The 57,671-nt window shown below is 42.7% G+C and carries 55 protein-coding genes and 1 pseudogene (2 of these 56 only partly in view); 16 read left to right on the top strand and 40 right to left on the bottom strand.

What is annotated here, in order from left to right:
* Together dacC and E5Y90_RS08470 are read left to right on the top strand one after the other, a co-directional pair.
* Positions 1-9, top strand: the final stretch of a protein-coding gene (gene dacC / locus E5Y90_RS08465; RefSeq protein WP_151203875.1) for a D-alanyl-D-alanine carboxypeptidase PBP5/6. The gene continues 1,140 nt to the left of window position 1, outside the view; the window shows 9 of its 1,149 coding nt (coding positions 1,141-1,149); the start codon falls outside the window, past its left edge; the stop codon is at positions 7-9.
* Positions 10-111: 102 nt separating this feature from the next.
* Positions 112-651 carry a gamma carbonic anhydrase family protein gene (locus E5Y90_RS08470; protein WP_174659972.1) on the top strand — a complete coding sequence of 180 codons (540 nt, stop codon included), beginning with the start codon at positions 112-114 and terminating at the stop codon, positions 649-651.
* Between the two features lie 1,078 nt (positions 652-1,729).
* Here the strand turns inward: E5Y90_RS08470 and hfq are convergent.
* The 4 genes from hfq to tsaE all read right to left on the bottom strand — a co-directional run bounded on the left by hfq (position 1,730) and on the right by tsaE (position 5,735).
* Positions 1,730-2,251, bottom strand: a complete 522-nt coding sequence (gene hfq / locus E5Y90_RS08480; RefSeq protein ID WP_174659973.1) for an RNA chaperone Hfq — start codon at positions 2,249-2,251, stop codon at positions 1,730-1,732.
* 93 nt (positions 2,252-2,344) lie between these two features.
* Complete coding sequence (gene miaA / locus E5Y90_RS08485; protein ID WP_174659974.1) at positions 2,345-3,289, bottom strand: tRNA (adenosine(37)-N6)-dimethylallyltransferase MiaA; 945 nt, start codon at positions 3,287-3,289, stop codon at positions 2,345-2,347.
* Between the two features lie 6 nt (positions 3,290-3,295).
* Positions 3,296-5,266, bottom strand: coding sequence for a DNA mismatch repair endonuclease MutL (gene mutL, locus E5Y90_RS08490; protein WP_174659975.1), 1,971 nt, complete (start codon positions 5,264-5,266; stop codon positions 3,296-3,298).
* The gene (gene tsaE, locus E5Y90_RS08495; protein WP_151203880.1) at positions 5,256-5,735 is read right to left on the bottom strand and encodes a tRNA (adenosine(37)-N6)-threonylcarbamoyltransferase complex ATPase subunit type 1 TsaE; all 480 of its coding nucleotides are present in this window, start codon (positions 5,733-5,735) and stop codon (positions 5,256-5,258) included. The genes mutL and tsaE overlap by 11 nt, the downstream gene beginning before the upstream one ends.
* 128 nt (positions 5,736-5,863) lie before the next feature.
* Between tsaE and E5Y90_RS08500 the strand changes: the two genes are divergently transcribed.
* From E5Y90_RS08500 to E5Y90_RS08510, 3 genes are all read left to right on the top strand, one after another.
* A complete protein-coding gene (locus E5Y90_RS08500; protein WP_151203881.1) occupies positions 5,864-6,772 on the top strand; it encodes a pseudouridine synthase in 909 nt (302 codons plus the stop codon).
* Positions 6,773-6,886: 114 nt separating this feature from the next.
* Positions 6,887-7,234: a type II toxin-antitoxin system RelB/DinJ family antitoxin gene (locus E5Y90_RS08505; protein WP_151203882.1), complete on the top strand. Its 348-nt coding sequence runs from the start codon at positions 6,887-6,889 to the stop codon at positions 7,232-7,234.
* Between the two features lie 97 nt (positions 7,235-7,331).
* Positions 7,332-7,775, top strand: coding sequence for a GNAT family N-acetyltransferase (locus tag E5Y90_RS08510; RefSeq protein WP_151203883.1), 444 nt, complete (start codon positions 7,332-7,334; stop codon positions 7,773-7,775).
* A 19-nt stretch (positions 7,776-7,794) separates the two neighbouring features.
* Here E5Y90_RS08510 and E5Y90_RS08515 read toward each other — a convergent pair whose 3' ends face one another.
* A complete protein-coding gene (locus E5Y90_RS08515) occupies positions 7,795-8,502 on the bottom strand; it encodes a pseudouridine synthase (RefSeq protein ID WP_151203884.1) in 708 nt (235 codons plus the stop codon).
* Positions 8,503-8,638: 136 nt separating this feature from the next.
* On the opposite strand from E5Y90_RS08515, the gene E5Y90_RS08520 reads away from it, so the two are divergent.
* Positions 8,639-9,091: a DUF441 domain-containing protein gene (locus tag E5Y90_RS08520; protein ID WP_151203885.1), complete on the top strand. Its 453-nt coding sequence runs from the start codon at positions 8,639-8,641 to the stop codon at positions 9,089-9,091.
* A gap of 180 nt (positions 9,092-9,271) precedes the next feature.
* Here the strand turns inward: E5Y90_RS08520 and E5Y90_RS08525 are convergent, their stop codons facing one another.
* From E5Y90_RS08525 to E5Y90_RS17580, 6 genes are all read right to left on the bottom strand, one after another.
* Positions 9,272-10,255, bottom strand: a complete 984-nt coding sequence (locus E5Y90_RS08525; protein ID WP_174659976.1) for an ion transporter — start codon at positions 10,253-10,255, stop codon at positions 9,272-9,274.
* Between the two features lie 125 nt (positions 10,256-10,380).
* Positions 10,381-12,096 carry an AAA family ATPase gene (locus E5Y90_RS08530; protein ID WP_174659977.1) on the bottom strand — a complete coding sequence of 572 codons (1,716 nt, stop codon included), beginning with the start codon at positions 12,094-12,096 and terminating at the stop codon, positions 10,381-10,383.
* Between the two features lie 87 nt (positions 12,097-12,183).
* Positions 12,184-14,187: a hypothetical protein gene (locus E5Y90_RS08535; protein WP_174659978.1), complete on the bottom strand. Its 2,004-nt coding sequence runs from the start codon at positions 14,185-14,187 to the stop codon at positions 12,184-12,186.
* A gap of 493 nt (positions 14,188-14,680) precedes the next feature.
* A complete protein-coding gene (locus E5Y90_RS08540) occupies positions 14,681-15,793 on the bottom strand; it encodes a beta-ketoacyl-ACP synthase III (protein WP_151203889.1) in 1,113 nt (370 codons plus the stop codon).
* A gap of 30 nt (positions 15,794-15,823) precedes the next feature.
* A complete protein-coding gene (hrpA, locus tag E5Y90_RS08545) occupies positions 15,824-19,744 on the bottom strand; it encodes an ATP-dependent RNA helicase HrpA (RefSeq protein WP_174659979.1) in 3,921 nt (1,306 codons plus the stop codon).
* Between the two features lie 40 nt (positions 19,745-19,784).
* Complete coding sequence (locus tag E5Y90_RS17580; RefSeq protein ID WP_257234968.1) at positions 19,785-19,916, bottom strand: hypothetical protein; 132 nt, start codon at positions 19,914-19,916, stop codon at positions 19,785-19,787.
* A gap of 180 nt (positions 19,917-20,096) precedes the next feature.
* Here E5Y90_RS17580 and ahpC point away from each other — a divergent pair, with 180 nt between their 5' ends.
* Complete coding sequence (gene ahpC / locus E5Y90_RS08550) at positions 20,097-20,660, top strand: alkyl hydroperoxide reductase subunit C (RefSeq protein WP_005097370.1); 564 nt, start codon at positions 20,097-20,099, stop codon at positions 20,658-20,660.
* A gap of 863 nt (positions 20,661-21,523) precedes the next feature.
* On the opposite strand, the gene E5Y90_RS08555 is transcribed toward ahpC, so the two are convergent.
* Positions 21,524-21,994: a transposase family protein gene (locus E5Y90_RS08555; RefSeq protein ID WP_174659420.1), complete on the bottom strand. Its 471-nt coding sequence runs from the start codon at positions 21,992-21,994 to the stop codon at positions 21,524-21,526.
* On the bottom strand, positions 21,942-22,352 hold the full coding sequence (locus E5Y90_RS08560; RefSeq protein WP_174659980.1) for a transposase family protein: 411 nt from the start codon (positions 22,350-22,352) through the stop codon (positions 21,942-21,944). Before E5Y90_RS08560 ends, E5Y90_RS08555 begins: the two co-directional genes overlap by 53 nt.
* Positions 22,353-22,526: 174 nt before the next feature.
* Between E5Y90_RS08560 and E5Y90_RS08565 the strand changes: the two genes are divergently transcribed.
* The 6 genes from E5Y90_RS08565 (at position 22,527) to E5Y90_RS08590 (ending at position 27,676) form a co-directional block, all read left to right on the top strand.
* Positions 22,527-22,964 carry a hypothetical protein gene (locus E5Y90_RS08565; RefSeq protein ID WP_174659981.1) on the top strand — a complete coding sequence of 146 codons (438 nt, stop codon included), beginning with the start codon at positions 22,527-22,529 and terminating at the stop codon, positions 22,962-22,964.
* A 176-nt stretch (positions 22,965-23,140) separates the two neighbouring features.
* Positions 23,141-23,626: an NUDIX hydrolase gene (locus E5Y90_RS08570; RefSeq protein WP_151203891.1), complete on the top strand. Its 486-nt coding sequence runs from the start codon at positions 23,141-23,143 to the stop codon at positions 23,624-23,626.
* 4 nt (positions 23,627-23,630) lie between these two features.
* Entirely contained in the window at positions 23,631-24,767 is a 1,137-nt protein-coding gene (gene mnmA / locus E5Y90_RS08575; protein WP_174659982.1) for a tRNA 2-thiouridine(34) synthase MnmA, read from the top strand.
* Between the two features lie 13 nt (positions 24,768-24,780).
* Positions 24,781-25,512, top strand: coding sequence for a high frequency lysogenization protein HflD (hflD, locus tag E5Y90_RS08580; RefSeq protein ID WP_151203893.1), 732 nt, complete (start codon positions 24,781-24,783; stop codon positions 25,510-25,512).
* Positions 25,513-25,566: 54 nt separating this feature from the next.
* Complete coding sequence (gene purB, locus E5Y90_RS08585; RefSeq protein WP_151206080.1) at positions 25,567-26,955, top strand: adenylosuccinate lyase; 1,389 nt, start codon at positions 25,567-25,569, stop codon at positions 26,953-26,955.
* Between the two features lie 82 nt (positions 26,956-27,037).
* Positions 27,038-27,676 carry a DUF2238 domain-containing protein gene (locus tag E5Y90_RS08590; protein WP_174659983.1) on the top strand — a complete coding sequence of 213 codons (639 nt, stop codon included), beginning with the start codon at positions 27,038-27,040 and terminating at the stop codon, positions 27,674-27,676.
* A gap of 57 nt (positions 27,677-27,733) precedes the next feature.
* Here E5Y90_RS08590 and E5Y90_RS08595 read toward each other — a convergent pair whose 3' ends face one another.
* From E5Y90_RS08595 to E5Y90_RS08635, 9 genes are all read right to left on the bottom strand, one after another.
* The gene (locus E5Y90_RS08595; RefSeq protein WP_174659984.1) at positions 27,734-29,959 is read right to left on the bottom strand and encodes an Ig-like domain-containing protein; all 2,226 of its coding nucleotides are present in this window, start codon (positions 29,957-29,959) and stop codon (positions 27,734-27,736) included.
* Positions 29,960-30,169: 210 nt separating this feature from the next.
* Positions 30,170-31,132: a protease SohB gene (gene sohB / locus E5Y90_RS08600; RefSeq protein ID WP_174659985.1), complete on the bottom strand. Its 963-nt coding sequence runs from the start codon at positions 31,130-31,132 to the stop codon at positions 30,170-30,172.
* A 75-nt stretch (positions 31,133-31,207) separates the two neighbouring features.
* Positions 31,208-31,852, bottom strand: coding sequence for a hypothetical protein (locus tag E5Y90_RS08605; RefSeq protein ID WP_174659986.1), 645 nt, complete (start codon positions 31,850-31,852; stop codon positions 31,208-31,210).
* A gap of 101 nt (positions 31,853-31,953) precedes the next feature.
* Positions 31,954-32,874, bottom strand: coding sequence for a phosphate ABC transporter ATP-binding protein PstB (pstB, locus tag E5Y90_RS08610; RefSeq protein ID WP_151203899.1), 921 nt, complete (start codon positions 32,872-32,874; stop codon positions 31,954-31,956).
* 14 nt (positions 32,875-32,888) lie between these two features.
* The gene (pstA, locus tag E5Y90_RS08615) at positions 32,889-34,280 is read right to left on the bottom strand and encodes a phosphate ABC transporter permease PstA (protein WP_174659987.1); all 1,392 of its coding nucleotides are present in this window, start codon (positions 34,278-34,280) and stop codon (positions 32,889-32,891) included.
* A complete protein-coding gene (pstC, locus tag E5Y90_RS08620; RefSeq protein ID WP_151203901.1) occupies positions 34,280-35,659 on the bottom strand; it encodes a phosphate ABC transporter permease subunit PstC in 1,380 nt (459 codons plus the stop codon). Before pstC ends, pstA begins: the two co-directional genes overlap by 1 nt.
* A 108-nt stretch (positions 35,660-35,767) precedes the next feature.
* On the bottom strand, positions 35,768-36,796 hold the full coding sequence (locus tag E5Y90_RS08625; RefSeq protein ID WP_151203902.1) for a substrate-binding domain-containing protein: 1,029 nt from the start codon (positions 36,794-36,796) through the stop codon (positions 35,768-35,770).
* 374 nt (positions 36,797-37,170) lie between these two features.
* Positions 37,171-38,703 carry a pyridoxal phosphate-dependent decarboxylase family protein gene (locus E5Y90_RS08630; protein WP_174659988.1) on the bottom strand — a complete coding sequence of 511 codons (1,533 nt, stop codon included), beginning with the start codon at positions 38,701-38,703 and terminating at the stop codon, positions 37,171-37,173.
* A 3-nt stretch (positions 38,704-38,706) separates the two neighbouring features.
* A complete protein-coding gene (locus tag E5Y90_RS08635; protein ID WP_174659989.1) occupies positions 38,707-40,080 on the bottom strand; it encodes a diaminobutyrate--2-oxoglutarate transaminase in 1,374 nt (457 codons plus the stop codon).
* A gap of 476 nt (positions 40,081-40,556) precedes the next feature.
* Between E5Y90_RS08635 and E5Y90_RS08640 the strand changes: the two genes are divergently transcribed.
* Entirely contained in the window at positions 40,557-41,261 is a 705-nt protein-coding gene (locus E5Y90_RS08640; protein ID WP_174659990.1) for an SIMPL domain-containing protein, read from the top strand.
* A 644-nt stretch (positions 41,262-41,905) separates the two neighbouring features.
* Here E5Y90_RS08640 and E5Y90_RS08645 read toward each other — a convergent pair.
* The 4 genes from E5Y90_RS08645 to E5Y90_RS08660 all read right to left on the bottom strand — a co-directional run bounded on the left by E5Y90_RS08645 (position 41,906) and on the right by E5Y90_RS08660 (position 44,071).
* The gene (locus E5Y90_RS08645) at positions 41,906-42,208 is read right to left on the bottom strand and encodes an HNH endonuclease (RefSeq protein ID WP_168390222.1); all 303 of its coding nucleotides are present in this window, start codon (positions 42,206-42,208) and stop codon (positions 41,906-41,908) included.
* A gap of 55 nt (positions 42,209-42,263) precedes the next feature.
* A complete protein-coding gene (locus E5Y90_RS08650; protein WP_174659991.1) occupies positions 42,264-42,611 on the bottom strand; it encodes a hypothetical protein in 348 nt (115 codons plus the stop codon).
* Positions 42,612-42,680: 69 nt separating this feature from the next.
* The gene (locus E5Y90_RS08655; RefSeq protein WP_174659992.1) at positions 42,681-43,793 is read right to left on the bottom strand and encodes a phage major capsid protein; all 1,113 of its coding nucleotides are present in this window, start codon (positions 43,791-43,793) and stop codon (positions 42,681-42,683) included.
* Positions 43,790-44,071 carry a hypothetical protein gene (locus E5Y90_RS08660; RefSeq protein ID WP_174659993.1) on the bottom strand — a complete coding sequence of 94 codons (282 nt, stop codon included), beginning with the start codon at positions 44,069-44,071 and terminating at the stop codon, positions 43,790-43,792. The genes E5Y90_RS08655 and E5Y90_RS08660 overlap by 4 nt, the downstream gene beginning before the upstream one ends.
* Positions 44,072-44,359: 288 nt before the next feature.
* Between E5Y90_RS08660 and E5Y90_RS08665 the strand changes: the two genes are divergently transcribed.
* Positions 44,360-45,400 (top strand): IS481 family transposase, encoded by a 1,041-nt coding sequence (locus E5Y90_RS08665; RefSeq protein ID WP_004642076.1) that lies wholly within the window; start codon positions 44,360-44,362, stop codon positions 45,398-45,400.
* Between the two features lie 384 nt (positions 45,401-45,784).
* On the opposite strand, the gene E5Y90_RS08670 is transcribed toward E5Y90_RS08665, so the two are convergent.
* The 13 genes from E5Y90_RS08670 to E5Y90_RS08730 form a co-directional block, all read right to left on the bottom strand.
* The gene (locus tag E5Y90_RS08670; protein ID WP_174659994.1) at positions 45,785-47,908 is read right to left on the bottom strand and encodes a DUF3987 domain-containing protein; all 2,124 of its coding nucleotides are present in this window, start codon (positions 47,906-47,908) and stop codon (positions 45,785-45,787) included.
* Positions 47,905-48,300 (bottom strand): hypothetical protein, encoded by a 396-nt coding sequence (locus E5Y90_RS08675; RefSeq protein WP_163169983.1) that lies wholly within the window; start codon positions 48,298-48,300, stop codon positions 47,905-47,907. Before E5Y90_RS08675 ends, E5Y90_RS08670 begins: the two co-directional genes overlap by 4 nt.
* Positions 48,293-48,598: a hypothetical protein gene (locus E5Y90_RS08680; protein ID WP_163169982.1), complete on the bottom strand. Its 306-nt coding sequence runs from the start codon at positions 48,596-48,598 to the stop codon at positions 48,293-48,295. The genes E5Y90_RS08675 and E5Y90_RS08680 overlap by 8 nt, the downstream gene beginning before the upstream one ends.
* 111 nt (positions 48,599-48,709) lie before the next feature.
* Positions 48,710-48,964, bottom strand: coding sequence for a hypothetical protein (locus E5Y90_RS08685; protein ID WP_174659995.1), 255 nt, complete (start codon positions 48,962-48,964; stop codon positions 48,710-48,712).
* A complete protein-coding gene (locus E5Y90_RS08690) occupies positions 48,961-49,179 on the bottom strand; it encodes a helix-turn-helix domain-containing protein (RefSeq protein WP_174659996.1) in 219 nt (72 codons plus the stop codon). Before E5Y90_RS08690 ends, E5Y90_RS08685 begins: the two co-directional genes overlap by 4 nt.
* Positions 49,176-49,451, bottom strand: coding sequence for a helix-turn-helix transcriptional regulator (locus tag E5Y90_RS08695; RefSeq protein WP_126562358.1), 276 nt, complete (start codon positions 49,449-49,451; stop codon positions 49,176-49,178). Before E5Y90_RS08695 ends, E5Y90_RS08690 begins: the two co-directional genes overlap by 4 nt.
* 102 nt (positions 49,452-49,553) lie before the next feature.
* Positions 49,554-50,153, bottom strand: coding sequence for a hypothetical protein (locus tag E5Y90_RS08700; RefSeq protein WP_174659997.1), 600 nt, complete (start codon positions 50,151-50,153; stop codon positions 49,554-49,556).
* Positions 50,153-51,274 (bottom strand): tyrosine-type recombinase/integrase, encoded by a 1,122-nt coding sequence (locus E5Y90_RS08705; RefSeq protein ID WP_174659998.1) that lies wholly within the window; start codon positions 51,272-51,274, stop codon positions 50,153-50,155. The genes E5Y90_RS08700 and E5Y90_RS08705 overlap by 1 nt, the downstream gene beginning before the upstream one ends.
* A gap of 191 nt (positions 51,275-51,465) precedes the next feature.
* Positions 51,466-52,599: a glutamate 5-kinase gene (gene proB, locus E5Y90_RS08710; protein WP_174659999.1), complete on the bottom strand. Its 1,134-nt coding sequence runs from the start codon at positions 52,597-52,599 to the stop codon at positions 51,466-51,468.
* A gap of 27 nt (positions 52,600-52,626) precedes the next feature.
* Complete coding sequence (gene cgtA, locus E5Y90_RS08715) at positions 52,627-53,835, bottom strand: Obg family GTPase CgtA (protein ID WP_151205405.1); 1,209 nt, start codon at positions 53,833-53,835, stop codon at positions 52,627-52,629.
* Between the two features lie 552 nt (positions 53,836-54,387).
* The gene (locus E5Y90_RS08720; RefSeq protein WP_174660000.1) at positions 54,388-54,762 is read right to left on the bottom strand and encodes a winged helix-turn-helix transcriptional regulator; all 375 of its coding nucleotides are present in this window, start codon (positions 54,760-54,762) and stop codon (positions 54,388-54,390) included.
* 126 nt (positions 54,763-54,888) lie between these two features.
* The gene (locus tag E5Y90_RS08725) at positions 54,889-55,563 is read right to left on the bottom strand and encodes a hypothetical protein (RefSeq protein ID WP_174660001.1); all 675 of its coding nucleotides are present in this window, start codon (positions 55,561-55,563) and stop codon (positions 54,889-54,891) included.
* Between the two features lie 11 nt (positions 55,564-55,574).
* Positions 55,575-56,294: an MFS transporter gene (locus tag E5Y90_RS08730; RefSeq protein ID WP_151206062.1), complete on the bottom strand. Its 720-nt coding sequence runs from the start codon at positions 56,292-56,294 to the stop codon at positions 55,575-55,577.
* Positions 56,295-56,500: 206 nt separating this feature from the next.
* On the opposite strand from E5Y90_RS08730, the pseudogene E5Y90_RS08735 reads away from it, so the two are divergent.
* Positions 56,501-56,884 (top strand): annotated as a pseudogene (locus E5Y90_RS08735) (transposase); the annotation flags it as partial.
* Between the two features lie 30 nt (positions 56,885-56,914).
* Here the strand turns inward: E5Y90_RS08735 and tnpC are convergent.
* Positions 56,915-57,671 carry the 3' portion of an IS66 family transposase gene (tnpC, locus tag E5Y90_RS08740; protein ID WP_174660002.1) on the bottom strand. The gene runs 911 nt beyond the window's last position, so the window shows 757 of its 1,668 coding nt (coding positions 912-1,668); the start codon falls outside the window, past its right edge — the gene reads right to left on this strand; it ends in the stop codon at positions 56,915-56,917.

Genomic DNA, 57,671 nt, shown 5'->3' on the forward strand with positions numbered 1-57,671 from the left:
CTGTTCTAAGTCAAACATTCCGTCTTAGACGAAAGCCAAAGCATTCATTCAGATGGATGCTTTTTTGTTCTATACTCTTCATGTTTTTTAATAAGCCTCGGACCCCGCAATATGCACCCAAATATTCGCCCTTATTTAAACACTCGCCCACAGATCGATACTTCCTGCTATATCGATCCCATGAGCATTGTGGTCGGTGATGTGGTATTGGCTGAAAATGTCTCAGTATGGCCTTTTGCGGTGATTCGTGGTGATGTGAACTCGATTCGAATCGGTAAAAACTCCAACGTTCAGGATCATGCCATGCTGCATGTCAGCCATAAAAAAGCTGACAAACCAAATGGTTCACCTTTAATTATTGGAGAAGATGTCACGATTGGCCATCATGTGACTCTACATGGCTGCACCATTGGCAACCGCGTCCTCATTGGCATTAACAGTATTATTCTGGATGATGTGTTAATTCCTAATGATGTCATGATTGGTGCAGGAACGCTGGTACCGCCCGGCAAGGTACTGGAAAGCGGCTGGTTATATGTGGGCAGCCCTGCCAAAAAAGCCCGTCCACTAACTGAAAAAGAATTGGCTTTTTTATCCTATTCCGCACAGAATTATGTCAAGGTATCGACTAATTACTTGAACCAAACTTGAGCTTCTCTATCCATCATACATAAAAATTGGCTTAAAAAATAAAAGGACGAGAGGCACCGCTTGGGCTACCACACCAAATGCACTGCTCTAGTCCTTGGGTGCGATAGTAGTCAATTACTCTGTGTTGATGCTTTTTTCTCAAACAGCAGCATTGCTATATGTAAGTGGTTCTCAAGTTAGGGTTTGTTAACCTTTCATAAAGGCAGCCAAATATAAATACAAGCTAAAAAAAACCGCACTTTAATAATTTCGCTTTAGCTGATCATACCGAGTAGCCATACCTCTAAGCTGTTTTAAGCTTGCAAAGCTATTGTCAACTAAAGGCCTCATTTCATATACATACCGATCTATATTTTTACCGCCAGACTACTTCGAGTGAATTCTTCCCGAAACATTCATTTAAATTTGAATATATTGATTTTTTCTCTTAGTGAGTTTCCATCATAACTTTTATCAGCAATAATATCAGTTTCTGCCACTCCCCAACAAACAACCAAAACAGGAGAAACTTGGACCTTATAGCTTGTCTCATCCCCAATGATAATTCTAGGATTACCATTTAAATCGACTCCTAAATGAATTTGAGCACTGTCTCCACCGATACTTTTGAAATACCTTGATTTTGAATGCCCGTAGCAGACTGATGTGTGCGCCTAGCTTGCACCAATAAATATCCACTCTGAAGCAACGTCAGAGGAAATTAAATAGTTTGAATAGTTTATTTTTGACCATCGAGAAAACTGCTTGAATATTATATTGGATTTCCTAAAGGCGGTAAGTAAATCTCACCAAGACTAACCTAGTCAAATCGGATAAAAAATAGTTTCAATAAAATTTCATTCGGTATAAAGACAAAAATTAAGAAAAATAGTTCTTAACTTAGACCGCGTTGATGTCAGCATGGTATGAGGTGTAATGAGTGTAAAATCGGGTTAGCGATTGATTGTACTATCTCGCTATTTTTTGGGAAAAGAATATCTATAGATCCGACACTACAACATCAAATTTTTTTATAGGTTTAAAATTAATACTTATAAAAAAACCTCTCAATAGAGAGGTTTTTTTATTTCAGATTCGATTAACGATTGTTTTCGTCGTCTGAAGAATCTTCAAATTTCGAGTCATTCTCAAAGCCTGTGCCTTGAGCACCAAAGCCTGCGCCTTGACCACCAAAGCCCGCGCCTTGACCACCAAAACCGCCAGCACCCTGACCGAAGCCACCTTGGCCACCGAAACCACCTTGGCCACCGAAACCGCCAGCACCTTGACCGAAGCCGCCTTGACCACCAAAGCCGCCTGCGCCTTGACCACCAAAGCCACCTTGACCACCAAAGCCACCCGCGCCTTGACCACCAAAGCCCGCACCTTGAGGACCAGCAGGTGCACCAGCAGGACGTGGATTACGTGCAGGAACTACAGTTGAAATTGCATGTTTGTAAACCATTTGGCTTACTGTATTTTTTAATAAAACAACATATTGGTCAAAAGATTCAATATGACCTTGTAATTTGATACCGTTTACCAGGAAGATAGAAACAGGAATACGTTCCTTACGAAGAGAATTCAGAAACGGATCTTGTAAAGTTTGACCTTTAGACATGTTATAACTCCAAAAAAAATTAAAAATCAGCGCAAAAAACTATCTCTATTTTTCAATTAAAAATTATAAAAAAGATAGTCTCTAAATTTTGCTTTATCCGTGACAGTTTCGCAAGTCTTCTTGGGCCTGCTCGAGCGTAAAATATGTAGTAAATTTATGCTTTTCTTGCAAAGATCTCAACCAGGTATATTGACGTTTTGCAAGTTGTCGTGTTGCGAACAAAGCCTTATCTTCCATTTCTCGTTGTTTTTCGCTACTTATATTGCCATTTTTTAAGAATTCTATGGCCTGACGATAACCGACTGAACGCATTGACGGTAAATTATCATCAAAATCGTATTTTCCCATTAACTCCTTAACTTCATTCAAAAATCCGTTTTTCCACATTAATTCAAGCCGTATCTCAATACGTTTGTGCAATTCTACCCGATCTGGCATCAGGGCATAATTATGGAAACTGTAACGATATGGTTGATTTTTTGGTTGTTCTGCTTGTAGTTTTGTAATCGGCTCACCTGTCAGCCTAAAGACTTCCAAGGCACGGATGATGCGCTGTTTATCACTTGGCTTGAACTTTTGTCCAGCGACCGGGTCAACCCGACACAATTCTGCATAGACGGCCTCCCAGCCTTCACGTATAGCCTGATCTTCAATCTCAGCACGAACCGTATAGTCTGCACTTGGCAAATTATCCGACAACCCCTCTAATAGCGCCTTAAAATACAGCATAGTGCCACCCACTAAAATCGGAGTCTTGCCACGGGCATGAATCTCATCAATCAGTTTGCAGGCATCTTCGACAAAGTTTGCCGCAGAATAGACTTCCAGCGGACTAATAATATCGATCAGATGATGCGGATAACGCGCCAGTTCCTCTTTTGAGGGCTTGGCTGTACCAATATCCATCTCCCGGTAAACCAAGGCTGAATCAACTGAAATCAGTTCAAAATTTCCTTGCTCATAAAGTTCACATGCCAAAGCAGTTTTACCGCTTGCAGTTGGTCCCATTAAATTGATGACCGGCAGTTGATTGGACATGTAAGACTACTCTCCCCGAGCAAAAAGTTTATCAAGTTGAGCCAATGGAAAAGCTCGCCAGGTTGGACGACCATGATTACATTGACTCGCAAATTCAGTGTGTTCCATCTGACGCAATAAAGCATTCATTTCAGATAGACTTAAAATACGATGGGCACGTACTGCACCGTGACAAGCCATGCCTGCCAGAATCTGGTCACGTTTCTGCAATAAGCCCTGCGCCTGATCATTGGGATCAAGGTCATTAAGAAGTTCAGGAATCAAGGCATCAAAATCGGCTTTGTGCAAAATGGCCGGTACACCACGTACAATCACCTGCTCATCACCATACTGATCAATTTCCAGCCCCAGACGTGCCAGCTGATCTCTCAGCTCATCAATCCGCATGGCCTGCATCCGGCTGATATTCACGACTTTAGGTATCAGCAATTGTTGTGACATCCAGAATTCCGGCTTGTCCCAGGCCATTTTCATCTGTTGCAGCAAAATACGTTCATGTGCCGCATGCATATCCACAATAATCAGGCCTTCGATATTCTGTGCCAGAATATAAATGCCGTGCAGCTGGGCAATGGCAATGCCTAAAGGGTGTTCATCGACTTTGCTTTGCAGATGAGTCTGAAAGCTATCGCCAACAGACGCATCGGTAACAGTATCAAGCTCTCGCAAGGGTGCCAGATAGCTTTTTAAGGCATTATTGAGTTGCTGTGAACCAGTATAAGATTTACTGTAATCTGGCGCATAATGCACAGTTTGCGGCCGTGAGGATTCAAAATCTGTCAGTATATCCAAAGGTGCATTTTCGTCCTGAACAGGAACAGTGGACGAGTGAGCTGGCATTTGGGCTGTCACTGACTGGTGCAGGCTGAATTGCTCCTGATAGCGTGGTTGAGATGCACTCGCCACAGCTTCACCTTCAGTCTTCATTGCCTCTGACAGATCAGCACTCGCCGTCTGGAACTGTGCCAAGGTTTCCTTGGCATAATGCCGTACAAACTCATGCACTTCACGCTGGTTCAGAAAACGTATTTCATGCTTGGTCGGATGCACATTGACATCAATACTTTCCGGGTCAATTTCCAGAAACAGTAAATAGGCCGCATGCTGATGACCATGCAGAATACCGTCATACGCCATACGCAAGGCATGGGAAATGGTCTTATCCTTGACAATCCGCCCATTCACATAGACATATTGCAGATCAGCCTGTGCACGTGCATCAGAGGGATGACCGAGCCAACCCGATAAACGCATGTTAATACTATCCGCATCCATCCAGTAAGCATTTTCAGTAAACTGGCGGCCAAGTAACTGCTGCACCCGCTGAAAGCGTAATGCGCCACTGTCTGCCACTGGCAGATTCAGTTTGATGCTGTCATTGTGTTCCAGAACAAAACGGATATTAAAATGGGTCAACGCCATACGGCGGACAATTTCTTCAATATGCCCAAATTCGGTTCCAGGCTTTTTCAGAAATTTACGTCGTGCCGGTACATTAAAGAATAAATCCTGCACCCGGATCTGGGTGCCTTTAGGCGCCGCGACCGGCTGAATTTCCTGATGTTCAAACGCGGTCCCATTGACTTCGACCTGATAGCCAATGCCGTCTTCATTCTGGCTACTGGTCAGACTTAAACGCGATACAGCAGCAATCGATGCCAAAGCCTCCCCACGAAATCCGAGACTGTTAATGGCATGCAGCTCTTCCGCAGTCTGAATTTTACTGGTCGCATGACGCAGCACAGCCAATGGCAAATCTTCATGATGGATACCACGTCCATTATCAGTGATTTCAATCAGTGTACTGCCGCCCTGTTCCACCCGGATCAGCAGCTCGGTTGCTCCTGCATCAATTGAGTTTTCCAGTAATTCCTTCACCACAGATGCGGGACGTTCAATCACCTCTCCCGCTGCAATCTGGTTGGCAAGTGCCGGATCAAGTGCACGGATACGGCGTATACTGAGATCATGAACCATGTGAAAATTCGCGCTCCAAAGCCTGTTTTAATGCCAGATTAGATGAAATCAAACTCACAGTACGTGTAAGTTCATCTTCGGATTTTAAAATTTCAATAATTAAATCTGCCTGTGGAATTTCATCCCCACCTTTAGATGGCCATTCAAATAAAAATAACGCATTCGGCGTTTCCAGATAATCTCGAATGCCCATCAATTCAAGCTCATAAGGGTCATTTAGACGATACAGGTCAAAATGAAAAATATCCTGCTCATTAATTTGATACGGCTCGACCAAAGTATAGGTGGGGCTTTTTACCGAGCCTTTGTGGCCAAGCTGCTGCAAGTAATAGCGCGTTAATGTAGTTTTCCCTGCCCCCAAGTCACCAATCAAATAGACAACACCAGCAGGAAAGGTTTCTGCCAGAACTTTGGCCAATTTTCGGGTATCTTCTTCATGATTTAAAGTGACATTCAAGGAATAAGGCATATTACTCACGACATGCGATAAAAGAATAATTATGATAGCATCGCAGCACTTTAAAAGCCTATTCACCTCTGTGAGAAACTGTGTTTTTTCACAGCATCTGTTTTAATAAGAGAGCTTGCGACCTAATCATGCATTCGCCTGTTGATTTTAAGCCACCTATGCTGAATGGCGTAAGTGCGAGTAAAGTTTTTTTGCAAGCTGTTTCCCCCCGTCCTGCGACCATTTATGCTTATTTATGTCAGCAGTTCCGGCACATCGAACCCCGCGAATGGCAGTCCCGCTTTGAGCTCGGTCTGGTGTATGACGCTCAGGGCCAAGTCTTAACGGTAGAGAGTCCCTTTCAGCCCAACACGCACTGTTTTTACTATCGCTTTTTGGCTTATGAAGCCCATGTTCCCTTTCAGCATCAGATTCTGTTTGAAAACGAACATCTGCTGGTGGTCGACAAGCCACACTTTTTGACCATGAGTCCCACCGGACAGTATGTACAGGAAACGTTACTCGTCCGGCTAAAACAGCAGACCGGAAATGAGCATCTTAGCCCGATTCACCGACTGGACCGTGAAACTGCCGGAGTTGTGCTGATTTCCAAATGTGTAGAATCGCGTGGTGCCTATCAGCAGATGTTTGCGACCCGGCAAGTACAAAAAACCTATCATGCGATTGCCGCTTATCGTCCTGATTTAAACTTCCCGATGACTTTAAGCCTGAAAATGGAAAAAGGGCAGCCTTTTTATACCATGCAGATCGTTGAAGGTGAGCCAAATAGTGAAACGCTTATTCAACTGCTAGAACACAAAGGGCAATGGGCGAAATATGAACTGCACCCCCATACCGGAAAACAGCATCAGCTGCGCGTCCATTTGAATCATTTAAATATCCCGATTCAACATGATCCTTTTTATCCCGAAGTGGTGCATAAAGCTGAATATGACTTTTCCCAGCCTTTAAAACTGCTTGCCAAACAGCTCCAGTTTAAGGATCCGCTCACAGAACAACAGATGAGTTTTAGTTCAAAATTTGAATTGACACTGTAAATCGCTTGTCATTACAGATTATTTTCTAAAATCGGTCGCTTTAAGATTGAAATTCAACATTAAATGATTAGAATAAATGCGAAAAGTTAAGTAATTTAAAGCTTTGAAAATATTATGAGAAAAACTGAAGTCTATCAAATTCGCCTGGATTCCCAAGAAAAGAAACAGGCTTTTGCAGTATTTAAGCAATTAGGGATTACACCCGCTCAGGCAGTGCGGCTGTTTTTTAAACAGGTTGTTATTACCAAGTCAATTCCTTTCTCCATCGAGAACCAGAATATCGATCTGGAGCAGCTGATTAAATTGCGCAAACTGAAGCAAAATGAACTGAGAGCAGAGCAAGCCCTTCATCCGGTTACTACTGCTCAGGCAGCAGATCATCAAGAACTGGTTGCAGATGATGATCATCTTGATTTATTTGAAGAACTTAATGCAATTTTGGGTGAAAGCGACAAAATTTAACATTGTTGCACTTAGGAACAATTCTTAAGTCCCTCCTCTGGCTAATTTCGCTATGCTTTATGCTAATGATCAAGCAAAATTAGCATGGAGTAAGCCAATGATTGTACGACGTGCCCAGTCGGAAGATCTGCATAATCTGGCTGTTTTATTTGATGAGTATCGCCAGTTTTATGGTGCTTCTTCCAATTTCGATCTTTCCCATCAATTCCTGAAACAGCGTTTTGAAGATGGTCAAACCGTTATTTTCATTAATACTAAAGATGAGGCCTTAATTGGCTTTATTGTGCTGTATTTAGGTTTTTCCTCAGTTGCCTGTTCCACTTATTATATTTTGGATGATGTTTATATCAGCCCGGCTTATCGCCGTCAGGGCGCAGCCAAACAGTTGATTGATACAGCAGTTTTATTTGCCAAACATCAACAGGCCTTAAGAATCAGTCTGGAAACCCAAAAGAACAATTACCAGTCCCACCACTTGTATGAATCCATGGGATTTGTTAAAGATGATGAGTTTCAGACTTACCACTGCTTTTTAAAATAAACCTTTTAACTTGAGCTTGTTATTCTGAACGGAATTTTGCCTGAGCCACCTGTTCTTCGGTCAAATAAATCCATTCCCCATCCCCCAAGTCATTACATGCCAATGCCCCAATCTGGGCACGATGTAGCTGCTCAACTTTATTTCCCACTGCAGCCAGCATACGCTTAACCTGATGATACACCCCTTGATGAATGGTCATTTGTAAACGTTTTTCATCCAGACGACTGATATGGGTCGCTGCAAAGATACCTTTTTCATTTCTTAGCTCAACTCCCTGTTCCAGCTGCTGAATCTGCTCCGTTGTAATCGGATCGGCTGTGGTCATCTGATAAACCTTTGCCACATGCTTTTTCGGGTGCGTCAGGGCTTGCAGAAACTGACCATCATCTGTCAGCAGTAACAGCCCGGTGGTATCCTGATCCAGACGACCCACACATTGCAGGCCGCGATTCAACAGAATGTCGTCAAACAGGTCAAAAACACTGAAGTGATGTGTGGCCTGATGGGAACATTCATAGCCTTGAGGCTTATTTAAAGCGATATAGACTTTTTCCCGGTAGCGATGTTCATGACCATAGACACTAAATATAAGGTCTTGCAGATTGAGCTTATATTTGGGTTCATCGATGATTTCTCCCTGAATTGAAACAGCACCATTCTTAATTAGTTGCTGGCAATGCTTACGTGAACCGAAACCTTGTGATTGCAACATTTTCTCTAATAGCATCTGTTTGAACCTGCTTAAACGGGAGATAGGCGCATTCTATACTGAAATTCCATCAAGATTCTGCGCTGTCCGGTTTTTCTCCCCCTCTCAGGTTAAAAAGCCTATAATCCTGTGAAGTTTCATTTTTCTATCTCCTATGTCCCAACTTGATTTAAACCTGATTGTTCTTTTGGTTTTACTGGCTTGCGGTATATTTAGCCATAATAGTGCAGTGACCATTGCTGCAGCGGTGCTGATTGTACTTAAAATTACGCCACTGCATGACCTACTTCCTTATGTTCAGCAGCACGGGCTAAATATCGGGATTATTATTTTAACGATTGGCGTATTGGCCCCGATTGCGAGTGGAAAAATTCCTGGGGAAAGCATTCTGAAATCTTTTCTTAGCTGGAAATCTTTACTGGCGATTAGTATTGGTCTTTTTGTGGCCTGGCTCGGTGGACGTGGGGTCAAACTGATGGCAAATCAGCCAGATGTAGTGGCCGGCCTGTTGATTGGTACAGTCGCAGGTGTAGCTGTCCTGCGTGGCGTACCGGTGGGACCATTGATTGCAGCCGGAATTTTATCGTTATTGATTGGAACCAGATAATGGGAGTGAATTCGCATCAAGTGTAACAAAGCGTAATCTAGGAAAAAGAAGATGTTTTGAAACATCCCTGTTGTAGCTTCCTGGCATATCCATTTATCGCAGCCATGTACTCAATAATTTCCGTTCCAAAGCTTAAGCAGTCACCTATTAGAATAGTTTTAAGCCCTTTGGATAAGCATTTCAATCCGGTAGTTTTTTCCCACAATGTGGACAATAAGCATAGTGTTCCCGCTCTTGCTGTAATGCTTCTTCGCGTTGCTCACGCATCAATTGAAAAATAATATCCTGCGTCTGCTCCATACTCAGCCCGACCTCTTTGCGAATATTTTCAATTTTCTCTTGATCAATCAATAAATCGATTTCAGCATTTTGTAATAATTCTCTAAACTTTAATTCCAGATTTTGTTTACGTTGTTCTAGCTCATGCGTTAAACCCGTGGCTAAAATACCCGCCGGCAACGCGGCTAACCCTACCCCTAAAATGGTAATAAGTGCACCTAAAAAACGCCCTACAGGCGTAATAGGGGTCACATCTCCATACCCCACAGTGGTGAGTGTGACCACCGCCCACCACATAGAAGCCGGAATTGAAGTAAATACCTCTGGTTGCGCCTTGCTCTCAACCACATATATACAGGCGGCTGCCATGACAATCATGATGCTCAAAATAAATACGACTGCCTGAAAAGAACCTTTTTCACGTTCAATCACGCGCAAGAGAATTTGCAAGGACACAAAATACCGTGTCAACTTTAACAGTCGTAACAGCCGTAAAATTCTGAGAAAACGTAAGTCGATCGGCACCCAAAAATTGATATAAGCCGGTAGAATGGCTAATAAATCAATCATTGCTCCACCGCTTTTTACCCAATTCAGGCGATTCTTCCATGCACTTTCAAAGGGACTCTCTTCGGCGATAGACCAAAAACGCAAGAGATATTCAATGGAAAAAACTAGAATAGAAAAATATTCAAATAAATCAAAAAACAACGAATAAGATTGATAAATATCATTTACTGATTCCAATAATACGGCGCTGGCATTACTAATGATCAGTAAAATTAAAAAATAGTTAATGATCCGGCTAAATTTTGTTTCGTATTCTTCATTATGTAAATTGTTATAAACGAATTTTCTGAGTGAGTACCACGTGGTAAATACCATATTCGTGCAGATTGTGATTGAGAGTACTTTCTATTTTAATCTGTTAATTCAAGTTGAAAAAGATGGAATGCCGGATAAATGATAAAGTATTCATCAAACATCCATCTTCAGTACTTCACGCAAGGTTATTCAACAAACAGTAAGGCCAGACGCACCTGATCATAGCCCATCCGCGGACTGGTCAGCTCGACAATCGGGCGTAATTTAATACTGCCATCATCATTAAAATGATCAGAGTTTTGGCGTTTAGTCAGACGTTTATAAATCTTGCGCACTTGCTCAACCACTTCTTCCCCCGGATGAGCGATTGAAATATCCAGTCCTCGTTCCTTCTGCAAACGGCCCAAATGATTAATAATGGTTGCAGGCGTCAGACCACGTTCTGTCGCAATATCAGCAATTTCATAGCCTTCTTCAAACAGTTCACGGGTTTCATCCAGCGTGGCAGCAGCATAATTGGTTTTAGCGCCACTTTTGGCAATTTTCCTTTCATTACGCTGAATTTCAGTTTCATTCAAGGTTCCGCCGCAGTGACGAATAAAGGCCTTATGCTGAGTAGTCAAATCGACATGGGAAAAATTGGCCTCGGCTTCATCAGACAGTTCCTGAAAACGGCGATCTGCTTTAATCGCCAAACTGTCAAGCTCTAAAGCCTGTTCATTAAAACCTTTCAGGCGTAATCCACTTAAAGTCTTTAAACGTGACAGCGCCACATAGCCCTGCCCTTTTTCAAAGGTATGGTTGAGGTCAATTTCAGCCGCCTCTAATGTCATGCCTTGAGATTTATGAATGGTAATGGCCCAGGCCAGACGTAAGGGAATCTGCTGGAAACTGGCAATGGTTTTACCCGCTTCATTATCGACCGACCAGGTTTCAGGCTCAACAAGCAAGGTGGTTCCATCGGTGAGTTTCACTTTAGGCAGAATGCCATATTCATCATCATCTTCAAAACCAATGACTTCCCCCAAACTGCCGTTGATATAACCCATATCAAAGTTATTTTTCACGAACATCACTTTGGCATGTTTTTTCAGGGTTAAAGCCTCGGGGGCTCTCACGGATGATTTTAAGGTTTCAATCAGTTTTTCATTTCCATCACACTGCGCATCGAACTGCCGTGGCTCCTGATCAATTTCATTCAGATGTTTAAAGTTAATACTGTCCACATCCATGTTATGGGTATACAGACGCGTATAAGTCTCGCCGATTTCTTGCTGACGTGTGCTATGCAGGGCGGCCAGATGCTCCTGCGTAATGGCCTGAGCACGAATCGCATTTAAAATATCATTCAGATAATCATTGCCCTGACGATGCTGCTCAGTCAGATAACACACCCGAAACTTGGCTTCGACCCAAGCTTCAGACATAAAACAGAATTTGTCCCGATTACGCTCATCATTTTTACCCACTGGCGGTAACTGGAAAAAGTCACCTGCTACAATTACCTGAATGCCGCCAAAAGCCTCATCGCTTTCCTTGAAATATTTCAGTACCTGATTGACCAAATTCAGCTGCTTGGCATGCAACATGGAGATTTCATCAATAATCAGGACTTGCGCATTTTCCAGATGTTCTTTTAGGTATTTACGCTCTTTCATGCGCTTTAAGTCTTCGTCAGACAAAAAGTCCTTAATCCCGATACCCGCCCAAGTGTGAATCGTCATTCCGTTCATGTGCGTCGCCGCGATACCGGTCGAGGCCGTAATTGCGACAGAGACCTTACGGGCTTTTAGATAATTGATATATTGATTGAGCGTATAGGTTTTGCCTGCCCCTGCAGAACCGGTTAAAAAGACATTTTCTCCTGCTTTTAATAACTTAAGCGCAGTTTCCTGTTTCATAAAAAGAGATACCCTAAAAGAACGGCTATAGCCTAACGATTTTTGGCGGAAAAGTTAAGCATCACGGCGGAAAAGGCCTAAATCCGGTCAGGCTTGCAGGTTGAGCCAGTCAATAAAATGCTGGGCAATATTGATGTATTCCAGTTCCGCTTTTTGATTGTTCGGATACTCCAGCTGGTCAAAAATTACATGCCCATCCTGTAACTGGCAACCCAAAATCAGCGGTAAATGAATATCGGGATGTGACATCCGAAAGGCCACATATTCTCCTTCAACGATCCGCTGTGCGTAACTTGCAGCCAGACAATTCCTGAATATTCGAGCTTCCTCAAGAATCCGGTCTAAACTTTTTAACTCCTCAAAGCGCCAATTAAAATACAGTAAAAACGGTGCCTGGGTACGTGCTGTCCAGCTCGCTAGGGCAAACTCCTTTTTAAGCTTGGCGACAATTTCTTGTTTCTGAATATGGTTATGCCACGCTACGGCTTGAGCGAACAGGCTGCTCCAAGTCAGATTTTTAGCCACATCAGCATGAGTAGAAAAATATTCCGGTAAATAATCACGCACATAACCATTAAAAACTGACTCACGCACATGCTGGTTCTGCAAATAAAAGCGCTTTCGAAACTCTACAAAAGGAATGCGGTTCCGCTGCAATACATGATAAAAATCGCGGTCCTGCTGTGTCTGCGGGCGAATATAGGCCAGCACATCTACTGGCAGATCCTGAGTGGCTTTATATAAATGTTGCATAAATGCCTGCATGACCCGGCTTAAATTGGTATACACCTTTTTAGTCATATGATCATTCAGTGCCATATCCCGTAATAAGCCTCTCCACTCATCCAGATACAAAATGGAGGGGCTAATGGCAATACGCTGATCTTCATAGGCTTGGCCAGTACCTTTCAGAGCAACCTTCTGATTCTGCTGATGCTGAAACCAGCCATATTGAATCGCATATTGATGCGCACTATGAATGAACAGACGCGCTGCCACATATTGAAAATATTGCAGGGTGGCCAGAATGATTTGTGGATGAATATGATGGCTATCAATAAAGCTTAAAGCGGTCGCGGCCACCCGTACACTGCTGTGCTGAATATTCATGCTCAGCCAATCCAGCACCTCGGCAGACTGTTTAAATAGCCAGTTAACCGTGCGCTTGCAATCAAATAGGGGGAAATTAGCCACCTTTTTTTGCCACAAATAACTGTCATTTTCCAGAAAATTGCGCTTGGATAACAAGTCATCCCGTTGCCAGATCTCGCGGTTCATTAGACGAACAAAGCCCAACAGATTACTTTGCTCTTCAGCATGACGATATAACAGTCGAATATCATCGATATGCTCATTCAGCTCATACAGGTTAAAACGGTTCTCAAAAGATAATGCCATAATCCGGAGAGTCGCCGGATGCAGGAACTCGGCTGCACTAAAACAAAACTCATCTAAACTATCCATCAAGGATTGAATCGACAGGAACTCATTCGACTGTAAGTAGTGTAAGGAAAAAACCTGCTGCAAGCGGTTCAAAATCTCGACAGGAATTTCTTGTCCATGCTGGACATAGGCATACAGCAACGGTTGATGATACAGCTCTGCCTGAATCATCAGAGAGTCCATAATTTCGGCTTGAACAGCTGATATCTGGCTCAAACATTCAGCAACCCGCTTCGGCCCCTCTACCCAGGCATAGACCTGATCTATAAGAATCTGGCGTAACGACTTGGCCTTGTCTCTTAAAAAAAGTGAATGCTGGGGTTTTAAATCACCGGTTAAAAAGTAAATATCTTGAAAAAAGAAATCTTCCAGTGCTTCGGCTTTGGCCTGTTTAAAATCAAAATGAGCCTCCGCCAAGACATATGCCCGTTGCTGATCTAAATCCTTGGGCGTATAAAACTGGATATAAAACATTCCATTGAGCAGATCAATCCGGTGCTGCTCTTGATAAATCTTGAACAGGTTTTGCGCATTCAGCTGGCCAATCAGCGCCATCTGATCGAGATAAAGTTCGTTCAGATTGGGGAAAATACTGAGACTTTGTTGAGCAGACTGCTTTAAACGCCGTAGCAGGCTATCCTGTTCCATATATGAATCCCCATCATTTTATTTTTCTATTGAAGCATATTGAGTCATAGGCCTAGAAGCGATTGTCTTTAAAAACAGTTCTGCACGTGCAGGCTTAAAAAACCAATTATTATTTTTAAACTATTTCGACTTACTGTAAAGCAAAGTAAAAATTAAAAAAAGACCGCTAAATGATCTTGCAGACACCTGACAGTAATTGCTTAAACCTCAGAGATTTCGAGTTGTGAACGGTCACAAAAGCTGATCAATTCCTCCAAAGTCTGCCCATGTACAATAGATTACGGCCGCATAGGCTAAAAACAAAAAAGATAAGCGTTGGGAAAAGCATTATTTGAGTATAGCAGCACCTAACAATGGCCATAATCAGCGTACTGCTCATGGCCATTTGATGTTTCTTTTACCCCTTATTCATCATTATCGGAACCGCAATGAGGCTCTAGATATAATGAATTAGCGATGTGCATTGCAGTAGACCTGTAATAGCGCTTCTGGCTTAGGCAACATGCTTTTGTACCAGGATTGAGCCTACAGAATAGCCCGCACCAAATGAACACAGCACGCCATATTCACCATCTTCAACTTCATTTGCAGTACGGTGTAAAGCAATAATTACCCCTGCAGAAGAGGTGTTGGCGAATTCATTCAGAATGATCGGTACCAGACCCGGTTTGGCATTTTCTTTGCCCACCACCAGTTTCAAAATCAGTTCATTCATACTGGCATTGGCCTGGTGCAACCAGAAGCGTTTTACATCTGTAGGTACAATCTGGTTTTTTTCCAGCTGGGCGGTGATCATTTTCGCCACCAGTGGACACACTTCTTTAAAGACTTTACGGCCGTCCTGACGGAAACGCTTATCATCAATATCTGCATTTTCTGAGAGATTCAGGAAACCAAAGTTATTGCGGATATTGTTCGAGAACTGGGTAAAAAGCTGGGTATCCAGAATTTCAAAACCGGTTTTAGTCTCTGTATCTTCAATGATGGAAGCGGTGGCCACATCACCAAAAATAAAGTGACAGTCACGTGAACGGAAATCGGTATGTGCAGAAGTAATTTCCACATTTACCAATAACACACGACGTGCGCTGCCCGCTTTGATCGCATCATGCGCCTGCTTCAAACCAAAGGTCGCTGCTGAACAGGCGACGTTCATATCATAGGCATAGCCCTGAATTCCCAAAGCCGTCTGGATTTCAATCGCCACGGCCGGATAAGCACGTTGCAGGTTGGAACATGACAAAATTACGATATCAATATCTTCAGCAGTTACACCGGCATTTTCCATGGCCTGTTGAGCAGCAATAACGCCCCATTCAGCCTGAAGTGAGATTTCATCATCTGAACGTTCACGTAAATTTGGACGTAAACGTTTCGGATCTAGAATCCCGCTTTTCTCAACGACATAACGGCGCTGTACACCTGATGCTTTTTCAATAAATTCTGCGCTAGAACCACGACGCGCTTCCAGTTCGCCTGCTGCGATCTTGTCGGCATTTTCGTGATTATACAGTTCCACATAAGCATTTAAACTTTCAACTAACTCTTCATTGGTAATGACCTCTTCTGGATGGAACAAGCCAGTACCTGTAATGCGGATGCCCATGTAAAACTCCTTCTCAAAATGACCTATATCTTAACTGATTCCCAGACGTTCCCATACTTTTTGCAGGCGATTTGGAGAAATGGGTGTTTTCGTTTTCATGGGTTGTGAAAACAATGAGATCCTTAACTCCTCGACCATAAAATACAATTCTTTAAGGCGAGCGTCATTTTTAAACTTAAATAATTTTTCCATCCACGGATCAATTTGGTCAATGGCGGAATCATCCCTCTGTAGGTTATTGGGCAAGCGCTCTAAACGCAGGATCAAGGCTTTCAAATAGCGTGGAAATTCCAGCCATACGTCGGATGGTTTCTGGTAAACAAAGTCAGAAAGACTCATCAAATCAAGCTGGTCCTCAATATCATCGATATTTTTTCCAAATATAGAAGCGTCGAGCACCAGGAGTTTACGACGAATTTCCTGCCATTGAATATAAATATCCGTGATCTCTTTGAGCGCAGCTTGCCCATATGTCAGGAAAGATTTTTTTACATCTTCCACTGTTTTTTGAAACTCTTGCACATTGACAGGCAGCTCTTTAACTGACATCTGCAGTGTGGCATAAACTAACATTTGCTCTAACTGGGCTTTGTCTCCCAGAGGCGAATACGCCAGCGCCAACGGTTTGGAAATCTGCTTTTTCAGCTGGCGAACCAGATCACCCAGCTGCATATGCACCAACCGGATAATTCCTTCCCGATGCTGTTTGACGGCCTCAGCCTGATCATTAAAGGTCTGAATGACCACACCAGATTCATCTTTCTGTTCCAGCACAGCAAATTTTTTGCTCGGCACCAGTGCCTGATATTGCTTCACCATCACGCCTGTGACTTTTTGCGAGGCTTCAAAAACAAAGTTTTCCGGGAAGGTTTTAAATTCACCTTTCAGCTGTTTGACCGGACTATGGGTTTCTGTACGGCAACGTGCTTTTAACTCTGTCAGATCACGGCCCTGTTCAATCACACGGCCTTTTTCATCTACCACCTTAATGAGTGGCAGCAGATATTGCTCGACCCGCTCAAAGCTAAAATCTTTTTCGCTGATCTGCTCGCCCCGTAACTGGAAAGCCAGAAAACTGAAAATATGTTCCTGCAAATGTACCGCATCAATCCGGGCGACCAGCTTTTGCGCTGTATCTGGAATTGGCACCAGAGCACGGCGTTTATCTTTAGGCAGGCTTTTTAATAGCGCTTCAATCAGCTCCAGACGCCAACCCGGAATACCCCATGACCAGACATTTTCATCGACTTGCGGCAATGCCTGTAATGGAATCTTCACCATCGCCCCATCTTCATCATGACTTGGATCAAAACGGTAGCTGGTGGCCAGACGTAATTCACCATTACGCAAATAGTCAGGGAACTGCTGTGTCGTCGGACGGTCATTTAGCCACAAGGCATCATCATCAACAAACAGATAACGCGGCTCATGTGGCTCGACCGTCGCACGCCAGTCTTCAAAGCTGCGGCGACTGGCCACTTCCGGCGGTACTTTCGAGGCATAAAACTGGTAAATCGTTTCTTCATCGACCACCAGATCGCGGCGGCGCAACTTGTCTTCAACCCGCTCCACTTCTTCCAGTTTGAGCAGATTATGCTTCAGGAACGGCGGATTGATGCCCAGATGACCCGTGGTTAAAGCATCGCGCAGGAAAATCTCGTGCGCTGCGGCCTGATCGACTTTTTCATAATTCACCAGACGTTTTGGCTCAATAATCAGGCCAAATAAAGAAATCTGGTCATAGGCATTGACCACGCCCGCTTTTTTCGACCAGTGCGGCTCAAAATAATGATGCTTGAGCAAGTCACGCGCGGCCAGCAAAATCCATTCTGGTTCAATCTTCGCCAAGGTACGCAAATACACCTGTGAAGTTTCGACCATTTCAAAGGCCATGACCCAAGGCGTATTGGTTTTATGTAAGGTCGAAGCCGGGAAAATACGTGCCTTTTGCTGACGCACCGCCATAAATACATTGCGTTCATCGGTCTTATTGGCAATGAAAGAGAGTAAACCAGTTAATAGCGCGCGATGCAGATTTTCATAACTGGTCTTCTTTTCATTAAAAGACAGCTTTAAACCTTTGGCCAGATCCACCAGCTGCTCATGGGTTTTCTTCCACTCCCGCAGACGTAACCAGCTAAGGAAATGATTACGTGCAAAACTACGGCGTTTATTTTCACTCATGCTTTCGCGGTTATTGTGCAGGGCTTCCCAGAGTTTTAAATAAAACAGAAAGTCCGAATCTGCTTCACGGAATAATGCATGTTTCTGATCGGCCTGCATCTGCTTGTCTGCGGGGCGCTCACGCGGATCTTGTACAGCCAAGGCTGCAACAATAACCAGCACTTCATTCAGCGCACCAAAATGCGCACCACCGAGAATCATCCGTGCCAGACGCGGGTCAATCGGCATTTTTGCCATCTGCTGACCGATTTTGGTTAATCCACCCTGTGTTCCCCCTTTTTTTAAAGCGGAAGAAGTCGCCGATGGCTTTTCTTCAGTCACTTTAGAAGAACCTTTCTCAGTCATCGCTCCTAATTCAACCAGCAGCTTACGGCCATCATTAACCAGACGATGATCAGGCGGCTCGATAAAATCGAAATTTTCCAGGGAACCCAGGCCCAGGCTCTGCATCTGCAAAATCACCGAGGCCAAGTTGGTCCGTTTAATTTCCGGCTCGGTAAACTCAGGGCGGCTTAAAAAGTCTTCTTCGCTATATAGACGGATACAGACACCTGGCGCAATACGGCCACAACGCCCCTTACGCTGATTGGCAGCCGCCTGGGAAACAGCTTCAATCGGTAAACGCTGCACCCGTGAGCGATAGTTATAGCGTGAAATACGAGCAAAACCGCTATCAATTACATAACGGATATTCGGAACGGTCAGTGCCGTCTCTGCCACGTTGGTTGCAATGATAATCCGTCGTCCCCCACCGGAAGGATTGAAGATTTTTTGCTGGTCGGCCAACGCCAGCCGGGCATATAAAGGGAGAACTTCGGTATGCCTTGGACCATGTTTCTGCAAAGTCTCCTGCAGCTCACGAATTTCCTGTTCAGTACTGGCAAAAATCAGGATATCGGCATGTTCAGGATGACCTTTTTCCTGCGCATCTTCAAAACACTCTTCAACGGCCCGAACCACAGCACGCGGCAGGTTTTCCTCAAAATCATCAAACTCATCATCATCACTGCCGCCAATGCTCATTTCTGAAATCGGACGATAGCGAACTTCGACCGGATAGCTGCGCCCTTCCACTTCATAAACTGGTGCACCATTAAAGTAATCACTAAAACGGTTTACATCCAGCGTTGCAGAAGTGATGATAACTTTTAAATCTTTACGACGTGGCAACAGCTGCTTGAGATAGCCCATGATAAAGTCGATATTCAGCGAGCGCTCATGAGCTTCATCAATAATAATGGTGTCGTACTTGGTCAGGAAACGGTCGTGGGCCAGCTCTGCCAGTAAAATACCGTCAGTCATCAAACGAACTATAGAGTCTTGTGAACCCTGCTCGTTAAAACGGACTTTAAAGGAAATAGATTCTCCCAGCTTTTCCCCAACCTCTTCGGCAATACGTTGCGAAACACTGCGTGCTGCCAGACGCCGTGGCTGGGTATGACCAATCAGACCCGTCAGCCCCCGACCCGCCAGCATCGCAATCTGAGGTAACTGCGTGGTCTTACCTGAACCGGTTTCACCCGCTACAATAATCACCTGATGCTGCTGGATGGCTTCAATCAGCTTGTCGGCATACTGGCTGACAGGCAGATCCTGATTGAGGTTAATCTCAGGGATACGCTCAATACGCTGCATGACTTTGGCATGCGATTTTTCAAATAATTCTTCGTATTGTTTTAGATTCGCATCTTTACCTTTTTGGAGTCGATTTAAACGATGGCGGTCGCGCGCCATAACGAGCTGATCTACATTTAAAGGACTCTGCACTGAGAAAACACCTAATATAAAAAGACAATAAACTGCTATTTTACGCTGTATTGCCAGTCAGCGGAAGCTTGGGATTTTTGAATATTTTTATAATTTCCTCAACTTGACCCTTGAATTTCAGGGCCTCAACCTTCATCTTCTTAGGCAGGCTGAAGAACTGATCTTTTGTCATTCAGTTATCATCTTTAGGTGATTGAATAGATCAAAAAATCAGATTTGGTGGAATTGTAAACTTTATATTAGTTAATTCGGTTTTTCCGATCTTAATAATGTAAAAATACTGTTTCAGCAATAACAAAAAATCCGTTATCCTTTTGGAAATTAAATACAAACCTCAATCATGGAGACAATGATGAGCTTAATTAATACTGAAGTTAAACCATTTAAAGCAACTGCATTCCAAAATGGTCAATTTATCGAAGTAACTGAAGCTGACCTGAAAGGAAAATGGTCTGTTGTATTCTTCTATCCAGCTGACTTCACTTTTGTTTGCCCAACTGAACTAGGTGACCTTGCTGATAACTATGCTGAATTCCAGAAGTTAGGCGTTGAAATTTATTCAGTTTCTACTGACACTCACTTCACGCACAAAGCTTGGCATGATTCTTCAGAAGAAATCAAAAAAATCCAATACGTCATGGTTGGTGATGCGAACTGGACTCTTGCTAAAAACTTCGACGTATTAATCGAAGCTGACGGTCTTGCTGACCGTGGTACTTTCGTGATTGATCCAGAAGGTAAAATCCAGATCGTTGAAATCAATGCGGGTGGTATCGGTCGTGATGCTCAAGAACTTCTTCGTAAAGTTAAAGCAGCTCAATATGTACACGCTCACCCAGGCGAAGTTTGCCCAGCTAAATGGAAAGAAGGCGATGCAACTCTTGCTCCTTCAATCGACCTAGTTGGTAAAATCTAATTTGTATTAGATTGAACTGATTAAAAAAACCACGCTTTTTGCGTGGTTTTTTTATTTAAAGATAAAAATTTTACATTATCCAGTTAGCCATGATGTGAAAGTGCCAAGCCATGATTGAGAACCTCTTTAAACTTACTGCGTATGAAAATTTTTCAAATCATCGCTCAAAGGCTCGACGCATCGACTTTTGAAATATCCAGCTGCTCATATTCCTTCCTCCCTGCCAGAGCAATAAAGAGGAATAGCACTAGCGCAAATAATGGCAACTATTGAAGGGTGGGGAAATAATGAAAGCATCGGGAAAATCGCAATCATAAAAACACATGAATGCCGCGATCAGTTTTTTATTTATATTTTCTTCTTATTAAACTCTAAAAGTATTAAAAAACATGAGGGTTTCTACACATTAATTCAGTAGCGTTGAGGTGAGATCAAAATCCTTCAGACAAGAAAAACCCCAGCATCCTGCCGGGGTTTTTCATATTGGTTGTTCGGTATAACTCCTGTCTTACCTTACTCTTTTTATGCCTATCTCTTGTTATTCTCTGGAATATCCTATTCCTGATAGCTCATCATAGAAAAACTTTAGTCTTCCAGATAGCCGTCAAAGGCCAAGTTTGATGTGAGTCAAAACCTACAAAACAGTCCCAATTCATCGACTAGTAATAAGAAATTCAGATCTAAGAATCTGAATCACCAGATAAAAAACCAAGATTAAGTGTTTTTAGGCGTTTTAATGATTGAATATTAGAAATCAGTTTAAAAATAGATGAATTGTTAAAGTATCTATTTTTAATGCTTTATAGCTTAAGCCTTCCCTTCCCACCCCAAAAAATAGATAAATAATAGACTTCTTTCATAAGTCATTTTTTACTCAGTTCTAAATTATAGATTCCCGCAATTAGATTGAATCTTAATCCTAGTCTTTTGCCTCGATTGCGATATCGTTCGGCAAGGATCTTGAAAGTTTTCAAACTGCCAAATACATGCTCAATCCCAATTCTTCTTTTATTGATTTCCTGATTATAGGTTTTTAATTCAGGATCCAGTTTACAACGCTTCTTTGCTTTTAATGGCAACAAGCTATTTGGATACACTGTATAAATTCCCTGATAACCCTTATCTGCAAGGATAAATGCACCTGCAGGAATCTGATTCGAGTTACGTTTGAAGAGTTCGAAATCATGTACGGCACCACGACTCGTACATAAACTCAGGATTTTTTGAGTTTGATAATGAATGATGGCCTGTACTTTGAAGGTGTGGGTCTTTTTCTTGCCGCTATAGCTTTTCTTCTGTTTTTTTAGGCCTTTGGATTGGAATTTCTGTGGCATCTACAATCACCACATTCCAGTCAATGCCTTCGCCTTCAGGCAAATGCTTGGGTAAATTAAATAAATTGGACTTGATTAAGCAGTCCTCTACATGACGTACGATTCTTGAAGCAGTGGGCTCTGACACGCCATAACTCGTCGCAACGTGAAATAAGGTTCGGTATTCCCGCCAATAACTTAAGCACAGGAGGATCTGATCCTCTAAGCTCAATTTAGGTGGTCTGCCTTTGGTAGGAACATGCATCTTCAATTGCTCAACCATTAAATCAAAGGTTGACCATGAGATACCGGTGTATCGCTTGAACTGTGTTTCAGAAAGCTTCTTTGAATCGATGTATTTCATCCGCAGATTATGCATGAATATTGAAAATTCCTCGGTACAAATAAGCAGCAAAAAGTAGATCGTTTTTTGATTTATGAAAGAGATCTAATCATCTTTTCATTATATTCAATGAAAGCCCCCCCTGCTCTTTGTGAAGCGTAGTTATAGTGATAATAAAGAACGATCGAGTAAAAAAAGAGAATTAAGCTTATGACATACTCAAATGAAAAAATAGTAAAAGCCCTCTTGCTTGCTCCGATACCCTTACTTTTCTTCACTGCATGGTTTTTTATCATGATGAATCGTGAATATGACTTATATTCTATTTTCGTTGTTTTTATAGGGCATGGTCTGGTTTATTTAGCCTATTGCATTTTAACAGTTCCTTTCAGCTTTTTACTCTCTGCGACTTTAAATCGCTATAATCTGCTTAATTTACTCACCATCTGTATTAGCACTCTCTTCATTGCCACGCCATTTTTTATTCTTTTCTCCTGGACTCATACAAGCCAAATTCCTGAGCAATGGTGGAAAATGTATAGCAATATTTCCACTATTTTAATGGCTCTATTTCCCGGCATCTGTTATTGGGTATTTCTTATTGGCCTAAAAGATAAAAAAACACAGCGTATTAAGCACACGGCTTAATCAAACCCCTTCCAATTAGGCTCTTTTATGATTTATCAGCTTGCACCCTATTGCTGGTAATGCTCAATTATTCAAAAACGTAAAACCTGGCCAAAGCGCCAAAGAAAAACTCATCTCACATAGCCACGTCTTGCTAAATTTTGTAGAATAGGGCTTTTCCTGCCATGGTGCGTTTTATGACTGCTTGGACTGCTCACGTTACTGTCGCGACTGTCGTTGAAAAAGATGGAAAATTTCTGTTTGTCGAAGAGCATACAGAAGCGGTTAGCCATACTGTATTCAATCAGCCTGCCGGTCATGTGGAAGCAGGTGAAACCATTGTCGAAGCAGCCATTCGTGAAACTCAGGAAGAAACCGGCTATCAGGTTCAGATCACCGATCTGATCGGTATCTATACTTATACTCCACCCATGTTTCCAGATCGGACCTACTACCGTTTCTGCTTGAAGGCCGAAACGATAAGTTATGATGAACAGGCTGAACTCGATACCGGTATTGTCCGTGCAGTCTGGATGACGCCAGATGAACTGATTGAAACAGCCCGTGCCCGTAGCCCCTTAGTACTAAAAGCGGTGCAAGATGCTCAGGCAGGAAAACGCTATCCTTTATCGCTCATTTACGAGCACCAGAATTCTCCCTTAATTTCAAATTTGGATGCCTAATCCCATGCAACAACGTGTCATCGTCGGTATGTCTGGTGGTGTAGACTCTTCTGTTTCTGCCGCATTACTTCTTCAACAAGGTTATCAGGTTGAAGGTCTTTTCATGAAAAACTGGGAAGAAGATGACGGCACGGAATATTGTACAGCCATGGAAGATCTGGCAGATGCACAAGCCGTTTGTGACAAGATCGGCATCAAGCTGCACACTGCCAACTTCGCCATGGAATACTGGGACCGCGTATTTGAACATTTTCTGGCGGAATATGCAGCTGGTCGTACCCCTAATCCGGATATTCTGTGCAATAAAGAAATTAAGTTCCGTGCCTTTTTAGACCATGCGGTGAATTTAGGCGCAGACTTTATTGCAACCGGCCATTATTGCCGCCGTGGTGAAACCATGACCAATGCTAAAGGTGATCAGTATGCGCCTTTATTACGCGGTGTAGATAACAACAAAGACCAGACTTATTTCCTGCATGCTGTGCATGGGCGTGAAATCAACAAGACCTTATTCCCGGTAGGTGAAATTGAAAAGCCGGAAGTCCGTAAAATTGCGGAAGAACTGGGTCTTGCAACAGCCAAGAAAAAAGATTCAACAGGCATCTGCTTTATTGGTGAGCGTCGTTTTAATGACTTCTTGAAGCAGTATTTGCCAGCTCAACCTGGAAAAATCGTCCTTGAGGATGGCAAAGAGGTTGGTGATCACCACGGCTTAATGTACTATACGCTCGGTCAACGCGGCGGGATCGGTATTGGCGGTATGAAGGGTGCAGAAGAAGGTGCCTGGTTTGTACTGCATAAAGATATTGAAAACAACCGTCTGGTGATTGGTCAGGGTCATGAACATCCACTCATGCACAGCACCATGCTGTGGAGTGAAGCCATTGAATGGGTTGCAGGTGAACAGGACATTCCTGAATCGGGTTTCCGCTGTACGGCAAAAACCCGCTACCGTCAGCCTGACCAAGCCTGTACTATTTATAAAGACCCGAATACACCAAATGGTGTACGCGTTGAATTTGATGAATCACAGCGTGCAGTGACACCAGGTCAAAGTGTTGTGTTTTATTCAGGTGAAGTATGTTTAGGGGGCGGCGTGATTCACCACACCAATGCTCCTAAACCGGATTTTATTGCATAAGGATAGTCTCGGCATGGCAGAGTTACCGTTTCAACAGCCTCAGACTCTGAATATTCGCCAAAATCGTGTGTTGGCGTTGGCGGCAGTTTTTCAGGCCACCCAGCTGACGCATATGACAGCGATGACGGGCCAGCAGAGTATTGGTGAAAGCGGTAACTTTTATTTTGAACAGTTGATTAAAGCCAGTTTAAATATTCGTCCCAGTGGTCAATCCAATACCCAAACCCTGGACTTCTTTAATCAGCTGGCCGATATTTCCCTCGGCTTAAAGGCTTTAGAAAGTAGCATTACCCAGCCCTTTAATACCTCGCCGAAATCCAGATTACCTAAACTTTCCAATACCAAACTTCCCATGTCCTATGCCATGGCGCTATTACAATTAGAAAAAAAAGTGTATAGCAATCCCAAGTTTGTTGAAATTATTGAGCAATCTCAACAGAAAATTTTAAGACAGCTCTCTTTCTTTGATAATAATTATATGCATCCCAGCATTATTGCCAATCTTGCCCAAACCTATGTAGAGACTGCCGGACAGATTAATCCGCGCATCATGGTACGAGGCAATGCTCAGGCTTTCAAAGATTCAGGCCATACCAACCGTATTCGTGCATCCCTGTTTACCGGCTTGCAAATGGCGCATTTGTGGCGCCAGCTCGGCGGCAGCTCATGGGGCATGGTCTTTGGTAAACGCAAGTTACTTCAAGATATTCAAAATCTGGCACGTCTTCAGTTTCAGGTGACTTAACCGAGCTGATGCGCTTTTCATTTTTCGTTTAATTCCAAGATCTAAGGAATCAATATGAACGCTTTAACTGCACTTTCTCCACTAGATGGACGCTATGCGAGCAAATGTGATGCTCTCCGTCCTTTTCTTTCTGAGTTTGGTTTAATCCATGCTCGTGTAACTGTTGAAGTGCGTTGGTTACAAGCGCTTGCAAACCATCCTGAAATTACTGAAGTTCCAGCTTTTTCAGCTGAAACAAATGCTGCACTGGATGCTATTGTTAGCAACTTCTCTGAAGATAATGCCAACCGTATTAAAGAAATTGAACGTACCACCAACCATGACGTAAAAGCGGTTGAGTACTTTTTAAAAGAACAGATTGCCCATATTGATGAACTGAAAAATGCTGGTGAGTTCATTCACTTTGCCTGTACTTCTGAAGACATTAATAACCTGTCTCATGCGCTCATGCTGAAAAATGGCCGTGAAGTGCTGGTCAATGCCATGCAGCAAATCATTGATTCAATCGTTGCTTTGGCAGAACAGCATGCCGAACAACCAATGTTATCACGTACTCATGGTCAAACTGCAAGCCCAACTACGCTGGGTAAAGAAATGGCGAACGTGGCTTACCGCCTTGCACGTCAAATCAAACAGTTCCAAAATGTTGAATTGCTAGGTAAAATTAACGGTGCAGTAGGTAACTACAATGCTCACCTTTCAGCTTATCCAGACATCAACTGGCCTGCTCACTCACAAGCATTTGTTGAATCTTTAGGCTTAACCTTCAATCCGTACACCACGCAAATTGAGCCACATGATTATATGGCCGAGCTTTTTGATGCGCTACGTCGTTTCAATACGATCCTGATCGACTTTAACCGTGACGTTTGGGGCTATATCTCTCTCGGCTTCTTCAAACAGCGTTTAAAAGAAGGCGAAGTGGGTTCTTCAACCATGCCGCACAAAGTTAACCCGATCGACTTTGAAAACTCTGAAGGTAATCTGGGTATTGCAAACGCTGTTCTTGCTCACCTGGGTGAAAAACTTCCGATTTCTCGCTGGCAACGTGACTTAACTGACTCAACTGTACTGCGTAACATGGGTGTGGGTTTTGCACAAAGCTTAATTGCTTTTGAAGCTTGCTCTAAAGGAATTGGTAAACTTGAATTGAATGCTGACCGTATTCTTGAAGACTTAGACAATGCTCAAGAGGTTCTGGCTGAACCGATTCAAACTGTAATGCGTCGTTATAATGTTGAAAAACCGTACGAAAAATTAAAAGCTCTTACTCGTGGTCAAGCCATGACTCGCGACATGATGGTGGATTTTGTAAATGGTAACGAATTAGAAGCTGTACCTGCTGCTGACCGTGCCCGTTTAGCTGAAATGACGCCAGCAACTTATACGGGTAATGCAGCAGCTCAAGCAAAACAAGTAAAAGAACTGATTTCTAAAATCTAAACTAAGTTAGATTGAAAAAAAACGAAGCCGAGGCTTCGTTTTTTTATTATAATTCCATCAATAGATCACTGAAAATAATAAGATGATTGAATATCAACTTAGCTTAAAACACTGGCTGAGCTTAGGTTTCTTCGCCATTGCGCTTGTGCTTGCGAGTATTCAACCACTCGAATTATTTGCTTATATGCTTCACCAGGCCGGTACAGTTTTGATGCTGATTGTCCTGCTGGTGAGCCTCAAAAAAATTGGACTCAGTTTCTCCTGCTTTATTTTTTATCTGCTTTTTTTATTGATTCATATGATCGGGGCGCACTATCTTTATTCTTTTGTTCCCTATAATGACTGGATTCAACAGCTATTGCATTTGGATTTAAATCAATTCATGGGCTGGTCACGTAATATGTATGACCGTCTGGTTCATATTGCCTACGGTCTATTGCTCTACCCTTTTTTCTATCGCCTGTTTCAAGTCTGGCTTCCTACACTGAAACCCAAGGTAATTTTCCTGCTGGTAATTCAATTTGTTATTGCTAGCAGTCTATTGTATGAATGGCTGGAATGGTGGATTGCCGTCAGTTTATCTCCTGAAGAAGCGGAAAATTATAATGGGCAACAGGGTGATATCTGGGATGCGCACAAAGATATGTTACTGGCAACCATTGGCGCCATCATTACTGGCCTAATTCAACTATTACACAGCAATAAAAAAGCACTCGATTGAATGTTTTTAATTCTCAATAATTTATTTAGCGGTGTGATTCATAGAGATCGTTTCACTTTAGACAAAAGCCAAGCTTGGATGTTGCAACTCGTCTAGATCCATCCTCACATGGGTTAAATCAGCCATCTGCACAGATTGCAAAACTGCCATCGGCTCAGTTGATTTCCCTGCTAATGCTCCCTCTGCTGCGGAGTCATCCATCACCCCTTTATCTAAATTCAGTGACTCTAAATCAATTTCGGTGTGATTAAACGCAATCTCATCATCGCGACTTAGCAGTGAATGAATATCGAACTCTTGCTCTTTAACAGCATTTATCTCAGTTTGGGCAGAATCGTTCAGTAGTAACTCTAAAGCCACAAGCTGTGAAGCTGCACTGGTCAGCTCCTCATTAACACCTGTAGTATCCGCCAATAGTGTTTCCGGGTCTGCAGCTTCTACAGTAAATTCAAATGCAGCACTTTTATTGCTGATATTTCCTGCAGAATCGGTTTGACTGAATGAATAGCTATATTTTCCAGGGTCCAAGTCAAGCTCAGGCGTATAGGTCCATTTACCTCCCTTCCCAGCTTCCACAGTGGCAATCGCTACGCCATTTTGATAAATGGTAATCGTTGCGCCTTCCTCACCTTTACCCTCAAAAACAGGAGTAGCATCTTGAGTGCTGTCACCAGAATCGATTTCCTTATCCGTATCATCATATACTTTAGATAAAAATGGTGCAGAAGGTGGTTTAGTGTCTTTGTCGATGCCTTCTAGATCAAACGGATCAGATTGATTACCCGCTGCATCGATAGCATATACGTCGGCATCCTCTTTATCAGTCAATGCAGGTGAGAGTTTAATTGTATAGTTTCCATCTTCATCTACAGTGCCAAAGCCCAACAAACTATTATCTTTAGTTTTTCGAATTTCAATTCTTGAACCCGGTTCTGCTTGACCGGTTACTTCAGTGCCTTGATCATTTAACGTTGCACTGGGTACATCGGGCGCAAGATTATCTTGACCTGCAATAATATCCATCGGTTTGGAGGTATTGCCCGCTGTATCTTTAACCATAATACTGGCTGTTTCTCCTTCTGCCAATGCCGGTTCTAATATGATTTCAAAATCGCCCTGATCATCGGCTTGGCCCTTGCCAATCAGGGTGCCATTGCTATCTTTAATTTCAATTATTGAATTTGCTTCTGCCTGCCCTTTAAGCGAGCTGCCATCTTCTTTGACTTCAAATTTAGGCTGATCAGGTGCTAAAGTATCTTGGCCAACTTCAACGCTACTTTCCTCTGAACGATTCCCAGCTCCATCTTCAACCACCACTTTTGCAATTTCTCCGGGCTTGAGTGCAGTCTTGACAGACAGGCTAAAACTCCCATCTGCAGCAACAGTCACTGGTCCTGCTAAAAGTTTTCCATCTGCTGTATATAAATAGACTTTTGCACCTGCTTCTGCCTCACCGAATACTATACTCCCGTTATCATGCGCTTGAGCATTGGCCGCATCAGGCGCAATGGTATCTTTGTTTCCTGTCACATCTTGTCCGTCTGACTCCTTCCCGGCCGGATTTTTTGCAAATACCTTAACCTTTTCACCATCTGTAATCGGGCGATCTAGAGTGATTTCATAACTACCATCACTATCTGCCTGTGCTTGACCCAGAATTTCTCCGTTGGCATCTTTCACGTAAACAGTTGAACCAGCTTCCGCCTGTCCTGTAATGACTTTTCCGTCTTCATCTAACTTAGTTGTTGGTTTTTTAGGTTTTATAAAATCGATTTGTTTATTGTCATTGCTATCGCCATCATCTTTAAATGCTACCAAATATGCTGCTTCAGCTGCAAGAACGGCCAGACCTGCCTTTAATAGCGAAGGAGAGTCATCTTCCTCTGGAGGAGTTGTTGGATTGGCAGTAGCGGTTTGCATTTGCGTATTGCTATCAGGCGCTACTGTTTCTGAGCGGACATTTTGCAGCTTTTCATTGACAGGCGTGTAATCAATAAATTCACCATGAATATCAAACTCTGCCTGTTCATATTCGCTGAGTGTGCCATTAAATAATAAAATATTATTTTCACCAATATCATCTATAAAGAAGTTTTCAATGACAATGACCTGACCATTTTTCAAGGTAATAATACAATTATTTTCAGCACGTGTGAGTGAGGCAATATCCTCTTTATACATGGCAACTTTTACATAGGAGGGCTGTATTAAATTGACCTTTGCAGTCTGTGAGTTATGTAATACAGTGTGGCTAGATTTTGCAATCACAATGATTCTAGTCATTTTTCCCTCGGTATTTTAAAGCTTTTTTAAGTTTACTGAATAATAAACAAGTATTCAGACAGCACCGATTAAAATAGCAAAATTACCATTAAGGAACAATTAAAAGTATGATTAATCTATTATTCCATAGGCAGCTTATTCAATATAAATCCAAGATATAAAAAAGGTCAGTAATGACTGACCTTTTTTATGAACCTAAGCTGAGTAATATTAAAATTTAGGATCACGCATTTGTACTACATTAGAATTTGCCTTAAGCAAAGCTTCCATTACCTTGTACATGACAGCAGGAACCAAACCATCTGCCATTTGTGCAGCCTGTAAACCGAGCTTTTCACCCAAAGTCGGTTTACGACGCGTTTCAATCACATAGATATCATGTTGTGCCAATAAACCCAGCAAGTATTCATCTGAAGTTTGCAGTTTATTGACCAGATTCAGATCCAGCGCATCTTTTCCATACCAGTGCTCACCAGTCGCCACTTTCTCAACATTCAGTTGAGGACGGTACTTTTCAACAAAGTGTTTAAATAACTCGTGAGTTTGCTGTAACTCTTCTTCAAATTTGGCTTTACCTTCAGCGGTATTTTCACCAAACATGGTTACGGTGCGCTTGTACTGACCCGCAGTATACAATTCAAAATCAATTTTATTGTCTTTGAGCAAACGGTTAAAATTCGGTACCTGAGCCACTACACCGATTGAGCCTACAATGGCAAACGGCGCCGATAAGATTTCATTGGCGATACAGGCCATCATATAACCGCCACTGGCTGCGACTTTATCGACACACACCGTCAGATTAAAACCGGCATCCCGTAAACGCACCAATTGCGCAGCAGCCAACCCATAACCATGTACCATACCACCTGGACTTTCCAGACGTACCACCACACGATCACGCCCTGCTTTTGCAGTGGCCAAAATCAGGGTAATTTCTTCACGTAAACTTTCTACTGCTGAAGCCGCAGTATCCCCTTTAAAGTCGAGTACATAAATTTTTTGATTGTTTTTTTTACGTATACGGGCTTCTTTTGACAATTGTTGAGTTAATTGCAAAAGCTCCAGTTTAGAAGCCGTGGTTTGCGCTATTTTTTTGCGTTGTTCATTAATTCGCGCGTTTAAATGGCTAATACGAATTTCTGCAGGCAATTTCGGCGTATGAAATAACATAAAAAATATATTCTCAATTTAATTCGGTTTATGAATATTAGATTAGGTCAATTGCGACTTTTTTCAATACTTTTTCTATCTTAAAGATGGTTCTTTTTGAATGAACCGTAAATATCGTTTAGAGATCTGCCGAACAGCCATTAAACGCACAGCAAACCAAATTTGTCCATAATAGCAAATACCAATAATCAGCGCGTTAATCGGCCACCAACTAAGCAGTAAAAAACTCCCCCTACGTGCCTGATCCGCAGGTGTTACTATCGAATAGAAACATACAAAACCTACGCAGAAACACAGTACGCAGATATATTCACCGACTGCACTATGCAAGAGCGGTAACTTATTTTTTTCTTGCGCTTTTAAATAACGATATAACTTTAATTTAGCATTGGCATCAATATAGTCTCTCCAAGCCCGCCGAAAATGTGGAACACCTTCTTTCTTTCGCACCCCAAAGTAAACAATCAGCGGTATCACACCCGACAAAAGCACAAATTGATCATACAACCAACGATGATAATTACTCATATTGGGGCTCTGCAAGGTTGGAAAGAGTCCATCATGCGTAAAAAGCGTCGCCAATAAAATACTCAACAAAACCAAAAGTGCTGCTATCACCTCTGCACTATGTTGAAATCCAAACAAGGCATCGATCATTTTTCTTGTGGCTTGATGTGCAGGTTTAGCCTGTTGTTGTTCTTCAGCTGAAGGTAATGCCATTTTCGATTTCACTCACACATGATGAGCAATTTATATCGGCACTATAACAAAAAAACAGAGTACGACGGCTCTGTTTTTTCAATAGTTGAGATAAGCAAAGATTAACCAAAACGCCCGGTAATATACGCTTCAGTCAACTGATGATCCGGCTGGGTAAAGACTTTCTCAGTCGAATTGACTTCAATCAGATCACCTAAGTGGAAGTAAGCTGTACGGTCAGATACACGCGCGGCCTGTTGCATTGAGTGCGTCACAATCGCAATCGTATACTGGGTAGAGAGCTCGGAAATCAGCTCTTCAACTTTGGCTGTTGCAATCGGATCCAGCGCTGAACATGGCTCATCCATTAAAATCACTTCAGGTGATACTGCAATAGTACGTGCAATACATAAACGCTGTTGCTGACCACCAGATAGGCCTGTACCCGGCTGATTCAGACGGTCTTTAACTTCATTCCACAAGCCTGCTTTATGCAAACTGTTTTCTACAATTTCTTCCAGATCATATTTATCACGCGCCAGACCATGTAATTTAGGTCCATAAGCGACGTTATCAAAAATGGATTTTGGAAACGGGTTTGGCTTCTGGAATACCATCCCTACTTGTGCACGCAGCAGTACAACATCCAGATTCGGATCGTAGATATCCTGATTATCCAGCATGACCTTGCCCGTAACCCGACAGCTATCAATCGTGTCATTCATGCGGTTTAAGGTACGCAGAAATGTGGATTTACCACAGCCCGATGGACCAATAAAAGCAATGACTTCATTTTCATAAATGTTTAGATCAATGCCTTTAATGGCTTCGGCTTCACCATAGTACACATGCACATCCGAAGTGCTGAGTTTGACATTACTGTTCTTGGCTTGCTGTTTATTTTCCGCATGAGTATCGAACTGCGAAATAAAAGAAGTCGTTGGCTTTTGTGTACTAGAATCTGCGGTAAATTGCGTATGTTGTGGATTCACAGACGGATCCTTTTCTAAGGTATTCAAGGTTTCATTCATTACAATATTCATTATTTTGCCCCTTCTTACCAACGGACTTCAAACTTTTTACGTAACCAGATGGCCAGACTGTTCAGGCTGATCATCATGGCCAGAAGGACAATAATGGCTGCTGCGGTACGACCTTCAAAGAAGTTACGCAGTTCATTACCTTGCCATAAAAAGATTTGTACAGGTAAGGCAGTTGATTGCTCAAATGGTGTCGCTGGCACACTGGCGACGAAGGCACTCATCCCGATCAATAAGAGTGGTGCGGTTTCACCCAGCGCCTGTGCAACCCCAATAATGGCACCGGTCAGAATCCCAGGCAGAGCCAGTGGCAATACATGATGGAATACAGTCTGGATACGTGAAGCACCTAAGCCCAACGCAGCCTGACGGATCGAAGGCGGAACTGCTTTTAAAGAGGCACGTGTGGTAATAATCACCGTAGGCAAGGTCATCAGACTTAATACCAGCCCCCCTACCAAAGGTGCGGACAGTGGCAAATGCATCCAGCCGATAAAAATTGCCGCACCTAGTAAACCGAACACAATCGAAGGAACTGCTGCCAAGTTGTTAATGTTGACTTCAACCACATCGGTAATCCAGTTCTTTGGTGCAAACTCTTCCAGATAAATCGCCGAAGCCACACCAATTGGAATCGAGATAAAGATCACGATCAACATCATGAACAGGGAACCCATGAATGCCCCGGCCAGACCAGAGGTTGCAGGTGAACTGCGCGAATCCGGACTGACAAAGATATTGGTATTGAAGCTGTTTTCGATAACACCCGAAGCTTTCATGGCATCAGCCAGTTGACGGACTTCTGGACTGAGCTGCTGCTGTTCTGCCGGAAGATCACGGTCAATATTACCCGCCAACCAGACATCGACATTGGCATCTGCCAGAATTTTTACATTTTCAGTTTGTCCAACCAGACCTGGATTCATCAGCACCATGTCACGCAGACGATAAGCTTCTGAACTGGTATATAAAGAGCCGAGTTCATCCTGCTGGCCGTCCAGCTTGCTATCTTTGGCAATCATGCCATTTACAATCAGGGCATCCCAGTCGACCATACCCACCTGCATCTGCCAGTCAATCAGACGCTCTTCATATTGCGCCGGAGTTTCATTGGCAAGCTGTTTAGGTTTAGGGCCAATATTAACAATCGTCGGATCAAAATAAATCGGCAGATTCATGCTGCTTTGCCAGAAAGCCGGCAAACCTTTGCTCAAGATACTTCCGAACAGCAATACTACGAAGAACAAGCCAGCCAATACTGCCGACAAGCCTAACAGGCGAAATGCTTTTTCTTTACGATGACGACCTGCCAAAGAGTTCTGAATGGTCTTCTTACGCTTTTCACGTAGCTCGGCAGCCACAGATGGATCAATACGCTGATCTAAAGGTGTTGTATTTGAAGTACTCATTAGTCGTATTGCTCACGATATTTACGCACGATATACAGTGCAATAATGTTCAAACCTAAGGTGATCACAAATAATGTCAAACCCAGTGCAAAGGCTACCAGCGCCTGCGGACTTGCGAAGTCAGTATCACCGGTTAACTGGTTGACGATGGTAATAGTGACTGTAGAGACTGCTTCTAATGGATTGGCATGTAACTGCGGACTGTTCCCTGCTGCAAGCACCACAATCATGGTCTCACCAATTGCACGTGATGCTGCCAACAGGAAAGCCCCGATAATCCCCGGTAAAGCTGCCGGCAAAACCACCTGACGGATGGTTTCAGACTTGGTCGCACCGAGTCCTAAGGAACCATCACGTAATGCACGCGGCACCTGGGTAATAATGTCATCAGATAAAGAAGAAACGAAAGGGATAATCATGATCCCCATAACCAGACCAGCGGTTAGCGCACTAGTGGCATTAATATCAATACCAACCATGGCTCCTATGGCCTTCAGGAAAGGCCCAATAATCATTAAGGCAAATACGCCATATACGATAGTAGGAATACCTGCCAATACTTCAATGGTTGGCTTGGCCCAAGAACGGAATTTAGGTGATGCATATTCAGCCAGATAGATCGCAATCATCAAACCGACAGGGACAGCAATCAGCAGCGCAATACCGCTGACCATCAGCGTACCCCAGAGCAGTGGCAACAGACCATAACTGCCTTCAGCATTCCCGGAGGTACTAAAACCAGGATTCCACTCTGTACCAAAGAAAAAATCGAACGGGCTGACGAAGCTAAAGAAGCGCATTGCTTCACCGAACATCGACATCACAATCCCAAGCGTGGTCAGAATCGCAACCCCTGAACAGAGTGCCAGACCAATATTAATAATTTTTTCAACTTGGTTACGGGCTCGGAATTCCTGACTGATGCGATTTTTCGCCCAGACCAGTCCAGCCAGCGCCGCAGAAATCACCACTGCCAGCTTGGCAAATGTACCGATGGTCACAAATTTGGCCAGCTGCTCTGCAGCTGCTATTTCATAAGCAGCCGGTGTATCACTGACTCCAAAACCGGAAGCGAGTGCCTGTACACGATCAACGACAACACCCAGACTTGCCGGATCAAGCTGAGCCGACACTTCTGGCGGCAGATGATTAATCACCACTTGTTCCAGGAAGCTCGGCTCGACAATATTCCAAACAATCAAAATTAAAAACGCAGGGATTCCACACCACAAAGCGACTAAGGCGCCATAATAACTTGGACGCGAATGTAAGTTCGCAGAATTGTTTCCCTTACCTGCTAGGTTCCGGCTTTTACTTAATCCGATTTGATAGGCTATGGCAATGATTGCCAGCAAGACACCTATGAGTAGCAGATTCATGTATTCTCCACTGTTTTTTCAATTTTCATGGTTTGAAAAAACTTAATCTATCGCAACACACCAATGGCAGGTCGTCCCTGCCATCAGCGCTTTGAGCATTATGTATATTTACTTTACAACCACCGCTTTGCCTGCTTTGAAGTTCGCAAGTACTGCTGCACGTTCTTTGTCTGACATTGAAATCAGGCCGGCTTTTTCCAGTTTTGAACCTTTACCTGATACTTTTTTGCTCAGGAAGTATTCGGTGAACTGTGGTAAACCTTTGATTGACTTCAGGTGTTCGCCTTTCACATAAAAGAACAATGGACGTGAAACCGGATAAGAACCGTTCAGAATAGTTTTTTCAGAAGGTGCAACATTATTCACTGTGGCAACACGCAAACGGTCACGGTTCTGGTCATAGAAACCTAGACCAAATACACCAACTGCACTTGGAGAAGTTTTTAAGCGCGCCAATGTTTCAGTGTAGTCACCGGAAATTTCAATCACACGGCCATCTTTACGGAAGTTTGTACACGCTTTTTTCTTGGCCTCTTTATCTAAAGACTTAATTGCAGCGTACGATTCACAACCTGCATCCACCATTTTCTCCTGGAACACTTCGCGCGTACCATGATTAGAAGCAGGAATCACCAAGGTGATCGGCTCATTTGGAAGTGCTTTATCAATCTGGTTCCAGCGTGTATAAGGGTTAGCAACCATTTTCCCCTGAGATGGCAACTGAGCCGCAAGCGCGGCATAAACATGTTGTGGACGTAATTTATAAGCTGCTTTATTGGCATTAGAAGCAAATACAATACCGTCATAACCAATTTTGATTTCTAATACCTGGTTGACGCCATTCTTTTTACATTCTGCCAGCTCAGAGCTTTTAATCTGGCGAGATGCGTTTGCGATATCAATCGTGTTATCACCCACACCCGCACAAAATTGCTTTAAGCCGCCTGAAGAACCGCCCGAACCGACCACTGGAGTTTTAAATTGTGGAAAGGTGTTTCCAAATTCTTCAGCAACAATACTTGCATATGGAAGAACAGTTGAAGAGCCAGCAATTTGAATAGTGTCACGTGCAGCATGTGCTGTAGTGACTGCCGCCCCAGTGAGTGCAATTGCTAAAGTAATATTTGTAAAGCGCATTCTGTATCTCTCTCATTTTTGCAATTTGGAGTACATTACTTTTGATTCAGTTTTGTACTTGTTTCGATACTTGCATTTTGATTTTAGAATATGACAGACAGGTTACAACTTTGTGACACTTTCATGATGTTTCGTTTTTCACTTCTGTTTTTTATTACACTCTGCGATTTACGGCATGACTTAAGAGCGGTTTAGAATTATAAAAAGATTAACTTTATAATTATTGGCTTACTTGTTTTTTTAATTTTATGAAAAATAAAAATTTACTTATCGTCATATTAATTATTTCTTTAACCGACTTTCCTTCATGCTATTGATGAAACAGCACTAAAAAAAGGAGATCTTTCGATCTCCCTTTTTAATTTCTCAATCAATTAAACAATGGGCGGCGTATAACTACCATCTGCAATTGAATCCTTGATGCGATCCGCTTCTGCCAGTACCAGTGCCAGCAGATTTTGCACGTTCTCTAGTGTGGCTACTGGGCTTAAAGTGGTCATTTTCAATGACTGAACATTGCCGACCTTAGTCACCCCAATATTCGCTTCACCACGAGCAAACAGCTCATCTGCCACGTTCTGGTTCAGTGCATCCACAAACTCAGCTGGATAGCCTTCAGGCACTACACGGAACAGTACCGATGCAAATTGTGGCTCAACCAGAAGTTCCAGACCATCAGTCGACTTGATGTAATCTGCAACATCACGGGTCAGTTTCACCCCATGATCGATCATTGATCCATACAGCTCTTCGCCGAGTGCTTCTACGGTCATCCACAATTTCAACGCGTCAAAACGGCGCGTGGTTTGTAAAGACTTCGAGACCAGGTTTGGCACGCCATGTTCTTCATCATAAGCCGAGTTAAGATACTCCGCCTCATAATGCATGAAACGGTAGTTCGCTTCATCTTTGAGCAAGAATGCACCACATGAAATGGTTTGGAAATAATGCTTGTGGAAATCCAGTGTAATCGAATCAGATAACTCGATCCCATCCAGCATCGCACGATAGTCGTTCGACAGAATCAGTGCCCCACCCCATGCCGCATCGATATGCATCCACGCGCCATATTTATTGGTGATTTCACGAATCTGTTTGAGTGGGTCAATCGCGCCAGCATCTGTTGTACCTGCAGTTGCAACCACACAAGCTACGATCTTGCCTTCAGACTGAAGATGCGCCATGGTCTTTTCCAGAGCATCAACATCCATTTGTGCATTTTCGTTTACAGGAACAGTCACAACTGACTGGAAGCCCATGCCCATCATTGCCATGTTCTTTTGCACCGAAAAGTGTGCATTTTCAGAACAGATGACTTTGACATTGCGCATTGCGTCCGCAGGAATACCATCCCGCTGAACAGACCACGGCTGGCCGTTTTCATCTTTCCAGTTTTTCGCGATACACGTATCACGCGCAAGCAACACACCCATCAGGTTAGATTGCGTACCCCCCGAAGTGAATACACCTGCCTGACCTGCACCATAGCCGACTTTTTGACGAAGCCAGTCAATCAACTGTACTTCCATCAAAGAACCCGCCGGGCTTTGATCCCAAGAGTCCATAGACTGGTTGGTAGCGTTAATCAGCACTTCCGCGATTTGGCTGGTCACCATGGTCGGACAGTGCAAATGTGCTAATGAATGTGGATGATGAACTTTCAAGCTTTTATTTAAGAAAAGCTCCACCATACGCTCAAGTGATTTTTGTACACCCAAACCTTCTTTAGAAGGATTGAAGGCAATGGCACTACGTAACTCTTTGATGCTACCGCCAGTATACATTTTGTCGTTTTGCAACCATGCTGCAACCGCTTTGGTCGCCTGGTCCATTGCTGACTGATAGTCAGCAATGGATGCAGCATCATTGCAGAGTAACGCTTTACGGTGTTCTGCAAAATCTACCATGAATTATGCGCCTCGAACTGCTACAAGAGCTTCAGTAACCGCTTTCTTGAAACGGGCAATCACTTCTACACACTCTTCTTGAGTGATAATTAACGGACAAAGTAAACGGATTACCGTACCGTTACGACCACCTTTTTCTAGCAACAGCTTATTATTGAAACATGCTGTCTGAATAGCGGCTGCCAATTGGCCGTCTGCAGGTAAAGAACCCATGTGGTCAGCAGATTGTCGCTCGTCCACAATTTCAATACCGATCATTAAGCCTCGGCCACGTACATTACCGATACACGGAAGTTCCTGCGCCAGCTTTTTCAATTCAGCTTGCAGGAAGTCACCGCGTTCTTGCGCATTTTGCGCCAAGTTTTGTTCTTTGATGGTCTTAATCACCGCAAGACCAGTCCCCATCGCCAGCTGGTTACCACGGAAAGTCCCCGTATGGCCAGCAGGCTGCCAAGCATCAAATTTACGTTTAATACCCAGTACCGCCAGTGGCAAGCTGCCACCTACTGCTTTAGACATGACAACAACGTCAGGCTCAATCCCTGCATATTCAAAAGCGAACATTTTGCCTGAACGGCCAAAGCCTGCCTGAACTTCGTCAAGAATGAGTACGATATTGTGTTTTTCAGTCACTTCGCGGATTTTTTTCAGCCATTTTACCGGCGCAGTCACTACACCGCCTTCACCCTGAATGGCTTCAAGAATTACAGCAGCCGGTTTAGTCACACCACTTTCTACATCTTCAATGAAATTTTCGAAGTAGTAAGTCAATGCGTCAACGCCCGCTTCACCGCCCAGACCAAGTGGGCAACGGTATTCATGCGGATATGGCATGAATTGAACGCCTGGCATTAAGCCATTGACCGCATTCTTCGCAGACAGGTTACCTGTCATTGCAAGCGAACCGTGAGTCATACCATGGTAACCACCAGAAAAGCTGATCACCGAGCTGCGACCGGTAAAGGTTTTGGCTAGTTTAATCGCTGCTTCTGTACCATCTGCACCAGATGGACCACAGAACTGCAGGCAGTACTCTTCTTTACCGCCTGGCAGCTGTTCAAGCAGCGCCTCAGTAAAAGCATCTTTTAAAGGTGTTGTTAAATCCAAAGTATGCAATGGCAGACCGCTTGCAAGCGTATCCTGAATACTTTGAATGACCGCAGGATGATTATGGCCTAATGCCAATGTTCCTGCCCCAGCTAAACAATCGAGGTACTCTGTACCTTCGACATCGGTAACCCAGCAACCTAATGCTTTTGCTATCGCAAGCGGTAGTTTACGCGGATAGCTACGAACATTGGATTCCATCTGACTTTGGCGAGTCAAATAGTATTCGTTAGTAGAATTAGTGGCAGGGTTTACTGAAGAAACGCTCATATCGAATTACCATCTCTGATATGGGTTAATAGAAATAAGTCGGGTGACTTGCGGTCCTTTGACTCGGTGCTTTATAAATTCCAGTTTGATGGTTTACTCATACATCATAACTAGGAGGCGGATGATACAGTCTTTTACAGGAAAATAAACGACTTTCGCCACAATTTTGCTGATTTTTTATCGAAAAAAAATATCATGCCGATTTGTCATCTGAATTATCATCTTAACCTGTGACCACCGAAAGAAAAGCACGTTCTTTTATACTTTTTTGTAGCCTTTCAGCAATCTTTCTTGGTATTTTATAACTTTAGAGATAAGCCTATAATTTTTATGATATTTAATTTCAAGAATTAAGGTTAAATATAGAGCGATAATTTAACACTCTTACCACAAATATTTTGCAAAAAAACCATAGTCAGGATTTAATATTTTTATAACAGCCCAGATGGCTTCTTTAAGAAAAACAGGACCACAATATGCGTCTTTTAGCATTATCTAGCATTATCCTTGCAGGCACTTTAGCAACCACGGCTTTTGCAGCTCCCAATGAGTCATTGAATTATAATGTAATTAACCTATCCGCAGATGCCAGACGTGATATTTCTAATGATGAAATGCATGCTGTTTTGTATCTTGAAAAATCACATAAACAACCAGCCCAACTTGCTAGCCTGATTAATCAGCTGATGAATCAGGCGATGGTAACAGCACGCAAATATCCAACTGTTAAAATTGAGACTGGCGCCCAAAGCACTTATCCAATTTATGATAATGACAACCGTAAACTTAAAGAATGGCGTGGCCGTGCTCAAGTGCGTCTAGAGTCCACTGATTTTAAAGCCACTTCTCAACTGATCGCAGAGTTGCAGCAAAACTTCCAGACCGAATCCATTAACTTCACCGTGTCGGATGCAAAACGCAAAAAGGTAGAAAATGAATTGATGGTCGAAGCCACCAAAAACTTTCAGCAGCGTGCCCAAGCCCTCACACAGGCCTGGAACAAGCCGGGTTATCAGCTGATTAATTTAAATCTGAACACCAATAACTATACCCCGCAACCTATGCCGCGTATAGCCATGATGAAGGCCGCTGCCCCAGCTGATGCCATTACAGAACAGCAGATGGCGGCAGGTGAATCACAACTGACAGTCAGTGCTAATGGTACTATTCAGCTAAAATAATTGAAATTCCCCTTATTTCAGGAGAGAGTTAGAGAAAGTTAAAATGTATAGCATATTAAAAACTATCTCAGCTTGGTCCTGCCAAAAAAGAAAATTTATTTCATAGAAAATCCCGCTCGAAAGCGGGATTTTTTGAATCTAGATTTTGCCTGTTTTAATAAATCGCCATATGATTGTGATTTATAATAGACTTAACATCATGTTTTTATTATAATTTATTTTCTAATTTAAATTTTAACCTCCAGCCTAACCTCCAGCACTCTAAAAAAATCACAAAATACTTTCGATTGTAGATACGTGCATCCAGTCGCGTGTGCTTGGCCGCGGTTGGAGATTTTAAATAAGCTGCTCCTCTTATTGGTGGCTCAGGTATGGTCATCTTGACCACTGGGGGGATTATTGTTCTTCAGCACATCAAAGATAAGGAACCGGCCTGCTACCCACATTTTAGTTCTATTGGGATTTTAAGCCCTAAAACCACAAATCAGCACCCTTGCGCGCGCGCGTGTGAATACATCAAGTTTAATAAATAGTCAATTCAGGCGTGTTTTACTTTAACTTCTCTTTAACATATTTGTGTGGGACAATTTTTTTTTGTGAATGTGGAGGGCGCGGTATCCGCAAAATAGGCTTCATTTTAACAATCAAAAGCCCCCACCCACTGCATTCTCCTGACTGGTTTTAACCTTATGGCAGTCCACACATAAGCTTTTTAAATTACTCATTGCATCCGTTCCACCTAAAAACAATGGGATTGTATGGTCTACTTCTAAACTTATGCTGACCAGTCCGCAGTGCTGGCATGTATATTTATCTCTCAATAAAACTTCTAATCGTAACTTGCGCCATGATCTGCCACGATTTCGCTTATTTGCAGTCACATTGCTTATGGGTTGGCTCGTCTTTAATGTCTGCAATCTTGGTTTTAATGTTGGTAGTTTTGCCATTGTTCTATCCTAAATAAAAAAGTGATGGGACTAGCCCACCACCTGTATTGAATAACTATGCTTTAAAGAATCCAATCTGACCGCCCTTGATACTTCCCCATATATCAAAAGCTCTTTTAACTTTCGGATTGCTTCTATTGTTCTTCAGATAAGCATCAAAATCATTTCGATAAATATGGAACTTCATAGCTATGCGGATCAGTTCCAGCTTGGCCTCGTTGTCTGCATATTTGCACAGTACCAATGCCACACCCTCTAAAGGCAATGTCTGCACACTAGATATAAAGTTAATTTCTTCAGGCTCCATTTGTCGGCCTGAATGCAACAATACTTCCACTGGCTGCGGTGCTGCATTGCAATTGCTTTTCAATCTTGCTGATCTTGCTATCCATGTTGGTTTCATAATCTACCTATAAGAAAGGGTGACTATAGCCACCCTAATTGATTTAATTTAAAACCATTCCGGTTTGATTTACGGAACCACCGGAGCTGCTACTGTCACCTTCACAATTGCACCTTCAATGAAGTTTGCAAACGAAGCTCGTAGCTCAACACGGATTCGGGTCATGTTCTGATCCATTAGGGTCATATCATCAATCTTGACTGTAAGCTGCTCACGGTCTAGGACTGCGATTTGCTCCATGTCCAGCACATAAGCCTCATCGCGCGGACAAGCTGCACTTTCGATAATTCGTAGCGTCCACATATCCGACAAGCCTGGCAAGCCATTGCTCGATAGAACATAACCGCCACCATCTTGCTTCACGCCTACCATCTGTTGCAGTGTTACTGGATTCACAATTACAACACTTGGTTGCAATCCTGCTTCTTTGGCTTCTGCTCGCGCTTCACCGATTGCATCAACCAGTAAAGTACCTGCTTCAGCTTCATGTGCTGTAGCGTGTTTTGCAAAGCCTTCAATACTTGAACCGGTGCCATCACCTTGTACAATTTCGCGCTCTAGCTTTTGCAGCACACCACCACCCAGAAGGGAGATAATTGTGGCCTGTAAGCTGGTGTTATCAGAAATAACCTGATTTGATACGATTGTAGTTACTGCAATTGTGCGGTGCGTTACCGATTTCGCTTCGGTTGGAATTGATTGCTCGGCTTTGGTATCGCCTTCTAATGCTTGGTAGTCTGCTGCATTCTCATAAGTAGACATCAGCTTAACGTATTCATAGGATGCGCTTGTCGCTGGAATCACTCGCAAAGCATCAATAAGCGTTGTCGGCTTCTTAATGAAGCGGATCGCCTCTGGGTCGCGCTGCGCTTGGGTGTCATATCCAGTGGAACCAGCAATGCCCAGGCCTTCAGTAGTGAGCGCTTTAATCTCAAAATTACTTGTGACTGTAACCGCGCTTGCCTGTTTGTCACGGTAGGACTTCACCTGGTCAGATTCAATAATCTTTTTGAGTGCCTTACTGCCTGACTTTTCCTCGAATGAACCACCACCAGGACGACGTGCAGCTTTTTGCTCTAATTCCAGAACAACGGCCTTCAGTTCTGTTGTATCACTCTTAATAGCATCAACCTGGTTTTTAAACTCTTTGGCTAAAATTTCGATTTGAGATAAATCTGTCATTTCTTTTCACCTTCAAACATTTGTTTAATTTCACGTAAACGAGCATTCACATATAAAGCAGCATCCATGAGGGCATTTAATTCCGCCTGCTCCTTCATGATCCGTTCGCGCTCAACGGCTTCTGCCTTTAATTGCTTAATCTCGCTTTCTTTTGCATGGTTGGCTGTTTGAAGTGCTAACAGAATCGCTCCGCCATGCTCATCAAAAAACTTCACCTTTGCAGCGTCAAGCTGGCGTTTCTTCCGAACTCTCAAACTGCTTTTATTCGCCTGATTCACTCAAGCCTCCTAAATTCTTTTGTTAGTAACTTGTTACCAACACTAGCCATCATTTAGCACAATGTCAAACTTTAAGTTATTTAAATTTAATTAATTCATTCTTTTTTATTATTAATATGTTTTAGTTTGAATCATACAAAAAAGTTATGTATAGTAAATCATCAAAGCATTTTTTGGAGGAATGATGTGTATTAGTTCAGACTTGATCGTACATTCTTCTTGAAAAAGAGAAAGTTACCCGTTTTGATAAAGGTGTCGAAATCTTAATCAAACAAAGGTAACTTTCTTATGTTGCATACTAACAATCAAATCATTAAACACAAAGTAGGTCTGCTCAATTTAGCTGAAGAGCTTCAGAATGTATCCAGAGCATGCAAAGTGATGGGTGTTTCAAGAGATACATTTTATCGCTATCAAGAGTTAGTGAAGTCTGGTGATATTGACGCACTGATCAATAAATCCCGTCGAGTACCAAATTTAAAAAACCGTGTAGATGATGCTACTGAACAGGCTGTTATTGATTTCGCAATTCAATATCCCGCATATGGTCAGCACCGTACTAGTAATGAATTACGCAAGAAGGGTGTATTCGTTTCAGGGAGTGGGGTTCGCTCTATATGGCTTCGTCATGATTTAGAAAACTTTAAGAAGCGTTTAAAAGCACTTGAGGCTAAAGTGGCACAGGATGGTATTGAATTAAATGATCAGCAGATTGCGGCACTTGAGCGTAAGCATGAGGATGACGTTGCTTGTGGTGAAATCGAAACAGCTCATCCAGGCTATTTAGGCGCGCAAGACACCTTTTATGTCGGGAATCTCAAAGGTGTTGGACGAATCTACCAACAAACATTCATCGACACTTATAGTAAGGTCGTTCATTGCAAGCTCTATACAACAAAAACACCGATTACAGCGGCTGATTTACTCAATGATCGTGTGTTGCCATTCTATCAATCTCAGGACTTACCAATGCTTCGCATCCTCACAGACAGAGGTACTGAGTATTGCGGTAAGGTAGAACAACATGACTATGAGTTGTATCTGGCAGTTAATGATATTGATCACACGAAGACAAAAGCAGCTTCCCCGCAAACAAATGGTATATGTGAGCGTTTCCATAAGACGATTTTGCAGGAGTTCTATCAAATTACGTTTAGGAAGAAGCTTTATAGCTCATTGGAAGAATTACAAGTTGATCTAGACGATTGGCTGAAATTCTATAATACTGAACGGACTCATCAAGGAAAAATGTGCTGTGGTCGTACACCACTTGAAACTTTACTTGATGGAAAACGGATTTGGGCTGAGAAAAATTTAGCTCAAATTTAACCTGACAGGCACAATAAAAAACGGGTAACTGTCAGATCAGGTTTGAGCTAGTACAAATGATGTCCTCTAAATATCTATCTCTTAAAATGTTATTGAGCTGTTGAAATTGATTTGCTGTAACGAAAAAAGTCCCCGACTCGCAATTAGGGACTTTTTTTTGTGTCATTGTTTTGTGAACTCTCTACAAATTATGCGATTTTGCGATTTTTCCTTGTAAGCCTTGCCCTGTCTATCTTTCCGCTTCGCATTGCTCTTGCGATTCGTATGCGACATGTGCGGAGTATATCGGATCATTTCGCATACTCCGCATTGGAATCGCACACCCTTTGCGACATGGATAACCTTATGCCATAAGGGTTTCAGCCATAAATCGCAAAATCGCAACTATTTCAGCAATGCCGGATTTAATTCAATGTAAGTGGAGCGGTTAATTGTCACCAGTCGCACATAATTAAACTCGATCAGCTCATTCAAACAAGGATCAAATTCCTTCGCTTTTCTTATTTGAAGTGGTGCGCCTTTCATCGCTACCGTTCTTTGCAATCGGTTGGTTTTTTCCTTTTTGCATTTGGTTAAAAGGTACTTAATCAGCTTCTCAGAATCACTTTCATCGGCCACTTCAATATCTGAATATCGGAACCACTCAGACAAAGAATGTCTAATAACAGCGCAAGCTGCCTGCATGATTTCAGAATCAATTTCAGACTTGTTTTCAAAGTAAGCCAGGACAGCACCTAAACGCCTGGCAAGCTCATTTGCACGACTGGCAAAAGGCTGCATAAATTCAAACTGTTTTCCGCTACCCTGCAAAATCTCACACTCATTGTAAAATTCAAGCTCCAGCAACTCGGCTTCACTGGATAGCTGCATAACTGGAAAGTACGGAACCTCTCCCGATTCATTCAAAAGAACTGGTAGCTCGTCTTTTAAAATATCTCTACAACGATTCCAAAATTTAGTTAATCGAGGGTCATTGTGTGAATTTTTTAGCTTTTGTCTAAATTCAATTGTATGTGTTCGCTGCCCAGCAATACTCTCTGGAGCGGTTAAAATGAATCGAGGCAAAAAGCCCTGTCCTCTTAATGTCGGATCGTTTAAAGCTCCAGCCAGTACAGCACGTTGCCCAAGTAGGTTGAAGGTTAGGCGAACATCATAGGCCATTCCGTTGTCATCAGATGAAGCACGGTTTCTCTGACAATAGCCATCATCAAATAACTTAGTGAATGCACCTAAAGCACTTTTGGCCGTGTCGCCCTTCATTGTGTGACCATCAAAGAACTGTCCAGCCTCATCGCTACTCAATGAAGCATTTTTCACAATTCCTTTAATATAAAACTTGGTCAAGGTTTCAATAGTAATGTCAGAAAAAATACTGGTCGGATCGGTTGGTCTGGGATTATCTAAAGCCCACTGCGCGAACTCTTTGGATTCAATTGTTTTCGACCGTGCATTCCAATCTTCCAGTGATTTTTTATACTCATCATACTGCTGGCGTTCATGCTCTCGAATAGGCAATTCAACCAGCTTTTGACAAGATGACTTGCGCCCACCACTACCACCTTCCGTTAAAAAGAATAAGGAGGCTGGCATCCCCTCCCTGTTGGTTTCTTTGGGTGCATTTACCTTACCTTGTGCTAAAAACGAAATACTGGCCAAAACACATTGAGCAGCCATTGCAACCGGAGCTTGTACATATTCAGCAGTGGCAAGAATTGCATTCCTCACAACTTCCGGCAGCTCATCAATAGGATAAGGTTTTGATTGGATCAGGGTGTCATTTCTCAGGCTTATTGGAGCTTGCCAGTTATCCAGCTTTTCAGCTTTCCGATTCGCTGGCATATCCTCAACTTGAGGCTGTGCGATTAGGTCAGATTCGATTGATTTTATGATCTGCTGTTTTTTATCAAGGAAAAATTGCTTTATCTGATTTGGTGGAAGTGTTTTAAAGCTATCATTCACCTGAACAAATAAATCAGCATTATTGACTGGTGGTTTCTCACCGACCATCATTCTAAATATTGTTTCAGGCATACCATTGTTTATAATCTGATACGCTGCATCAATATCTTTATGAAGCACAACTGCCTCCCCAGCCTTAGCAAGTTTCACAAATAAATCTATATTGTCTGTACCTAGAACATACGGCATATATTTATTATTTGTGTTGCTTGCAAATACTCCAGCTTTACCAATAGAGAATGATATTTTTTTAGAATCAATCTCTTTGCATGGTGTCTGACTAATATCGTACTTTTTAGCTGTGCCTCTGATTCCATACCCTATGACTTCAGTCAATTCATTAGGATTAACCAGGGGGAGTGCTTCACATTCTTCACAGTTATAATCCGGCAATTTAGAGTAAATATAACTCTCAGGCTTAACTTTAAGATTGCGCTCATCAATGCAGCCTTTTATAAAATCTTCGATCAAATGATATTCAGTTATATTGCCTGTCACTGGATCGGTACTGACCACTAAGGGAGCGTTAAGAGTGATTTTTGCATTCATGCTGCACCCCCTTTCATAACAGCATAAACCGCAGTTTCTAATGATTCTTTTAATTGTCCAGCCACTAAGAACAGGCCGTGTATAGCTGCTGCTGTGTGGCCTTTAGCTAGATTGAAATCTGATAACTCATCAATAGTGACTACAATGCCATTCGCTAAGTCGATATAAGCGGAAATATATAATTTAGTTTTTACACTGGCACTTTCAATATCTTCTAAAGCACCATTCGCCAGCACTTCACACACACTGAGCATGGCCTTTGCTTTATCATCTGAAAGGTCGCACTGGTCGTAGCTAGTGTACAAGCGAAGCAATACGCTCTCTAGTGATTCAAGATAGACTTGAGCATCTTCTAAATGATTTGCTGCTGTTTTATTGATTTGATTAGGCATGAGAATGCGCTCCTTGTAGTTTTGGAGCTTTACCATTCACGACCAAGTGAGGGTGGCAAAGCTGAAAAGGGTTGGTCGACAGGTCTACAAGGTTCCCTGCACACTCGGAAGTGTCCCTCTCCAGCTTCGCCATAACATGCGAACGCATAGAGTTATTACGCACAAAAAAAGCCCTTGCGGACTGTGCGCCTCGTAGAATATAGCCGACCAAAGCTAACTTTGAGATTTTGCTCAAAGCAAGAGAACTATAACCAATATGATCTGGTCTTTGCAATGTGAATTTTTCAAATAGTTTCATTTTTTCCCACCTTTAATGCCCTGGTGCTGCTGGGATAATTTGAAGTTTTTAAAATAGTGGCTTTCTGTTGCCAGTGGCTTCATGTATTCAACAAGTGATTTCAGATAGTGCTTATGATTGTTTTTCATGGCCGACCTCACTTAAAAAAGCATCAATGAGTTGTTTCAGACTTTCACCATGTAATGCCACAACGCCAGTGGCTTGAGGGTTTTGCATGAGCTGCTCGATACCGTCATCAATGGCCTGAACTCCACCGCCTACAGTGATTAGTTCGATAAAACTGCAAGCCTCATCATTTACGATTAAATCCGCTTCAATGTCCGCTTCGGTATTGGTGCGATATGAAGCCAGTACAATATCTTTCATGCTGCCACCTCTTTAATAAGCTCATACCGCGCATGTCTGCCAATGCCTGACTTATTGCGCTCGTTATGGGTAACAATGTCATAACCTGCATTTCGTAAACGCTGAATAATTGCGCTCAGTCGGTAGCAGTTAAATAGGTCGATAGCCTCAGCTTGTGAAAGGGTTTTGCCTTGCTTGAGGTGTGCCAGAACTTGCTTTAATTGGGTGTTATTCATGCTGACTGCTCCTCAATCCACTTCTGAACGTCTGAAGCTCTCCAGACAGTGACATTGCCACCCATGCGGATCGGCTGCGGAAATTTACCTTCACGTGTCCAGGCCCACAGAGTTTTCTCTGAGATTGGCAAAATACCTTGTCGTGCTGGCTTGGCGTTTAGTTTTCGGGTTTTTCCGGCATTTGCGCCAGTTTTATAAACGTGGATTTTTTCTGGAGTGGCTGGAGCTGAAGCGATTTGTTTAGCTCGATAGAATTGTTCGCGTGTTTGCATACTGCACCTTTCTATTACGTTATGCGTTATTGCATAGGTGCAGTGTCGTTTTTCTAAGATTTGTGTATCAGGGTAGAAAATCACCCTCTTTAAGTTGAATAACTACCTGTTTTTATTTTTACTTATAATTTTTCTAATCTTATCAATATCTTTTGGTACTGTTGGTATTTGATTTAACCGCAAAAAATCACTGATAAAACTATATTTATCTTCAGCCTTGACCTTGCCAGTCTTACACTTTTCAAAAAGAAAGTTTACTGTGCAGATAAGATTAGCCTCAATATGATTTGTATTTCTTCCCTTTAAATTAGAATATTTTTTGATTTCTTCTTTTGAGTAAATAATTGAGCATTGATATTTAATTAATGAGGATTTTAATTCTTCATCAAGTAAACTACTTAGCCCCATCTTGTACCAGGCTTCAAGCATATAAGCATTTTGATTTAATGATGTTAGATTAATTTCATCAACTAAATTTTTAATTAATCTCTCCATTTTCTCAAGGTGGATAACATCCTCCTGCGCTGAATTTCTTGTTTCTCTGACCTGAATATCTAGTTTCGCTCTACCCAGAATCAAGCCAGCATCATCTAAAAAAGATTGCCTATCAATATTCAGGCCATCAAATAAATATAAGCTCTGCTCAGATATAGAGGTATTCAAAAAACCGCCATCACATTGTTTTTCTCTTTTTCTAGCCATCACCCCACCCCATTAATTTTATTCGCCAGCTCTGTAGCAGTTGGGTTGTAATACTTCATCAGCGTTTTTAAATCTTTATGTCCTGTGACTTTTGCCAGGTCTTGAACTGGTAGCTTTTGGGATAGCCTTGTGGTGGCCTCATGCCTGGTATCGTGGAAATTTAAATCTTCAATTTTTAGTTTTTCAGTAACGACCTGCCAAAAATAGCTCGATAAAGTATTCGCGCTTGTGAGAGTACAAACTGTTTCTTCATGGATTCCCTTCATCAACTCCAGCAATTCTTTTGCTTTCATGGAGAGTGGAACCTTCCGCGAAGTACCGTTTTTTGTATCAGGCAAAAGCACATAATCATCCGTGATATTCGCCCATTTCATACTAACGATTTCGCTGGCTCTCATTGCCGTTTCGATAGCAAATAAGAATGCCCAGGCGGTCTGTTGTTTTTTATTCACTGGCTGGAATGTTGGGTGATAACTGAATGCTTTTAGAATCTGATCTATTTCATTTTGAGAGATGCGCCTGTCCCTATGGTCTGATTCGCTTGGCTTTGAAATATCAGTCAATGGTGAACCTGTGATGATACGAAGCTCCTGTCGTGCATATTTGAACACACCACCTAGCAAGCCTAAATCTCTCTTAACTGTTGCAGCCTTGACCATCTTTAGGCGTTCATTTCTAAACTCAATCATATCGAGCTGATCCACCTGGCTAACTGGCTTCTGCATAAGTTTAGGAAACAACCGGATAAATAAGTTGAGAGAAGCAACTTCTTGTATGTGGCCTTTATGAGTGGGAGCTACAACGTCCCTATAAGATTCAATCAACTCTATAAAGCTCATACCTTCAAGCTGCTTTTGCTTTTCTTCTTTCTTTTTCTGACCTGGACTTATACCACTGGCCAGCATGATTTTTATTTCATCACGTTTCAATCGTGCTTCTTTAATAGAGATAAGCGGATACTCGCCTATTGTGATAGTCCCTTTTTTTCCATCAAGCGTATAAAGCACCTTCCAGACTTTCTTTCCAGTTGGAGAGGTGAATATATAAAGCATGTCGCCATCACTGATTTTAAACAGCTTTTCTTTTGGTTTTATAGCTTCAATCTGTTGTTTAGTAAGCATTGCACACCTGTGGAGGTTAGAACCACATAAAAAAAGAGGTTAGACTGATTTAACCTCCAGTTTAACCTCCATGTGTACGGTGTTTCAATGAAATTACTTGTTATTGCTTAACAGTACAAAGTGAGATAAAAATATTGATTTTCAATCACTTTCATCGTGTTTTATGCACTGCAAGTAAGTGCATGTTTTTGCTAGTAAATAGCCATATGATTGCGATGAATCATTTCCAGTGAACGTGCTTCACCCAAAACCTGGTGCACTTTATCTGAGGCCAAACCTTTAACAACTTCAGCCGAACGTGAACTAAAGTTGACCCGTCCTACTGCAATACGATGGCCTTGCCAATCCACACATTCCACAACATCACCACGATCAAAGTGACCTTCTACCGCTTTCACGCCCACAGGCAACAAGCTGCGGTGATTTTCCTTGATGGCTTTTACCGCACCATCATCAATCACCAGACGGCCAGCGGTTTGTAAATGTGCAGCCAGCCATTGCTGACGCGCCGTAATACGGTCATCATCGGTAATGAATAAGGTTCCCAGCATTTCACCCGCCATCAGACGAGATAACACCCGGTCGCTATCCCCACTGGCAATCAGCGTCGGACAGCCTGATTTTGCTGCCAGACGTGCAGCACGGACTTTGGTCAGCATACCGCCACGACCAAATTTGCCGCCGCCACCCGCCATATCAAACAGGCTTTCATCCATTGCACGAACCGTATGGAACAGTTTGGCATCGGGATTTGAGCGTGGGTCAGAATCAAACATACCTTCCTGATCTGTCAAAATAATCAGCAAGTCTGCATGTACCTGACCAGCCACCATCGCCGCCAAAGTATCGTTATCACCAAAGCGGATTTCTTCGGTAGAAACGGTGTCATTTTCATTGATCACCGGAATCACGCGCCAGTCAATCAGGTTCTGCAAGGCATCACATGAATTGAGATAACGACGGCGATCTGCCAGGTCATCATGGGTCAATAACACTTGTGCAGTTTGAATCTCGTGCTTTTCCAGTACACTTGACCATGTCTGGATCAGGCCCATTTGTCCGATTGCAGCACAGGCCTGAAGACTGGGTAGATCGGTGGGTCGACTCTCAAGTTTCATCCGAACCATCCCTTCAGCCACAGCACCTGAAGACACCAAAATAATTTCGTGTCCAGCATTGTATAAATCTGCAATCTGTCCCGCCCAATGCGAGATCGCATCCAGATCTAGTCCCTGCCCATTTGCTGTGAGTAAAGATGATCCGATTTTCACAACGATTCGTTTACAACCCTTGAGCTGACGTTGCCCATCTACCACTTCTATCATCTTGTCCTCAGACTTTTTTCTACAGAATTAGCGTACGTAGTACACTTCTACATCATCATCGCCATCTTCATCATCTTCGTCATCCAGCGCACCGGCAAGACGTTGCTGACGACGCATCTCACGATACGCTTCTTTGGCAGCGATGGTTTGTTCACGTGTTTCAGCCTCCAGCTGGTCACGGAATGCTTTCATCTCTGCTGCATATTCCGGATCTTCAACTTCGCGTTCGCGCTGCTCTTCGATCTGATCCATCAGGTAGTAGACGACCTCTTTGGTTCCTTCAGCCGTCAAGCCTGAGGTCTTAAAGACCGGACCTTCCCATTGCAATTCTTCCAGAATGTGATTACACCACTCTTCACGTGACTCTGCTGGAAGCTGATCAACCTTGTTCAACACCAGAACAATCTGCAATTTTGACAATGTCGGGGAGAATTTTTGCAGCTCGTTCATAATCGCACGGGCATTATAAGCAGGGTCGGAACCGTCAATTGGCTGGACATCCACAATGTGCAGTAAGATACGGGTACGTGCCAAATGTTTCAGGAAGCGAATCCCCAAGCCTGCACCTTCGGAAGCTCCTTCGATCAGCCCCGGAATGTCTGCCATTACAAATGAACGGTAACGATCTGCATCAACCACGCCCAGATTTGGCACCATAGTCGTAAACGGATAGTCTGCCACTTTTGGTTTGGCTGCCGAGACTGCACGGATAAACGTCGACTTGCCGGCATTTGGCATACCCAGCAAGCCCACATCTGCGAGTACTTTCAGCTCGAGACGGATTTCGCGGAATTCACCTTTGACACCATGCGTACATTTACGCGGAGAACGGTTGGTCGATGATTTGAAGTGTGTATTCCCCAAACCGCCCTGACCACCTTGAGCCACTAGAACCTTTTGACCATTTTCAACCAGGTCACCAATAATATCGCCCGATTCAGAATCGACGATAGTTGTTCCTACTGGAACTTTTAATACGACTGATTCGCCACCACGACCAGCACAGTTTGCGCCAGCACCGTTTTTACCACGTTCAGCGCGAAATTTACGGGTATAACGATAATCTACAAGGGTACTGGTGTTGTCATCAGCTTCAATATAAATGCTGCCGCCACGACCACCATCACCACCATCCGGACCACCAAATGGTACAAATTTTTCACGGCGAAAACTGGCTACGCCATTGCCACCGTCGCCAGCCTCTACGGTAATGACTGCTTCATCAACAAAGCGCATCTTGCCAATCCTCTAAATTCTTTAAAACCGCCTATTCTGCCATATTTTAAAGAATTTCACGACTAAATTTATGTACTATTCCAACGAGAACACTTATTTCTTCAATATTTTAGTCAAGCTGGCTTAAAAGCTTTAAATCTCTGAGATTTATTCATTTAACTGCACTAGTCAACTATATGCCCTATCAATGAGCTTAGTGTTTTTAGTTATTTCTGATTTAGCCACTCTCTGCTCAGAGTGCTGTCAGTTTTACAAGAGTCCAGTGTATGTCTGCAAATGTTTCACAGGATGCCAAGCATCCTTTGTCATCACAATTTGTACTCTTGATGGAGTGCGTATATCCCTTTCAAGGATAAACAGCAGAGGCTCTATATATTTATATCAACCTAGCCGTTAAGCAATGAAAGGATTTGGGAAATCAAGCTTTATCGACGCTTGAGCACTTAAAATAAATAGTCCCTGATAAAATCAAGCCAGTCACGATATTATGAATCGCTTGATCACTGAATATACCAATCTTTTCATTCCAACTCTGGCAAAACAATTTAAAACCTATGGGCTAATACGCGATTTATTATCTAAAATTTCCGGTAAACTTCGCTCTACCCAGCCAATCAGATAATTCACTTTTTCAGCCGCCTGCGAACCTAATATGGTTAGCTGATATTCTACTTTCGGCGGTACCACCGGATAGACGGTTCTTAAAATAAAACCATCCTGCTCCAACATTTTTAAAGTTTGCGCCAGCATCTTTTCACTGATTCCTTCAATGCGCTGCTTTAATTCACTAAAGCGATGTACTTCCTCACTTAAGCAACGCAAGACCAGCACTGACCACTTGTTGGTAAGATGCTCCAAGATCCCTCGTGACGGACAATCTACAGATAATACTTGACCAAGCAATTTACTGGTTTCATAAGTCGCCATAAAGCCCTTCCCTTTAATCAAAATTCTTACTTTTTGTTATGTACTTACATTAAGTAAGTTATCAAAACAGGATTGAAGCCACAAGTTTATTTTTCCCCAAAATTAATCACTTTAATACAGAGGCTTTTAAGGGTGAATCTGCTTCAGGGGCAACTGCATGTGCATCTCCAAATTGGCTTTGGTATTTCGTTCGATATTCCGCATGGTGGCATGAAAGGTGGTGATTTTACGCATAGTCATCGGGTCATTCATTTCAAGCTGAGGTTTAAAATCATGTTTTACCCGTAAATGTAAGGACTCATCAAAGCCTAAAAATACGGGCCCATCAAACAGGATTCTGATGGGAATCCGATAATTTTGTTTCAGCTGAAATGGTAGATCCAGACGAATCGGCACATCCATTTTTAAAGGAAAGGTCGGCAACAACTTGTTTTGGTAGATCAGATTGGTGGAGGTTTCAAGTGACATTATCTGATCGACTTTAATCGTGGTTTTATAATCGACATTTACCGAAACTGGTACTACAACGGCAAACTGCAAATTTGCCCGATATTTACCTTGTAAAGGTAAATCGAGTCCACGGTTAATTTTAATCTCTGTGTCCAGCTTTCCTTGAGCATGGGTCTGTAAATGATTTCCAATTGAAATTTTAGTGGGCAATGCGTCTGGTAATCTGACTGAAGCATGCTGTGCCTTGATATGCATGCTGGCCTGTATATTCAGATAGAACCAGAACAGCACGGCAATACAGCAAGTCGTAATTACAAACAGAATCGCCCATATACGAATAGAAATAGGCATACTTTTCCCTCCTATTCATCGGCTGTATGAATTGCTGAGGGCGTCGGTGTTCGCTTGAGCTTCAAGCTATCCAAAGCAATTTCCAACTCACCTTGCTGAATCGTAATTGGCAAGGTGTTTTGTACATCTACACTCGCTTGTAATGCAGTTTGAATAGGTACATTCAGATGTCCCTGAATTGGAATACTGGTTTTTAATGTAGTATTAAGTGGAATATTCAGATTTTCTTTTAATACCGTTTTTACAGGTGCATCAAATTTCAAATGCACTTTTTGCTCCAGTGGAACCTTCAGTTGCAGGGGAACGTCCAGATCAATCGGAATCGTGCCTTTGAGCGGCAAGCTAATATCCTTTCCTAAGACATTTACCTTAACCCGGGTATCAATCGGGATATTTTGCTTTACCTTTAATACCTCATTAACTGGAATAACCGTTTTAATCGGCACATAATTATCAAAGTACACACGTGGGGTCAGTGTTTGGGTTAAAGGAATATTGAGATTTTCTTGAATAGGAATTTCAGCATTTACATTTCCCTGAACATCCACATTCAAGGCATCATGAATTTTAACCTCAGCCTGCAAAGGCTCTTTCAAATCAATACTTACTTGCTGATCTTGTAATGGAATATAAATCTTAAAATACTGAAACACCCAAATGCCAATTAAGAGTCCACACAAGGTCGCAAAAAAAATTAAAGTAATGGCAGCAATTATATATTTAGATCGCAAAAGGCTATCCTTATCCTCTTGGTTAACACTTTATTGTGAACACAAATATTTTATGTTTTGCTATTTTTTGTATAGGATTTTTAACCCGAATCGCGGCTAAGAAATTAACAGGAAAAATAAAAAGACTAGAGCTAGCTGCTGAGTTCCCCCCAACCTTAAACGCTAGTGCTGAGCTTTAATAGGACCGAATTATTATTCTGTCTAGTAAAAGTTCAATGGGCTGGTTTTATGGCTATAAGTTATCTCTTGCGATGAATCGATTGGGTGAAAACGCCTGTTCTGCTTTATCGAATGGGCATATTACCGACATAAAAAGGGTTGAGCAATTGGTAGAAGGTTTAACTATAAAGCTTTATGCAGTTCGTGGCTATATCAGCTAACAACTCAAAAGCAGGTTAATAGATCAAGGAATTGATTTAATTATCTACCGTCGAAAGAACAGACAGGCTGTTCAACTCAGTACCTCAGATAAACATCACTTAAAATAACCCTATAAAATAGAAACGCTATTCAGCTTGTTGCAAGACCCATCCAATTTAGTGACGAGTAAAGCACCTAGCCTTCATGAGGCTATCAGTAGAATTTATGCGTAAGCGTCCGCTGAACCCCATGCCTATTTTTTAATTTGAGTTGGATTTCCAGCGATGTGGCAGTAATTCTTCTATTTGGGTCGCTTTATGCGTCGGCAGCCTTTTCAGCACATCACTTAAATAGGCATACGGATCCAGCCCATTCAGCTTTGCTGACTGGATTAACGTCATGATGTTTGCCGCTCGCTGACCACTGCGCAGCGAACCTGCAAACAGCCAGTTCTTGCGCCCCAACGCCCAGGGACGCATCTGATTCTCGACCCAATTATTGCAAATAGGTAGATTGCCATCATCCAGATAGCGGCTTAAAGCTGGCCAACGCTTCAGAGTGTAATTGATGGCCTTGGCGGTAGGTGAACTCGATGGCACTGTCAGATGATGTTGGTTGAGCCATTCATATAGTTGTTGCATCACTGGTTGACTATGCTGTTGTCGGTATTCGCGGCGGTCTTCCGCTGTACCATCGGTCTTTTTCCTGAGTTCTGCTTCTATGGCATACAGTTTCTGAATCAGCACTAATGCCTGTTCAGCGACCTGACTTTTTTTGGTCACATGCAGTTCATGGAATTTACGACGCGCATGCGCCATGCAGCCCACCTCAATGACCTGGCCTGATTTAAAGCGTGCTTTATAACCGCTGTAATCATCACAGACCAGATGGCCCTGCCAGTCTTTCAGGAACGCTTCAGCATGCTGACCTGAACGACTATCCTGAAAGTCATAGATCACGGCTTGAACTGGATTGTACTGTGTAGTGGCATAGGCCCAGACATAACCTTTCTTCGGT

It is taken from the genome of Acinetobacter sp. 10FS3-1, assembly GCF_013343215.1.
GTDB lineage: Bacteria > Pseudomonadota > Gammaproteobacteria > Pseudomonadales > Moraxellaceae > Acinetobacter > Acinetobacter lwoffii_C.

What these genes read in the sequence shown, in the direction of transcription:
- E5Y90_RS08685 (WP_174659995.1), bottom strand. Translation starts at nt 48,964, where the DNA reads ATGAAAGATATTGTACTGGCTTCATATCGCACCAATACCGAAGCGGAC.
- hflD (WP_151203893.1), top strand. Translation starts at nt 24,781, where the DNA reads ATGGCAGAGTTACCGTTTCAACAGCCTCAGACTCTGAATATTCGCCAA.
- E5Y90_RS08680 (WP_163169982.1), bottom strand. Translation starts at nt 48,598, where the DNA reads ATGAAACTATTTGAAAAATTCACATTGCAAAGACCAGATCATATTGGT.
- E5Y90_RS08690 (WP_174659996.1), bottom strand. Translation starts at nt 49,179, where the DNA reads ATGAATAACACCCAATTAAAGCAAGTTCTGGCACACCTCAAGCAAGGC.
- E5Y90_RS08665 (WP_004642076.1), top strand. Translation starts at nt 44,360, where the DNA reads ATGTTGCATACTAACAATCAAATCATTAAACACAAAGTAGGTCTGCTC.
- sohB (WP_174659985.1), bottom strand. Translation starts at nt 31,132, where the DNA reads ATGTTATTTCATACGCCGAAATTGCCTGCAGAAATTCGTATTAGCCAT.
- E5Y90_RS08515 (WP_151203884.1), bottom strand. Translation starts at nt 8,502, where the DNA reads ATGCTATTAGAGAAAATGTTGCAATCACAAGGTTTCGGTTCACGTAAG.
- E5Y90_RS08540 (WP_151203889.1), bottom strand. Translation starts at nt 15,793, where the DNA reads ATGGGCATCCGCATTACAGGTACTGGCTTGTTCCATCCAGAAGAGGTC.
- E5Y90_RS08590 (WP_174659983.1), top strand. Translation starts at nt 27,038, where the DNA reads ATGATTGAATATCAACTTAGCTTAAAACACTGGCTGAGCTTAGGTTTC.
- pstC (WP_151203901.1), bottom strand. Translation starts at nt 35,659, where the DNA reads ATGAATCTGCTACTCATAGGTGTCTTGCTGGCAATCATTGCCATAGCC.
- E5Y90_RS08570 (WP_151203891.1), top strand. Translation starts at nt 23,141, where the DNA reads ATGACTGCTTGGACTGCTCACGTTACTGTCGCGACTGTCGTTGAAAAA.
- E5Y90_RS08700 (WP_174659997.1), bottom strand. Translation starts at nt 50,153, where the DNA reads ATGGCTAGAAAAAGAGAAAAACAATGTGATGGCGGTTTTTTGAATACC.
- cgtA (WP_151205405.1), bottom strand. Translation starts at nt 53,835, where the DNA reads ATGCGCTTTGTTGATGAAGCAGTCATTACCGTAGAGGCTGGCGACGGT.
- purB (WP_151206080.1), top strand. Translation starts at nt 25,567, where the DNA reads ATGAACGCTTTAACTGCACTTTCTCCACTAGATGGACGCTATGCGAGC.
- E5Y90_RS08500 (WP_151203881.1), top strand. Translation starts at nt 5,864, where the DNA reads ATGCATTCGCCTGTTGATTTTAAGCCACCTATGCTGAATGGCGTAAGT.
- pstA (WP_174659987.1), bottom strand. Translation starts at nt 34,280, where the DNA reads ATGAGTACTTCAAATACAACACCTTTAGATCAGCGTATTGATCCATCT.
- E5Y90_RS08670 (WP_174659994.1), bottom strand. Translation starts at nt 47,908, where the DNA reads ATGAATGCAAAAATCACTCTTAACGCTCCCTTAGTGGTCAGTACCGAT.
- hfq (WP_174659973.1), bottom strand. Translation starts at nt 2,251, where the DNA reads ATGTCTAAAGGTCAAACTTTACAAGATCCGTTTCTGAATTCTCTTCGT.
- E5Y90_RS08605 (WP_174659986.1), bottom strand. Translation starts at nt 31,852, where the DNA reads ATGGCATTACCTTCAGCTGAAGAACAACAACAGGCTAAACCTGCACAT.
- E5Y90_RS08650 (WP_174659991.1), bottom strand. Translation starts at nt 42,611, where the DNA reads ATGAAACCAACATGGATAGCAAGATCAGCAAGATTGAAAAGCAATTGC.
- E5Y90_RS08645 (WP_168390222.1), bottom strand. Translation starts at nt 42,208, where the DNA reads ATGGCAAAACTACCAACATTAAAACCAAGATTGCAGACATTAAAGACG.
- E5Y90_RS08470 (WP_174659972.1), top strand. Translation starts at nt 112, where the DNA reads ATGCACCCAAATATTCGCCCTTATTTAAACACTCGCCCACAGATCGAT.
- E5Y90_RS08675 (WP_163169983.1), bottom strand. Translation starts at nt 48,300, where the DNA reads ATGCCTAATCAAATCAATAAAACAGCAGCAAATCATTTAGAAGATGCT.
- E5Y90_RS08640 (WP_174659990.1), top strand. Translation starts at nt 40,557, where the DNA reads ATGCGTCTTTTAGCATTATCTAGCATTATCCTTGCAGGCACTTTAGCA.
- mnmA (WP_174659982.1), top strand. Translation starts at nt 23,631, where the DNA reads ATGCAACAACGTGTCATCGTCGGTATGTCTGGTGGTGTAGACTCTTCT.
- E5Y90_RS08565 (WP_174659981.1), top strand. Translation starts at nt 22,527, where the DNA reads ATGACATACTCAAATGAAAAAATAGTAAAAGCCCTCTTGCTTGCTCCG.
- E5Y90_RS08595 (WP_174659984.1), bottom strand. Translation starts at nt 29,959, where the DNA reads ATGACTAGAATCATTGTGATTGCAAAATCTAGCCACACTGTATTACAT.
- E5Y90_RS08555 (WP_174659420.1), bottom strand. Translation starts at nt 21,994, where the DNA reads ATGCCACAGAAATTCCAATCCAAAGGCCTAAAAAAACAGAAGAAAAGC.
- E5Y90_RS08530 (WP_174659977.1), bottom strand. Translation starts at nt 12,096, where the DNA reads ATGAAACAGGAAACTGCGCTTAAGTTATTAAAAGCAGGAGAAAATGTC.
- tsaE (WP_151203880.1), bottom strand. Translation starts at nt 5,735, where the DNA reads ATGCCTTATTCCTTGAATGTCACTTTAAATCATGAAGAAGATACCCGA.
- ahpC (WP_005097370.1), top strand. Translation starts at nt 20,097, where the DNA reads ATGAGCTTAATTAATACTGAAGTTAAACCATTTAAAGCAACTGCATTC.
- E5Y90_RS08720 (WP_174660000.1), bottom strand. Translation starts at nt 54,762, where the DNA reads ATGGCGACTTATGAAACCAGTAAATTGCTTGGTCAAGTATTATCTGTA.
- E5Y90_RS08630 (WP_174659988.1), bottom strand. Translation starts at nt 38,703, where the DNA reads ATGGTAGATTTTGCAGAACACCGTAAAGCGTTACTCTGCAATGATGCT.
- miaA (WP_174659974.1), bottom strand. Translation starts at nt 3,289, where the DNA reads ATGTCCAATCAACTGCCGGTCATCAATTTAATGGGACCAACTGCAAGC.
- E5Y90_RS08520 (WP_151203885.1), top strand. Translation starts at nt 8,639, where the DNA reads ATGTCCCAACTTGATTTAAACCTGATTGTTCTTTTGGTTTTACTGGCT.
- pstB (WP_151203899.1), bottom strand. Translation starts at nt 32,874, where the DNA reads ATGAATATTGTAATGAATGAAACCTTGAATACCTTAGAAAAGGATCCG.
- E5Y90_RS08655 (WP_174659992.1), bottom strand. Translation starts at nt 43,793, where the DNA reads ATGACAGATTTATCTCAAATCGAAATTTTAGCCAAAGAGTTTAAAAAC.
- E5Y90_RS08535 (WP_174659978.1), bottom strand. Translation starts at nt 14,187, where the DNA reads ATGGAACAGGATAGCCTGCTACGGCGTTTAAAGCAGTCTGCTCAACAA.
- E5Y90_RS08625 (WP_151203902.1), bottom strand. Translation starts at nt 36,796, where the DNA reads ATGCGCTTTACAAATATTACTTTAGCAATTGCACTCACTGGGGCGGCA.
- E5Y90_RS08695 (WP_126562358.1), bottom strand. Translation starts at nt 49,451, where the DNA reads ATGCAAACACGCGAACAATTCTATCGAGCTAAACAAATCGCTTCAGCT.
- E5Y90_RS08705 (WP_174659998.1), bottom strand. Translation starts at nt 51,274, where the DNA reads ATGCTTACTAAACAACAGATTGAAGCTATAAAACCAAAAGAAAAGCTG.
- E5Y90_RS08725 (WP_174660001.1), bottom strand. Translation starts at nt 55,563, where the DNA reads ATGCCTATTTCTATTCGTATATGGGCGATTCTGTTTGTAATTACGACT.
- E5Y90_RS17580 (WP_257234968.1), bottom strand. Translation starts at nt 19,916, where the DNA reads ATGACAAAAGATCAGTTCTTCAGCCTGCCTAAGAAGATGAAGGTTGAG.
- proB (WP_174659999.1), bottom strand. Translation starts at nt 52,599, where the DNA reads ATGATAGAAGTGGTAGATGGGCAACGTCAGCTCAAGGGTTGTAAACGA.
- E5Y90_RS08510 (WP_151203883.1), top strand. Translation starts at nt 7,332, where the DNA reads ATGATTGTACGACGTGCCCAGTCGGAAGATCTGCATAATCTGGCTGTT.
- E5Y90_RS08560 (WP_174659980.1), bottom strand. Translation starts at nt 22,352, where the DNA reads ATGCATAATCTGCGGATGAAATACATCGATTCAAAGAAGCTTTCTGAA.
- mutL (WP_174659975.1), bottom strand. Translation starts at nt 5,266, where the DNA reads ATGGTTCATGATCTCAGTATACGCCGTATCCGTGCACTTGATCCGGCA.
- E5Y90_RS08525 (WP_174659976.1), bottom strand. Translation starts at nt 10,255, where the DNA reads ATGGTATTTACCACGTGGTACTCACTCAGAAAATTCGTTTATAACAAT.
- E5Y90_RS08505 (WP_151203882.1), top strand. Translation starts at nt 6,887, where the DNA reads ATGAGAAAAACTGAAGTCTATCAAATTCGCCTGGATTCCCAAGAAAAG.
- E5Y90_RS08635 (WP_174659989.1), bottom strand. Translation starts at nt 40,080, where the DNA reads ATGAGCGTTTCTTCAGTAAACCCTGCCACTAATTCTACTAACGAATAC.